The following is a 57,671-nucleotide window of genomic DNA, read 5'->3' as shown; positions in this document are numbered from 1 at the left end:
AATGTACGCGGTTTAGGTGGAATTGGATCAACAGACAGCGGGTTATAACGCACTGGCTTATACTCAAGATGGTTATCCGCAGAGAACCATAATGTGTGCTTCATCCATTCATCATCACGGCGGCCATAAGGATAAGCTGGATGATCCGGTGATTCTTCAAAATCAACAACCGTATGCGCACCGCGGCACTCTTTACGAGCAGCAGCTGAAATCAGCGTCGCTTTAGCAACTTCATACAGGTTTTCAACTTCAAGCGCTTCAATACGCGCTGTGTTGAACACTTTAGATTTGTCTTTCAAATGAATGTTGCGAACACGCGGTTCAATTGCAAGAATCTGTTTCACACCTTCATCAAGAAGCGCAGATGTACGGAATACACCAGCATGATCTTGAACGATGTCACGGATTGCATCAGCAACTTCTTGAGCATTCTCACCTGATGTAGATTCATCAAGCTGCTTCATACGCTTGAATGTATTCTCAAGCACAGTTGTAGGAAGCGGCGTGTATTCATCACCGTGATGTTTAGTCACATAATCGATGATGTGTTCACCTGCAGCTTTACCGAATACAACCAAGTCAAGCAGTGAGTTTGTACCTAGACGGTTTGCGCCATGCACAGATACGCAAGAGCATTCGCCGATTGCGTAAAAACCTTTTACAGGTTTCGTAAAGTCACGGTCACCCGCATTGCTAGAATAAACACCGGTTTCTTTGTTGTAATTTGCTTCAAGCGCAACTGTTTCACGGCTTTCAGGCAGAACAACTTGACCATGGATATTCGTAGGAATACCGCCCATTTGATAATGGATGGTCGGCACAACTGGAATTGGCTCTTTGGTGATATCCACGTTCGCGAATTTCTTACCAATCTCAAATACAGATGGAAGACGCTTCATGATTGTTTCAGCACCAAGATGCGTCATATCAAGCAAGATGTAATCTTTCTTAGGACCGCAGCCACGACCTTCTTTAATTTCCTGGTCCATAGAACGTGATACGAAGTCACGTGGCGCCAAGTCTTTAAGGGTCGGAGCATAGCGCTCCATGAACGGCTCGCCAGCATCGTTACGAAGGATTGCACCCTCACCGCGACAGCCTTCAGTCAACAATACGCCTGCGCCTGCAACGCCCGTAGGGTGGAACTGCCAGAATTCCATATCTTGCAATGGAATGCCTGCACGTGCCGCCATACCAAGACCGTCACCAGTATTGATATAAGCATTCGTAGATGCGCGGTAAACACGGCCTGCACCGCCAGTAGCGAACAGAGTAGCCTTACCTTGGAATACCGCAATTTTGCCAGTTTCCTGATCAATTGCAGTCACGCCCAGCACATCGCCTGCTTCGTTGCGGATCAAGTCAAGCGCGATCCATTCTACGAAGAATTGAGTACCCATTTTCACGTTGCTTTGATACAGCGTATGAAGAAGCGCGTGGCCTGTACGGTCAGCTGCAGCGCATGCGCGCGGCACTGGCTTTTCACCATAGTTCGCTGCGTGGCCGCCGAATGGGCGCTGGTAAATTGTACCGTCTGCGTTACGGTCAAACGGCATGCCCAGATGCTCAAGCTCATAAACCACTTGAGGCGCTTCACGAGTCATGTACTCGATTGCGTCTTGGTCACCCAACCAGTCTGAACCTTTTACAGTGTCATAGAAGTGGTAGTGCCAGTTATCTTCCTGCATGTTGCCAAGAGATGCACCGATACCGCCTTGCGCCGCAACAGTGTGCGAACGTGTCGGAAATACTTTAGTCAGTACAGCAACTTTCAAACCAGCTTGAGCAAGTTGGTATGAAGCGCGCATACCTGAACCACCGCCACCCACGATGACCGCATCGAAAGTTTGGTGTGGAATATTTGTGTAATCTTCTTTAGGGGTTATAGCGCCCATGATTGTTTCCTATCAATTCGCCCAAAAAATCTGGATTGCCCAGATTGCATATGCAAATACAGCAATAATCACTGCCGATGTCAGCACAAGGCGTAAACCTGAAGCTGAAGGACCCATTTGACGAGTAGTCACATAGTCTGTGAACACTTGCCACATGCCAATCCATGCGTGTGCAACAAGAGATAAGACTGCCAATAAAGATAAAATCTTCATCGGTAATGTCATCATAAAGCCGTACCACTGTTCAAAACTGAATCCGCCGTTACAAAGGATCCAGCCAAATACCACAACGGTATAAACAGCTAGCACAACAGCACTCACACGCTGGATAAACCAATCGCGAGAACCTGAACCCGTTAAACCTGTAGCACTTTTCATTAGAGAACAATCCATACAAATGCTGCAATAATACCTATCGCAGACAAGATCAATGAAATAGTAGCTGCTACACGACCGCTTTGAAGCTCTTCAGCAACACCAAGGTCTGCAAGTAAATGCTTAACGCCCGCAATAAAGTGGAAGATTAAGCCGGCTACAAATACCCATACGATAAAACGCACAATGAAGCTGCCGAAGATTGCTTGAACTTGCGCAAAGCCTTCTGGTGAAGACAATGATTTATCAAGCAGCCACAAAAGCACCGGTACGAGTAGAAATACGATAACACCAGAAAGACGGTGCAGAATTGATGCAATAGCCACAGGGGATTTTAAGTTTACTTCTAAAACTTGACCCATGGACAAATTGACAGGTCTGTTGCTTTTCACAGCGGGCATCCTGTAAGTAAAAACTCCATCCGGAGTTTGTTGGAATTAATTCGAAGGAAAGCTGGCATTGTTAGGCATTTGCTAAACCATGCATTACCTAAACTTAAAACGACACTGAATTATAAAACGTCAACTATCAAAATACAAACAATGAGATGTGATGAATAAACAAAAAAAGCCTTAAATAAGAATCATTAACAACAACTTTTGAACATTGGCAATGCAAAAATTCTGCAAAAATACGGCTATGTTATTGGTTTTAAAAAATTAAACAGGAAATATCTCAAAATTTAAGAAGCTTAGAATGTTTTTTTAGAATTAAGACTAAAGCAGAACAAAGGCAAATATTTTTATCCCCGTGTATTTTAAAGCCTTTCTATAGCTTCAACCGATTAATCATTTATTTAAAAAATAGCCATTATTTACTTAAGGCAATAATATCAAAATATCATGTGTCTAAATAACCACTTAGTTTGTGCATAACTCTTTTTCAATTTCAAATATTGCTCAGATAAACAGCTATTCCTTGCAATATTTTGCACAAATTGCACATTTATTCGCCAAATATCAAAACTCAACAAGCTATTTTTTAACCAAACAAACATAAAAACGCAACCCAGTTAGCGCTTTTTAATATGAATAAGAAAGCATCAACCTTAAAAACGAAATCCTTGTAAGTTACGAGAATTATAATAATTTAAGCACCAAACCCGCTTGTAATTTTTCAAATGCTCAGAGTTTTTAAGAATTAAAAATTGCTTACAATTAAAGCGGCACGCATATTTTTCTCTGCACCTGCGCTGCAATTTGACTTATTATACTGATCCGGTGCTGTGATTTTATTCATTTTTTACCGGAATAATTTTTGACTTATCATCTGCATGAACGTCACTTTTATCCATAAGTATAATTGACAAAATTTCAGTTCTCTCTAATCTTAGAGCAAATTTTTGATCCGTCTGATTCGTGCATTAAAAGATTAGCACTGCGAGTCAGATATACATTCACCAGGACAGGAGATCTATTGAATGTCTGAAGCAACTGGCAAGAAAGCCGTTTTACAGCTTGATGGCAAAGAAATTGAATTACCAATTTACAGCGGCACATTGGGCCCAGATGTAATCGACGTTAAAGATGTTTTGGCCGCAGGTCACTTCACTTTTGATCCTGGTTTTATGGCTACTGCTGCGTGCGAGTCTAAAATCACTTTCATCGACGGTAACAAAGGTGTGCTTTTACACCGCGGTTACCCAATTGATCAATTGGCAACTCAAGCTTCATACTTAGAAACTTGCTACTTATTATTAAGCGGCGAACTTCCTACTGCTGAACAAAAAGCTGAATTTGAAGCGAAAGTCCGCAACCATACAATGGTTCACGACCAAGTAAGCCGTTTCTTCAATGGCTTCCGCCGTGATGCGCATCCTATGGCGATCATGGTTGGTGTTGTTGGCGCGCTTTCTGCGTTCTATCACAACGGCTTTGACGTAGAAAATGTTGATCACCGTGAAATTACAGCGATCCGCTTAATTGCTAAAGTGCCTACTTTGGCTGCGTGGAGCTACAAATACACAGTTGGCCAGCCATTCATGTATCCGCGTAACGACTTAAGCTACGCTGAAAACTTCCTGTACATGATGTTTGCTACACCAGCTGACAAAGACTACAAAGTTAACCCTATTCTTGCGAAAGCAATGGACCGTATCTTTACGCTTCATGCTGACCACGAACAAAACGCGTCTACTTCTACAGTACGTTTAGCGGGTTCTACCGGCGCTAACCCATACGCATGTATCGCTGCTGGTATCTCTGCACTTTGGGGCCCTGCTCACGGCGGCGCGAACGAAGCTGTTCTTAAGATGCTTGATGAAATCGGCTCTGTAGAAAACGTTGCTGGCTTCATGGAAAAAGTGAAGACTAAAGAAGTTAAACTGATGGGCTTCGGTCACCGTGTTTACAAAAACTTCGACCCTCGCGCTAAAGTTATGAAAGAAACTTGCGACGAAGTTCTTGGTGCACTTGGCATCAACGATCCACAGCTTGCTTTGGCTATGGAACTTGAACGTATCGCGCTTTCTGACGAATACTTCATCAAACGCAACCTATACCCTAACGTAGACTTCTACTCAGGTATCATCCTTAAAGCGATTGGTATCCCAACAGAAATGTTTACTGTAATCTTCGCGCTTGCACGTACAGTTGGCTGGATCAGCCACTGGTTAGAAATGCACAGCGGTCCTTACAAAATCGGCCGTCCTCGTCAGCTTTATACTGGCGAAGTTCAGCGCGATATCAAACGTTAATTCTCACGAATTAATCGATGATAAAAAAACCGCCCTCTGTGGCGGTTTTTTTATGCTTTGTATTTTTTATGCTTTGCATATTGAGGCATTATAAGTTGACAGAAACAGTGATATCTTTCAATCACCGCTTCACCCATCTTCTTATTGAAAGCTAAAACTGCTTTTGAACAGCAAGATCAAAAAAAACATCAAGCGCTCGTCTTGAGGTTTTACTGCAGTGAGCAGCAGCCTGCGCTGCGCCATTAAAACTCCAAGTCGTAGTCTTTCAGGTTTAAAGCCTTTAAACGCTGTTTCAGCTCTCCCAGTGACCAAGGCCATGCTGCGAAATTTTTCCCATTTTGATCCAGATAGTAGCTCTTGCATCCGCCGCTATTGAATACCGTGGTCTTCAAGTGCTTTTGCACCTGCTGATTATGCTTTTGAATCACAGTGGAATTTACACTGAATCTAGAGAATTGGTATTCTTTCATCTGAACCAAACCGCTGACAATGTACTCCACTTGCGCTTCTGCAATGCCAATAAATGAGTCATACACCAAAATATTCGGGCCGAGAATTAAAAAAGCATTCGGCACCTGTTCAATACTCGCGCCCAAAAAAGCCTCGGGTGAACTGTTTTTCCATAAGTCTGATAAATATTCACCTTTATCATTCCGCACACGCTTTCCAATGGGCGGATGAGACACCTCAAAGCCAGTGCCCCAAATAATAACATCCACCTCATGACGCTCCCCATCGGCAGAAATTACCGTATTGCCGTCAATTTCAACCAAGCCATGCGGAATCAGATTGACATTGTCTTGCTGCAGCGCAGGATAATAATTATTGGCAAACAGCAGCCGTTTGCAGCCGATCGAAAAATTTGGAGTGACATTTTGACGCAATTGAGGATCTTGAATTTGCAGTTTAAGCAATTGCCGGCTGATGAAGTTAACCGGTTCCAGCGCCTGAGGATGACGCAAGCCAAAATTAATGCCATTTAAGATTTGCGCCACACTGCCGCGCCATGCCTGCTGAATAACTGGAAATTTTGCTATCCATTTTTTGGCGCGTTCATTCAAGTGCATATCCGCTTTAGGCAGCACCCATGGTGCGGTACGCTGAAACACATGCAGCTGCTTAACCCTTGACTGTATTTGAGGCACAAATTGAATCGCAGAAGCCCCTGTACCTACCACAGCAACCCGCTTTCCGGATAAATCATACGCATGATTCCAGCGTGCGGAATGAAACATTTCCCCCTTAAAGCTTTCAATCCCTTTCAATTTTGGCATGGATGGCTCGGTAATCGGCCCCGTGCCAAAAATCACCGTTTTAGCGCTAAATTCACCTTGCGACGTTTGAAGCTTCCAGCGTTTTTGATCTTCCAGCCAAACCGCATCCAGCAGTTCATTGTTCAGCAGAATTTTATCCTGCAAATTGAATTGCTCGACCACATTTTCCAAATAATTCAAAATTTCAGGCTGCTTAGCAAATAGATTGCTCCATTCATGGCTTGGCGCAAAGGAAAAAGAATACAGCGCCGACGGTACATCACAGCCGCAGCCCGGATAGGTGTTTTCACGCCACGTTCCGCCGACCCGGCTGGCTTTTTCCAGCACAATGAAATTGTCATAGCCGACTTGCATCAGTTTATGCGCAGTCGCAATCCCCGAAATGCCGGCCCCAACCACGATCGTGTCATAAACAAAAACATCACTGTTTAAATGATTGACATCATTAGCTTTAGACTCAGACTGTTCTTGTGTTTTGGGGCTGCGCTTTGCCGCAGATTTCCGGAGAGTTTTTTGCTTCACAGCGTTATTATCCAGATCTTCAATTAAATTTTCTGTATTCAGGGCTGTCGGCATATTCATGATGCGGCTCCTGCTTTTTTCATGCAGCGGTTAAACAATGGGTAGCCTGCACCCAAAAGCTTGGTATAGATTTGCGGTGAAAGCCGCTTCATCCACCAGAAAATCTTCGCGTCCGGCTGCGGAATGGTATACAGCCTATTTGCATCCAGCTGATTTAAAGTTTTTTGCGCAACAGCATCACTGGTGGTAAAAGCATGATTCATCAGCAGCCGGTCCGCCAAACCTGAATAGCGTTTAGGCAATCGGCCATTTTTCATAATATTGGTCGGGACCAAAGTCGGGCACAGAACATTAATGCGAATATTGGCGCCGCGCAGCTCGGCAGACAGCGTTTCCGATAAAGCCAAGACACTGGATTTGGTCACGTTGTAGGCAGTCATTTCAGGCGCTGCGGTAAACCCGGCAGCAGACGCCACATTAATAATTGCCCCGCCGCCATTTTGCTTCAGCTTCGGCACAAAATAATGACAGCCATGAATCACTCCCCATAAATTGACATGCATGCACCATTGCCAATCATCCAAAGTCAACTCATCAAACTTACCGCCCAAACCCACACCCGCATTATTAATCAGCAGTGTTACCGGATGCCCCAGCAGCTGTTCCGACTGTTCTGACAGGGCCTGCACCTGCTCTTTAACACCAACATCACACTGCACGGCATAAGCATGGGATGAGGTCAATGACTGAATTAAATCCACTGTTTCCTGCGCAGCATCTAAATTGATATCGGCACAGACAATATGGCCGCCGCGGCGCGCCACTTCCAAGGCGAAACTGCGGCCAATACCGCTGCCTGCGCCAGTAATTACCGCATAAGCCTTCTGGCTAGGTGCAGTTTTTTGACTGAATAATCCCATAATGTTTTTCCTTAATTTTTATACTTTTAATGCAGGGATAAACTCTTTGACAAAATACGGCGTCAGCACACCGGTTTCCGGATAAAGCAGGCGTTCTTTGTAGTAATCTAAAAAAGCGCTGGTGTCATAGTCATTTGGATGGAAACTCGGACGAAGATAATCAAAAATATGCTTCAGGCTGCTGCCATAAACCCCGTCTTTCAAACCAAAAATCAGCTGAAAACTGCGCGGCACATCTTTCCAATATGACCAGCTGATCAAATTAGAAGGTTTACGGTAAAACGGCACCAAAAGAGATGCCGCGGAAATCAGCACTAAAATAGTAATGAGCGCAGGAAAGAATCCGGCAGCCCGCAACGCATAATTATTGGAAAGATTCTGAAAGACATCATAGGCGATGTCCTTGTGCTCTGACTCTTCCAGCATGTGCCACATCCAAATAGCGCGCTGTTTTTCATCCTGAGAATCGAAAAAGATCTGTTCATGGTTCATCATGTATTCCGCCAGTACAGCGGTGAAATGCTCAATTCCCGCCATCAAAGACAGCTTCATCGGCTGCGACAAACGGTTAAAGCCATAAGTGAATACCCAGCCAGCCCATGTCCGGAACAGCTTGACCGGCAGATCGATTTCCATATAGGCATCATTCATTTCTTCATGCAGTTTGGAATGCAGCGCCTCTTGGCCGATCAGTGATGTCACCCGCTGCTTCAGCAAAGGATCTGTGACAAAATCTCGGTGATAGCGCGCAGTATCAATCACCAGATCCTCGCCGAAAGTTAAGAATATCGACAATGAAGCAAAATAGGCGCTGGCCAATTCCGCATTCATGTAAAATTTGGGATCGATTTTTTCCGGTTTAAACTCAAATTTCATGTGCCGGATTGGAATAATTGCCGATTGCTTGGCTGCATCAAAAACCGGGCCAGCCAGCATAGTGCTGAATGCTTTTTTGATTGGGCTGATAATTTGCATAGTGCATACTCTTCTTTTTATTCGCACTGAATGGCGAAAGCATCAATTCCAAGCACGGAATGCTTAGGGGGATGATGAAAAATTAAGTCATGCGCACAAGGTTGCCATTTGCATAAATGGTCTTTGAATTGGCAAATATCACCGATTGATTAAATTGTCCGACAACATGCTGTGGAAATTTTCTTTCAGAGCCAACTTCATATCAATTAAGGTCAGCGGTATTTTTATAAATATTTTTCTTAAGGATTTAATTCAGCTGCGTCACTCTGCCTGTAGCGGCCTGATAAATCCATTGATGATCGAACAGCGCATCTCCCAAATGCGCTATACGGAAATTTCCAATAGCCGCGGCATAAAAACCGGCGCCGCGTTGCTGATGCCCTTCAATCTGCTCCATCAGCTCTGCCGGCAAAGCGCCCATAATAAAATCTGAAATCACCAGCACGTCCGCTTGAGCGAAGTTCGGCTGATGCAGCATATCCACCGCATGCTGCATGGCTGGAACAATATCCGTACCGCCATGAAAGGACTGGCTTAGAAAATGAATCAGCTCATCCAGCGCATATCCCCGCTGCAAGTCCAATACAGTTAAATTGGTCGAAAAATTGATGATATGCATAGGCCGTTTAGCCTTCATGGCTTGCATCCCCAAGTACAGGCTGATGGCTTTGGCAATCAGTTCAGGCTGGCCGTGCATGGAACCGCTGGTATCCAAGCACAGAATCATCGGCCCCTTTTCACCGCGCCGTCTGGGTGCATGGCGCGGATCATCGATCATGCGGCCGGTTTGCTCACCCTGCAAATGAAAACCCAGAATATTGGATTCCAAATACTTGAGATCAAATAAAATTTGCAGGTCAGGATCAGCCAGCAGCGCCAGCTCGCTGGGCAGCGCTAAATTCAAATCCTGCGCCAGCCGTATGCCTGTAATTTCTTCCATTGCCTGCTGATCGGGCTGCTGCTGCGCATCCTGCACAATACGGCTATTCCTTTTCCGCTTATATTTTGAAGGGACAGCACTGCCCATCATTTTGCACAACTTCATCAGCTCTTGATCTTGGGCCAAATAACGGCTCCACTCTTCAAACTGCTGTACGTCATGTTCTGTCAGCTGCCCTTTGGAGTAGTCAATAAAGATGCCTGTATCTGCACCAAAGGCATCTTTATGCTTGGCCATTTTCTGCAGGGCGGCTAAAAAGTCTTTAATTTCATCTAAAAAAGCATCCCGCTGCAGCGCCAGCTGTTCAAATTCCCACGCCGCAATCGCTTCCGTCAGCTTGCGCTGCCATTTTTCCTTCAGCAGCTGAAACTGCAAATGCAAGGTTTTGGGTGGAAGCGGCTCTGCTACATTGTGCTGAAATTGCCACAACTCACCAAGCGCAGGCGTACCCAGCGCCAGCTGAAAATCCTGAAACTGCTGATTCATCAGCTGAAACTCAGCTGCAGAGACCGAAACCTTGTCCAGCCAATTTTCCAGATGAATCTGCGCATCCAGATACGGATGCTGCTGATCTAAACTGGATTTGGCCTGATAGGCCCAAGCATGCACTTTTTCATCTAAAGTTTTGGCCACTTTTTCATCATCCAGCCAATGCTTTAAACTGGATTGCCGCAGTTCTTCATACAGCTGATCTGTCACTTGGGTTAAAGCGGCTTGCGTCTTCCGTGCGGACTGCAGCTTCAGTTTCGGCATAGCTGCTCCAGCCGCAGACAGTCCTGACGCTGCAAATCATAGCGCTGCAGAGTTTGATCGAGCTGGCTGCGCAGTTTTTCTGCATCGTCCGCAGCAGTAAAATCAGAGTCAAAATGTTCCGAAGCGGCCTCTATGCGCTGTTTCAGCGTTTGATAATCTTGCAGGATTTTTTCCTGAAGCCCCCGCACCTCCTGCAGCAAATCATATTTGATCTGCGCAGACAATTGGGTCCGGGCACTGCCTTTCGAATATTTAACATAGGGCGAAACCACTTCTTCCAATCCGTAGTAACCGCCTTTTAAGGTGCACTGCCGCCCCCCGTTAAAATTGCAGACAATCCCGCGGATTTCTTCCCCGCTGGCATCTACAGCAAAAAAATCTTTCTTGCTGTCCATTTTATCCAGCTCCAAATACAGCGTCTTATCCTGATAATGATGATCTAAATTGGCCACCGCGCGCACATATTCACGGTCGCGGATTAAATAACTCTCGTAAACTTCATCGGTATAATAAAAATGATTCAATATGCGCTGTTCCAAATCTTCTTTTTGCGCCGTGCTGCCGGCTAAATCCAAATCTGAATCCAAGCCAATTGCTAAAATTGCCTGCTCTATGGTCTGCGCCACAAAAGCAATATCATCAATTTGGCTCCATAAGCAGTGCTTTAAAATAAACACATCCAAAAGATTGACTTCAGCCCGGTCATTGATAAAAGCGGAAGCCTTCAGCAAATACGCAGCGCGCTGCCAGCGCCGGTCAGAGACATATATAGCATGCTCTTCAAAGCTGTCGCTCAAAGATTGCTTAATCTCATCAAAGATTTTTAAAATTTCAGCGGGCAGCTGCACCTGATGAATCTGTTCGCGCCAATACGTCAATTCCTGCTTTTTAATCCGTAAATCATCAGAGACCTCCACTTTGGCGGCGCTTGGCTTCGCCTGCAGCAAAGCGTGAAAATTCTGCACCTGCTGAATCGGCGGAACCGCCAGACGCATGATGAAGCGGTCATACAGCGCATCCAGCCCCTGATTCGGTTCTGGAATTTCATTGGAAGCGCTCATCAGGACTTTTAGCGGCACATGCTGAATCAAGTCGCCATTCTTAAAGGTCTTTTCATTCACCAATGTCAGCAGAGTATTCAAAATCGCTGGGCTTGCTTTCCAAATTTCATCTAAAAATGCAAAATCCGCCTTTGGCAAATAATGCTCAGTTTTCCGTAAATACTGATCGTCTTTTAATGCCTTAATAGACACCGGCCCAAAAATTTCTTCCGGCGTGCTGAAACGGTTCATCAAATATTCAAAATATTCACTGACTTCAAATGCTGAGGCGATACGGCGGGAAATCAAGCTTTTTGCTGTGCCGGGTGACCCGTATAAGAATGTATTCATGCCGGCAATGCCTGCCAGCAAGCTCAGCGCAATAATCTGCTCACGCTCATACATGTGTTCACTGACTTGGGAGATAAGTGCATGCATACGCGTTTTCATAAAAGGACATCATTGGCGAAGAAAAAACTATTGTAGCGGCCTGAATGCCTTTTTGCGAAATGAAACGCTTTTAAAAATATTCTGCCGTCAAAATTTGCTATCTTGATCTACAGTACGCAGCCCAATATGTTCAGCCATGTTCAATTTTATTCCGCTCATCATTCGAGTCTTAAAGCTGGAACGCTTTAAATGCCGCAGCCTGACAGCAGGAGAAATTGCGCTGTGCCAAAGCGTATTTGGCAGCCTGATTGATTACACGCAGGTCAAAATCATGAATCACCCCTATCTGCCTTGGCAGTCTAAACATGTGGTAATGGCGCCCTGCGGCTATATTCACGCCCGTTCGCCCCACTACAGCCACGACTATTCACAGGAAAGCAGGGCTTATCAAGGTTTGTTTATTCATGAAATGGCGCATATTTATCAATACCAGCAGAATATCAACGTGCTGCTGCGCGGCGCCTTGCTGCAGAGCGCTTTTTTCCTCAGTTTGGGCAAATACAATCCTTACAAATACCGGCTGAAAGCCAATAAACCGTACTTTGACTACAATATCGAACAGCAAGGCGATATCGCCCGTGATATTTTTTTTAAACGTATTGATAATATTATTATTCAGACCGCGATCAAGACCAAAAAAGCTTAAATGATTTTCAGCTGCATGCCGGTTTATTTAAGACCTCTTCTTTATCAATATGCTGTAAAATAGAACTGTTTTTATGATTTCTTCAACAATTTCACCGAAGCTTTTACCGCAGTATGATCAATGTTTTGACTGCTTATCATTTTCTATTTCAAATCCTTTGAATTGGCTCTAGCTTCTAAGCCAATTTCAGCTAAAATAGCCCGAGGTCTGAAATGCTTTACCGAGCGGAAGAAGATTTTTTTATCATCACTTCATGATGTTTTAAGCTTTTATAGCTATATTTTTAGTATCAAAATGCACTCTGCTGAATAATATTAATAATAAAAATCAGTTTTTTAGTGTATTCACCCTATAGGAATAGGATTTAGTTGGAATGAATAGTTTTAAAATTGCGCTTGCTCAATTCTCTCCGCATACCGGCAACTTGACTTCAAATGCTGAAAAAATGCTGGAATTGGCAAATGAAGCGAAAAAACAAAATGCCGATATTATTGTTTTTCCAGAGCTCTCTACATTAGGCTACCCTGCCGAAGACCTGCTGTTGCGTCCAAGCCTTGGCAAACGCACAAAACAGGCTTTTGACAAACTGGCAGAAATTAAAGACATCGTTCTGGTATTTGGTTTTGTTAACCAAACTGAAGACGGTCAGCGCTACAACGCAGCAGCCGTTATGAAAGATGGTCAAGTACTAGGTGTCTACAATAAGCAGAATTTGCCGAATTACAGCGTTTTTGATGAAAAGCGCTATTTCAGTGAAGGCCATCAGCATCTGGTATTTGAATACCTTGGTCATAAGTTTGGCATACTGATTTGTGAAGATGTTTGGGCCTTGCCAACTGTGCAGCAGCTAGCACAGCTGAATGTAGAAACTGCATTGGTCCTGAATGCGTCTCCTTATGAAGTCGGCAAGCCGCAGCACCGCATTGAAACCATGGCGGCATTGGCAAAGCAAATGAATCTGAACTTGGTGTATTGCAACCAAGTGGGCGGTCAAGATGATTTAGTCTTTGACGGCACCAGCTTCGTCATGAGCAAAGACGGCGAAATTGTACTGCAGGCGCCGAGCTTTCAAGAAAACATATACATTGCTGAATACGATGCAGCGCAAAAAAGCTTTACGAAAGGCACAATCGCTCCGCCACTCGACACAATGGCTGAAATCTATCAAAGCTTAGTGCTGGCGACTCGTGATTATGTCCAGCGTTCAGGCTTTTCCGGCGTGATTTTAGGCTTATCGGGCGGTATCGATTCAGCGCTGACCTTGGCGATTGCGGCGGATGCTATTGGCGCAGACAAAGTGCAGGCCGTGATGATGCCTTATACTTATACCGCGCAAATCAGTGTCGAGGATGCAGCTGCACAGGCCAAAAACATGGGCGTAACCTTCGGCATTGCCGAGATCAACCCGATTGTGTCCGGTTTTATGCAAACGCTGTTCCCATTCTTCGGCAATGCGCCAGCGGATGCGACTGAAGAGAATCTGCAGGCCCGCTCACGCGGCACATTACTGATGGCGCTGTCGAATAAATTCGGCAATCTAGTGCTGTCTACCGGCAACAAATCTGAATTATCTGTCGGTTACTGCACCCTGTACGGCGACATGGTCGGCGGATATGCCGTGCTGAAAGATGTCTATAAAACCATCGTGTTTGAATTGGCAAAATACCGCAACAGCATTTCAGAAACGCCTGTCATTCCTGAACGCGTAATTACCCGTCCACCTTCTGCTGAATTGCGCCCAGATCAAAAAGACCAGGATTCACTGCCTGCCTATGACATTTTGGATGCGATTTTATATGCGTATATTGAAGAAGACATGAGCCAAGATGACATTATTGCCAAAGGCTTCGATGCCGAAGTTGTGGCAAAAGTCATCCGCTTGGTTGATCTGAATGAATACAAACGCCGCCAAGGCGCCATTGGCCCGCGCATCAGTTCACGGGCATTCAGCCGCGAACGCCGCTATCCAATCGTGAATGGCTGGAAACCGGGCATCTAAGCTTGGCAAGCGGTATTATCCAAAAAGCTCAAACACCTGTTTGAGCTTTTTTTATGACTGCAATACAAATAATGATGTGAAAAGAATTGGAAAACTGCCGTACGTCATCTCATTCTTTTGCAGCATGATTTCATGCATGAACCATCTGCCTATTCTTAAACTTTCACCCAAAATATATGCCAAAATGGAACTGCAGCTGAATATAACTTTTCGACAGACAAAAAAGAGACCAAGCTGAGAGCTTGGTCTTTTAAAATGGTGGCTATGACGAGACTTGAACTTGTGACCCCCGCATTATGAGTGCGGTGCTCTAACCAACTGAGCTACATAGCCGTAAACTGTGCGCGCATTATCTAAATTTCAGCACACATCGTCAAGTATTTTTCCGCAAAAATGCATACACTTTAACCAAGCGCGCATCAACCTGATAAAAAATAAGCAATATGGCGAATATTGATCGCATTTTTTACATTTTTATTTAATTTTCACGTTTATATTTGAAAGCATACAGATATTCAATAGGTGAAAGATTTGAAGAAAATCATCATGATCAGCCTGCTGCTCAGCCTCTCTGGCTGTCAGCTGGTTTCCCCCATTTTTGTCGATTACAATGGCGTACGCATGGATGTCGCAAAATGGATCAACAGTCAAACGCTGCTGAGCATGCAGCAAAAGCGCAGCCTTGTACAGCTGAGCAAAGCGCAGCAGCAACTGCATAACTACAGCGCAAAAGATGACAGCGCTCGCTTTTCAATTGCCAAGCAAAATCAAATTGCCCTGCACTGCGCGCATCTGTATGTCAGCGATAAAAAAATTGCCCAGCTGCAGCAGCAAATATTCGGCGATGAAAAAGCGCTGATTTTAGAACGCTATCATCAGCTGGCGCCGGCCTTCAAATTAGATGAAAAATCAATTCAATGTGAATAGGCCTGCCCATCTGGCTCCTAAAAATATTTCAGCCTTAGGCGGTTTCAAATCAAATTAAAAGCCGCTTAAAAAATAAACTATAACTTTAGTTGAATATAAATATCAACAAGACATTTCGGTTGAAAGCAGTACAGCAATAACTCCTTAATATTGTTTGACTTATTTTAATAATTTAAAAATATCCGTATGAATTTACTAGGTTTTCTTTCATTTTATTTCGCGCTATGATCAAGGAGAGGCAATTATTTTTTATCATGTTTTTTTATACATCGAGCAGCCAGCGCCTGCTCTAAAAATTTGAAACAATAAGGAGAATTATTATGTCATTTCAAAATATTGTAGTCCCTGTTGACGGTTCTGAAACTTCGAATGCCGCAGTTGCAAAAGCGACTGAATTTGCGAAAGCATTTAACAGTAAAATTACAGTAGTTCAGGTTATGGTACTTGACCCGTATATTGCGGCTGAATATATTTCCGCATCGCAAACCAATGACCTGATTGAGCGCGCCCGCACTTCAATTGTTGACAATCTCAATGCAGTAAAAGCCAAACTAAGCGCTGAAGGCATTAATGTAGAAACTAAGCTGCTTGAAGGTCAAACTGTGCATACAGAAATTATCAATGCAGCCAAAGATGTACAGGCTGATCTGATTATTATCGGTTCTCATGGCCGCACAGGGCTGAAGAAATTTTTCCTCGGCAGTGTTGCACAAAGCACTTTAGGGGCATCTGACATTCCTGTGATGGTGGTTCGCAAATAACCCGCAGTGAATTATTGCAGTCTTGCTGGCATGCCCTGCAGGACTGCACGCCTTTCATTCAATTCATCTATTCCATTGATAGCGCTTCAAATCAATCTTACCGGCAATGACGGCAACCCCTTCTTCCAGCAATTTTTGCTGCTGAATATTATTTCCTTGCGCGTCCAATTTCCCAAGGCTAATTTTGCCTTGGCTGTTAATCACCCGGTGCCAGGGTAAATTCGCCTCAGCATCCAAATGTTTAAGAACATAGCCAACCAAACGCGCATGCTTGGGCAAACCCGCCAGCCTTGCCACTTGTCCATAAGATGCGACCTGCCCCTGCGGAATCAAATCAATCACGGCCAATATTTGCTGCGCAAGTTCATCGCTTTGCTTCATCTTATTTTCCTACCCATTCCGCACAACCTAAAAGAGCTCAAAAGCCTTCCTATTGTATACATCTTCCGCAGATCCGAATAACCGGTGATTGTTATCCAATAATTTTGCGGCCTGATCACGGTATTTTTAAGATTGGCAATTCTGTTTGGCTGTGCGTTTTGGCGCATCAACCTTTGCAGTCAATACTGAAAACCGCATGCAGCAATCTGAATCATTATGAATTCCGCTTTGCTTTTTTGACCGCCTGCAGTTTTTTTTGCACTTGCAGCGATAGATTGGCGCTGTCTGTAGCCCCCCAATTAAAGAAGCACTTGCTTGAAAATGGTCATTTTTTACATGACTCTTCAAGTTTTTTTTAATTTTATGCACTGAAAGATTTAATACACTCTAAAAAATAAAAAAGCAGAATCTCTTTTCAGAGCTTCTGCTTTTATACGGGATGTGTATGAATCGGCTGAAAGCCAATTAAGATCTTATTTAGAAATTATCCGGATGCTCCAGCCTTTTCACTTCCTGCACCCGCTCTGGATTATGCACAGCGGCTACGCCGTCTTCCGCCTTTTCATCAATTAGGCTTTCGGGTTTATACACGGTAATGCTTTCATTGCCCAAAGCATCCTCGCCCACAATGTACTGAAACCCTTTACGGTTCATTTTATGGCACATGCGCTGATACCAGCCTTTGAACCCTTCTGTTTCTTCCAGAGGGTTATGGTAAAACGCATTCATTACCGCCGGCAGGCCCAAACCGCAGACAATGCCGGACAGCAGCACCGCAATAAAGGTATAGCCAATCAGAATACTGCTGTATTCACTCAGTTCCGGCACGTTCGCCACAGCCAATATCAGCGCCAATGAAATGCCGCCGCGGACGCCGCCCCATGACAATATTGCCAAACTGCCGTTGTAGCTTTTGTGGCGGAAGCTGGGGAAGAAAGCAAAAGATAAATAATTGGCCGCAAAACGTGAAGCATGCAAAATAAAGAATGCCACTATGCCGCCTAAAATTAGGCTGATGCTTAAATCTAAAATAAACAGTTCCAAACCAATCAATGTAAATAAGAATGAATTGATAATGCCTTCTACCGTATGCCAAAAGTGATTCACTTCACGAATTTCTCGGGCCTCTAAAATCTCTTTCCAGTGGTTGCCGACAATTAAGCCGCCAATCACGCAGGCAATTGGCGCAGAGGCATGCGCAAACAGCGCCACCAGATACGAACCGCACGCCAATAAAGCCGTGGTTAAAATTAATGATTCCATCTCATGCTTGCCGCGCAGCAGGCGCAGAATTGCTTGCCCGAAGCCCCAGCCAATAATTACTGCCACAACAATTTCATACAGCAGCGTTTTCAGCACGCCAAAAATTGTGACATGCGCGCCCTGCAGCACATTCATCAGCGTCATGAATAAAGCAATACACATGGCGTCATTAAACAGTGACTCACCTTCCAGCTTCACAATCAAATGGTGCGGTGCGCGTACCGAACTCAGCACACCTTTAATGCCGATCGGATCTGTTGCACCTAAGGCTGCGCCCAGCAGCAGAAGCACCAGCAAATCGACATGCTGCCCGACCAAAAATTGATAGCCGTACAGCGCCAAGCCAAAGAACGTTGCGCATAGCACTAAGGCGATACTGGCCAAAATACTGATGGGCTTCCAAAAGCTCCGCAAGTCTGAAACTTTGAATTTAAGCGCGGATGAAGTCAAAATAAAACAAATGACCCCATTAATTAAAAAGTCATAAAAATCAATATGGCGCACAGCTTCTTCAATATTATGAATATTGATCGTGACGAATTGGTTGCCGTTCAGCAGGCTGGCGCCCCACTGCAAAATAAAGACAAAAATGGCAGACACCAGCGGCACACCAATGGCCTGCGGGAAACCCAATATTCGCTTATTGAAAATTGTCGTTGCAATGGAGAGTGCAAAAATGACTGTAAATACCTGTAAGAAAAAATAGTTTCCCATTTCCTATCCTATTCTTTGCTGCGCGCTATAGAGGGGAAGCTACACAATTATTCAATTCATAAATGAATTAATTAACATCATTTATATATGAAATATTGTACTAAAAGCTCAAGCTCCGGCTTGTATCAATTAAGTTTATTTCACAAATTCATGCATGCTGAGATAACATAGGCATTCATGAATGCAGAGTTTATGCATCCGCTTTCACTTTCAGACTGTCTGTGCTTTTCCTATGCATCATACCATTAAGCTTATTTTCCGCATTTGCTTTGCTGCTGTTATTTTTATAATCACCATTGCTTTAATCCTGACCTGCTTAAGCAAAAGCAATGAAATTTTGCAGGCGAAGCAAACCTTTGCGCAAGCAGAAAAAGTGCATTTGCAATCCAGCGCTCAAGAACAGCTGGTGCTGCTCTCCAATAATCAAAAACCGGATGAAGCGGTATATATTGCTTTGGCGCAAAAAGGTTATATTGCTAAATCCAGCTGCGCCCATTACCCTGAAATTTGCCTAGATCAATACAATCAGCAGCAGACACGGCAGATTCAGTCTATTGATTTAGTTCACGCCGGAAATTTTCATTATATACAGCATGTAGATTATACCGACAGCCGGACCCAGCAGCGCCAAACCCTGCATTATTCATCTGAACAAATTCAGCAGTTCTATGAGGCTGATATTTCCAACTTGAAATACGTGGTTTTTGGCGTCGGGCTATTTGCATTGGCTGCGCTGTATGTCAGCATCCGCATACTGCGCAACTTCAAGAAATTTATAAATAAATAAAAATCTGTGCAAGCCTAAATTCATGCAATTTTAAAATAAAAAAGAGGATAAACCATCCTCTTTTTTTAATGCCCGCGCTGCTCCAAAATCAGCTTGGATTATTGAATGTATCGCAGCTGTCAATTTTTCCAGATTTAAGCCCTGTCTCAAACCATTGCATACGCTGTGCGCTGCTGCCGTGGGTGAAACTGTCCGGCACAACCTGCCCCGTTGCGCTTTTTTGCAAATAGTCATCGCCAATTTTATGCGCAGCATCAATGGCTTCTTCCACGTCGCCTTGCTCTAAGAACTGGGTCCGTTCCTGATTTTTATTGGCCCAGATCCCGGCAAAACAGTCTGCCTGCAATTCCAAACGAACCGACAGCTGATTGGCCTGCACTTTGGTAGATTGCGCCTGCGCTTGCTGTACTTGTGATGAAATACCCAGCAGATTCTGTACATGGTGACCCACTTCATGAGCCACAACATAGGCCTGCGCAAAATCTCCCGCCTGATCCTGACGCTGCAGCTCAGTTTGATTCTGTTCGCCGCCAATGCCCATCTGAGTGCGCATCGCTTTAAAGAAGGCCGTATCAATATACACTTTTTGATCGGTTGGGCAGTAAAACGGCCCCATGGCTGATTGCGCAGTGCCGCAGCCCGAATTGACTGCGCCGTTGAACATCACCAGTTTAGGCGGCTTATATTGCGCATTCAGCTGGGTTTTAAAAATTTCAGACCATGTATCTTCAGTATCCGCCAATACCGTACCCACAAAATCCATAGCTTCCTGCTGTTCGGGTGTCGGGTTATCCAGCCCTTTGACTTCCGCAGGAGACGCCTGCTGGGTAACCTGTTTCGTGGCCTGATAGGCCTGCTGCGGATCTACGCCAAAAAACTTCCACGCAACAAAGGCAACAACCAGACCCAAGATGCTGATCCCGCCCGCTTTAGCACCGCCACCGCCGCGGCGGTCTTCAACATTACTGCTCACTCTTCGACCTTTCCAGCGCATAGTGATCTTCCTTATTTTAAAATTTTGATATCAATGTGTTTCTTTAGAGGATGCCTTATTTGATTTTGGCCAAATTTTTCTAATTAACGTGACAACCAATAAAACAATCAAACCGGCAGCAAAGCCTGTCACTAAATTAATCAAAGTTGGCGTTAGCGCGCCGACGATGCTTCCAACCGTAGGGATATGCTCTGCATAATCGACAGAACCTTCAATTAAATGATGCAGCAGCGGGACCCCATGCGTGATGATGCCGCCGCCGACCAAGAACATGGCAATGGTGCCGACAATGGTCAGCAGTTTCATCAGCTTCGGGGCAAATGCGAGCAAGCCGCGGCCAACCGTCTTTTTAAATTCAGCAGCTTGCTGTGTTAAATACAGCCCCAGATCATCAATTTTCACAATCATTGCTACAAAGCCATAAACCCCTACAGTCATCACAATGGCAATCACCGACAACACCATCACTTTGCTCGTAAATGCCGCCGTAGCCACAGTACCCAATGAAATCACCACAATTTCAGCAGATAAAATAAAGTCTGTCCGTATAGCGCCTTTCACTTTCTCTTTTTCAAATGCAATCAAATCGGTTTCAATTTTCTGCATTTCCTGACTAGCAAGCGCTTCAGACTTGGCTTTTTTATGATGCAGGCTATGCAAAACCTTTTCTACACCTTCATAGCACAGGAATAAACCGCCAATCATCAGCAATGGCGTAATCAGCCACGGCGCAACCACGCTGATCAGCAAAGCAGCGGGCACTAAAATCAGTTTATTGATAAATGAGCCTTTCGCTACCGCCCAAACGACTGGAAGCTCCCGGTCAGAACGCACACCGCTGACCTGCTGCGCGTTTAAAGCCAAATCATCCCCTAAAACGCCCGCAGTTTTTTTTGCAGCCATTTTACTCATGACGGCAACATCATCCAGAACCGTGGCTATATCATCTAAAAGCAATAAAAGGCTGCTGGCCATTGTTATTTTTCCCATTCATTTTTCTGTAATTCTAATGTGTTTTACGCATTTATATTGTATTTACTTGATTAAATCAGGGATATTTTTAATCTGGGTTTTATTGTCACTGACATTAAAAAAAATTATGCCGTACAATATTGCCATTCTTTGAAAAACGTAAGCAGCGCTGGCTGCTATTATGGAATAAATAATGAGCAATCTAGATCAACGTCCAGTGATTTTAACTGGCGACCGTCCAACTGGACAACTTCATCTTGGTCACTTTGTCGGTTCTTTACGCTCACGCGTAGGTTTACAGGATTCTCATCATCAGCATCTTTTATTGGCAGATGCTCAAGCACTGACCGATAACGCAGACAACTTCGAAAAAGTCCGCCGCAATATCATTGAAGTGGCAACAGACTATTTGGCCGTTGGCATTGATCCGACTAAAACAACTATTTGCGTACAGTCTTGTTTGCCAGCATTAAATGAGCTGACCATGCTGTATTTGAACTTTGTGACTGTATCTCGCTTAGAACGCAACCCAACCATTAAATCTGAAATTCAGATGCGCGGTTTCGAACGTGATATTCCAGCCGGCTTTCTTTGCTACCCAGTGGCGCAAGCAGCAGATATCACAGCATTTAAAGCGACTGTGGTTCCTGTCGGTGAAGATCAGATTCCAATGATCGAGCAGACCAATGAAATTGTCCGCCGCCTAAACCGCCAAATTGGCCACGACCTGCTTCCTGAATGCAAGGCGCTGCTTTCAAATGTCAGCCGCTTGCCAGGCTTTGACGGCAAGGCGAAAATGTCTAAGTCTCTGGGCAATACTATTGTGCTGGATGCATCGGACAAAGACATCAAAAAAGCTGTCAACGCGATGTATACTGACCCTAACCACCTGCGCATTGAAGATCCGGGCCAAGTTGAAGGTAATATTGTCTTTACTTACTTAGATGCCTTCGACCCAAATAAAGAAGAAGTTGAAGAACTCAAAGCGCATTATCGCCGCGGCGGTTTAGGCGATGGCACGGTCAAAAAACGCCTTGAGGGTGTATTAAAAGAACTGATTATACCAATCCGTGAACGCCGTATCGAACTTGCCAAAGATCCAGACTACATCATGGATATTTTAAAAGCCGGTACAGACAAATGCCGCGATATCACGCAGCAAACCTTAGATGAAGTGAAGTCAGGCTTGGGTGTATTCCATTTTTAACTAGTTTCATGCACCTGCGCATTCACGTATTGTGAATACAAAAAGCCTTTCTTCTATGAAAGGCTTTTTTATCGGCGCAATACTGACAATTGTGAAGAAACTTTAGATAAATAAGTCACACAAAGTACTATTTATTAACTTTAGTTAACATGCAGTAACCTGAATGCTGATGAAATGACTTACCGTTCATCTTACACTTGTCCTATGTTTTTAGGGAAACCTGAAGTCATACATTTCTCCTTTACCGAACCTGTGAAAGCAGATTCGTTGTTATACGCAATGAAAACCCCAATCATTGCGTATTTTTTTTGCCTAAAATTCTGACCCAAAGTCCTAATAAATGCACGCGCGCCAAATCAAATATAAATGGCATTATTCAGCTATAAAAAAACTCAGCTAGCTGAGTTTTTTTTATGGTTCTAAATCAATTCTAATTAATAGCTGAACAGACGCTTATCTAAAGGCAGTTCAATGCCGATTGAAGCGCCCGCATCATTGCCTTGCTGATCCGAATCACTCACCCAGCCATTCAGTTTCAATGGCAGGTCCGGACGCAAATAATGTGTCCAAGTTAAATCCAAAGCTTTAATCTCATCTGCTTGCGGGAAGGCAGCATTAATTTTCCGCACATCAGGCCGATTGTCCACTCCTGACATTTTAGCGAACAATACCCGGCCATTGATGCGGTTCATTAGGTCAATACGGATATTGCCGCCCACTGAAACCATTTGCCCATCACCGCCCATTGCGTGGCCTAATGGATAACCATGCTGATAATAACCATCTGTATAAACGCTGTGGTTATACGAAATACCGCGCGCCTCCCCATTGGTGCGGGTATCCGCCCACTCTGCATACAGCTGATACGGCATGCTGTTCAATGCAGAAGAATAATCTGCGCCAGCCAAATACATTTTCTTAGATGGCAAACCGCCTGCCTCATCTTCGCCAACATACTGTCCATATAAGCTCACAGGCACTTGCAGCAAAGGCTGCAAATTTAATCGACCATCAAAGCCTGCAATTTGGTTTGACGGATCTGCTTCACCTGTACCGCCATTATCTTTATTGCCTACAAAGGCATCCCATAATGAACTTAAGCTTTCTGGGCGCCCTTCACCGCCCCATTGAATTGCACGCGAAGCGCCTAGTTCTAAATAAGGTAATGGTTGAGCCGTTAAGCGTAAACCCACTAATTTTGCATCGGGTACAGCTTTATAATCATCCAATTGACCGCCAAAAGCCTGATATTGCCAAGGCCCAATCCACGACAGCCACTTGCTTTCAAATGCGCTTTGATCTGCACGCTGTACTGTCACCCCATATACTGGACGGCTTGCATCTCCACGGATTAAGCTGCCATCGTGCCCCGGCCCCCAATACGCTGGAATTTGTCCAGCAATGACCCATTGGTTCCACAGCTTGCCGGCAAGATAAGAACCTTCTAAGTTGACATCTTGATCATTATCAATTTGCGGATCTTTTTCAGCATTGGCGCGTAATTTTACATCCCAGTTTTCACCGCCTGCATTAAACTCTAATGCGCCTTGGTACTGAGCTTTCTGATGGTCGCCAAAATTTTGCGGTATATTTTTTTGATCAGACTCTGCAAACAATTCAGCTTTCAGCATGGCATTATCTGCATTCAGTTTATTTTGTACAGCCTGAATCACATTTTGCTGCGCCGCGGTCTTCACCTGCGCTTGAGATAGAGCACGTACAATTTCATCACCGCTCATAGGCCAGGTTGAAGTGCTGATTTGAATGACACCCTGCTGATTCAGCCAATTCAAATCTGCACGCAACGCTTCATCATTCAGCACAATCCCCTGCGCAAAGGCTGGTAAAGACATCCCAAGCAATACCGCAGCATAAAGCGATTTTCTTAAATACATGCTTTTTTTCTCAAGTTTAATTCACTGCCACACCTTAGTTTTTTTACAACAATTTTTCAATGATCGAATTGTGTTATTGTTCTTTTATTCGCCGCGGTATGTATTCTATTGTTTAGCGGTATTCAACTTGCCATAAAACATAAATCTAAATAGAAAATACGGTGTATAAATCAATAATATTTTTACCTACACCCTGCATATCAAATTTTGACGCGCAAAAAAGCCAAGCATCTGTATTTGAAAAACTCGGGCAAGAAAAACGTAAAATGATTTCACATCAATTTATAATGAAGCACTCCCTCAAAAAGACACTGACGGAATGATTGGATTGCATTCTATGAATCCCCATAGAACAAAGTACTTTAGACAAATACTCTGGTTAATTGAGAAATGTATAAAACACTCAATCAAAAAATATGGAAAAAAGCCAGCCCCAAACTAGAGCAATATTCGATCAAAAAATAAAATCAAAGAATATTAAGGAATAAAATACGCTGCTTTTCAAACAAAAAAAGCCACTGCATGCAGTGGCTTTTTTCTAACTTAACAAGGTCAGCGTATTAAGCATTTTTATGACGCATATGCGGGAACAAGATTACATCGCGGATGCTTGGCGCATTTACAAACAGCATCACCAAACGGTCAATACCAATGCCTTCGCCGGCTGTTGGAGGCAAACCGTATTCCAATGCTTCAATAAAGTCAGCATCGTAATGCATGGCTTCATCATCGCCGGCATCCTTTTCTTCAACCTGCGCTTGGAAACGCTCTGCCTGATCAATCGGATCATTTAATTCTGAGAAACCATTTGCCAGCTCACGGCCGCCAATAAAGAATTCAAAACGGTCTGTGATATGTGGATTGTCGTCATTGCGGCGCGCCAATGGAGAAGTTTCCGCCGGATATTCAGTGATGAATGTTGGCTGACGCAGCTGAGTTTCCACAGTTTCTTCAAATACAATTGTTTGAAGCTTACCTAGGCCAAAACCAGGTTTCACTTGCTCTTTCAGCTCTTCTTTAACAAATTTTGCCAAGAATTCACGGTCAGAAACATTTTCTGGAGTAAAACTTGGGTTGTGCTCAAGAATCGCATCAAACATTGAGATTTTTTTGTATGGACCTTTGAAGCTGTAAACTTCTTCGCCATAAGGCACATCAGTTGAGCCTAAAATATCAATCGCCAACTTTTCCAGCATATTTTCAGTCAAAGCCATCAAGTCTTTGTAGTCTGCATAGGCTTGATAGAATTCAATCATTGTGAATTCAGGATTATGGCGGGTCGAAACACCTTCGTTACGAAAGTTGCGGTTAATTTCGAATACACGCTCAAAACCGCCGACAACCAAACGCTTTAAATAAAGTTCAGGCGCAATACGCAAAAACAGCGGCATATCCAAAGCATTATGATGCGTTTCGAAAGGACGCGCAGATGCGCCGCCCGGAATTACATGCATCATCGGCGTTTCGACTTCCATGAAACGCTCATTGCTTAAATATGAACGGATGCCTGACACCACTTTTGCACGGATTTCAAAAGTTTTACGTGTTTCTTCATTCACAATTAAGTCTAAATAACGTTTACGGTATTTAACCTCGGTGTCATTTAAGCCATGAAATTTATCTGGAAGCGGACGAAGTGATTTAGTCAGCAGTTCAAAATGCTCAATGTGAACATATAAGTCGCCTTTGCCTGAACGGCCAATATAGCCCTCAACCGCAATAATATCGCCAAGATCTAAAGATTTGATGGTCTCTAGTGTTTCAGGCGCCAGTTCTTTACGCGCCACATAAAGCTGAATACGGCCAGTCATGTCTTGAATTACAATAAATGAGCCGCGGTTCAGCATCACGCGGCCAGCGATTTTCACATAAACTTTTTCGCCAGCTTCAATTTCTTCTTTCGATTTGTCAGCAAATTGATCTTGCAAATCTTGCGCATAGTGCTCGCGCTTAAATGTATTTGGCCAAGGGCTGATACCAGCTTCCTTCGCATGTTCCTGAATTTGCTTTAACTTGGCATGACGCTGTGCAATTAAATCGTTTTCGGAAATGTGTTGTTCAGAAGTCGATTGAGCGTTAGTTTGCGTCATCTCTGCCTCGAATAGAATAAGTAAAATTGGAAGTCGCATAGCATAGCAGAAATACAGAAAAATTCGTAGGGACTGTGAACATTTCAATGGCGCATTTGGAAAGAAAATTGCTTAAAGTTTCTGCCAAAACTAAAAAACCCAAATAAAAGAACTCAAATTTCAACTGGCTATTTTAATCAGGCACTTCGCAAAACCGAAGGCTGCGCTTTCACTGCGAAATACACACAAGCCGATGTGCAGCTCTCACCCTATAAAAATTCAATCTATTTTTTTTGATTCATGAACTTATTGAATGACAAGGCTTTTCAAATACGCTCTTCGCCCTTAGTAGATTAGACCAATAGCTAAATTCTTTATTTGCCTAACCGCACTACAATATTGGAATAAATTTGGTGAAAAGTAACTTATTTTCATCCTTCATTTTTCATAGATAAAGTCAGTGTGAACAAAAAAAATGAGTGCATGTGTCTCAAAAATACTGTTTCTGCATGGCTTAGATTCATCACGCGAATCTACAAAATTCCATGCGATTGATGCAAAGCAGAAATTTTGCATTGATATCGATTACCGCAACCTGAATTTTCAGACAGTTGCTGACTTTTATCATGAAATTATTGAGAAAATTAAGCCCGAAATCATTGTGGGCCACAGTTTAGGCGGTTATTGGGCGCTTAAAATGTCTGCCGCGCATCACATTCCCTGCGTCGTTGCCAATCCAAGCCTGTACCCAAACTTCAGAGAAGATTATCCCGCCATTTGCAATAATGATTTAGATCATGATATTCCGCAATTGGCTTATCTCGAGTTAGGCGATGAAATGCTGGATATGCATAATGTGCAGGAACAGCTTGAAGACTATATGCACATTCAGGCGGTTGAAGGCGGCCATCACCGCTTAAAAAATCCTGAAAATTTAAACCTCTTAATTCAGCAAATTGAACAGACCATTTTAATTAAATAAAAAAGCCCTGCAAAAATACAGGGCTTAGCGTTCAATTCAGGCCAGACTTAAGCGGCGTTTGATTGCGGTTTAGATTTATCATCTAAAACCGACCAAATGTTCAGCCCTAAATCTTTATGCAGATCTGGCAAATCCAAGAAAATACTTGCGCCAAGCACTTGATGATTGCACTTCTCAACCAGCTGTTTCACTGCACGCAAAGTGCCGCCGGTCGCTAAAACATCATCCACGATAATGACTTTTTGACCTTGAATCTCAGCAGACATTTCCAAACGGTCTAAGCCGTATTCCAGACTGTAGCCGACACCCACTACCGGCGGCGGCAATTTGCCTGCTTTACGGACCAAAATCAGGCCCTTGCCGGTGCGCTGAGCCAACAAGCTCGCCAATACAAAACCGCGCGCCTCGACAGCAACAAAACTGTCAACGTCTGCCAGCTGTTCAGCAGGAATGCTGTCAATTAAAGCATCTGTCAACGGCCCAATGTTATTCATGAATAACGGCGTAAGGTCAAAGAAACAAATACCAGGTTTTGGAAAATCTTGGACAGTACGAATGTGCGACCACAATACAGTAGACAAATTGCTCATAGGAGAAATATAAAATAAGGAAGGAATGTGTGAATTTTAACGCTAAAATCGAACAATGAACAGCCAATTTAAAGCCTGAACAGACCACAAAAAAGCTAAGCTATTGATTTTATTATTGTCATTTTCTAAATAAATATCAGCTATAGAATATGCTGATCATAATTTAACAAATCATGGTTTGAAAATCTGCTCGACTTTAGTCTAAATCCAGTTCTGAATCAAAATTTCCCAGTGGCAATGAAGGCTGAAGATCTCCATCGAAAAGTCAGCTGATCTATAAATTGTCAGACAAAAAATCGGTAAATCGCGAGTTTAGTGACATTTTTTGTCCCTGCTGGACATTCTGGTTTTTATTTCGCTGATTAAACTCTTATTCACTTTACTTTATGATCAGAACTGCGTAAAAATTTACGCATAGATTTTGCTGTGACAGTCATATTATTAGAGTCTTGCAGTATCTGAATTTTTTACTGATCCACTTTTTTAGGTCAGTTTTTGGAGAATCAAATGAAAAAGTATCAATGCATCGTTTGCGGATGGATTTACGACGAAGCAGAAGGCTGGCCGCAAGACGGTATTGTGGCGGGCACAAAATGGGACGATATCCCGGATGACTGGACCTGCCCCGATTGCGGTGTGTCTAAAGCCGACTTTGAGATGGTTGAAATTTAATTCATAATCATTAAAGACCATCCATGCTATGGTCTTTTTTTACGCCTTTAAAATAGATTGATGCGCTTGGAGTAAAGTATGCACCCTATTGTCATTATTGGTTCAGGTATGGCCGGCTATGCAGCTGCACGTGAATTCCGCAAGCTGAATGCTGAACAGGAACTTATTATGATTTGCGGCGATGATGCTGCCAATTACGCCAAACCGACATTATCCAATGCCTATACGGGTAAAAAATCGCCAGAACAAATCGCATTAGGCGATGCGGCCAAAATGGCAGCACAGCTGAATATGCAAATCATCAACCACACTTGGGTAAAATCCATTGATGCGGCGGCGCATCAATTGCATTTAGAAAATGCAGAAGGCGCTGCAGCTGTACAAGCTTATTCCAAAATGGTTTTGGCCATAGGCGCAAATCCTGTCCGTCTCGCAATTGCAGGTGATGGCAGCGATGATATTCACGTCGTAAACAGCCTGAATGACTATAAGGCCTTTCGCAGCCAAATCGATCAAAGTACAGATAAACGCGTGGTGATTTTAGGTGCAGGACTGATTGGCTGCGAATTTGCCAATGATTTGCAAAATACTGGCCACAGCGTCACAGTGATTGATCTTGCGCCTCAGCCTTTAGGCCGTTTGCTCCCAGCGCATGTTGCCGATGCGTTTAAAGACAGCTTAGAAGAGACAGGAATTCGGTTTGCTCTCGGCACCACTGTTGAAAAAGTATCAAAAGACAGCCATGGCCACTATTTGGTGACATTGGCCAATGGACAAAGCTTCAAGGCGGATATTGTACTTTCCGCTATCGGCTTGCAGCCGAATATTGCTTTAGCACAAACAGCAGACATTCATACCAGCCGCGGCGTGCTTACCAATGCAGGCTTGGAAACCAACCAAACTGATATCTATGCAATGGGTGATTGCGCAGAAGTCAACGGTACTTTACTGCCTTATGTAATGCCTATCATGCAGCAGGCTCGGGCACTTGCAAAAACGCTGAATGGCGAGCGCACTGCAGTGCACTACCCTGCAATGCCTGTTGCCGTAAAAACTCCGGCTGCCCCGCTGACTGTTTTGCCAGCGCCTATTGGCACAGAAGTAACTTGGGACACCGAAGAAACAGAAGATGGCATGCTGGCTAAAGCGACGGATAGCGAAGGCACTTTGCGCGGTTTCGTTCTGCTGGGCGCAACTGCCGGCAAGCAGCGACTTGCGTTGACTAAGCAGGTTCCGGACTTGATTCCTGCCTCGGTTTAAAGGTTTAATATAAGGACGTTTTTTACCTAAAAACGTCCTTGAATGGGGAGAATAATAATGAATAGCGCATTACAATTTAACAGTTCTCCATACACAGCATTTATGCATGAAACCAAAGTTGATTTAGGCAACGGCATCGAACTGCATGTAGAAGCTGGGGGAAATCCAGAACATCCGCCCATCATGCTGGTTATGGGCTTAGGTGCGCAAATGCTGTATTGGCCTGATTTTTTTTGCAAATCACTGATTGATCAAGGTTACCGCGTCATCCGCTTTGATAACCGCGACATTGGCCTCTCTTCCAAAGTCAGAAATAAAGGCCCGCGCCTGAATACCCTTAAACTGATGGGACGCTTTGCGCTTGGACTGGAAAATCAAGGCGCGCCCTATAACTTATTTGACATGGCGGAAGATGTTTCGCTGCTGATTGACCGTATGGGCTTAGATAAAGTCAATATCATCGGCGCGTCTATGGGCGGCATGATTGCCCAAATTCTTTCGGCAAAATATCCAGAAAAAATCAATAAGCTTGGTTTAATGTTCACCAGCAACAACCAGCCGCTCTTGCCGCCGCCATTTCCAAAGCAATTATTCAGCTTAATCGGCAAACCGGATTCGCATGATGAAGAAGGCATTGTGAACCACAGTTTAAAGGTTTTTAACATTATTGGCTCGCCTGGATATATCAATCAGCTTGAAGCAATTCAGACCGCGCGCAAGCTATATCAAAGAAGTTATTATCCAGCGGGTGTACTTCAACAGTTTTTAGCAATATTATGTACAGGTTCTCTGCTGAATCTGGACAAACAGATACAGAAAGAAACCTTGGTCATTCATGGAGCCCGCGACCGCCTGCTCCCGCCTAGCCACGGTAAAGCTGTTGCGAAAGCAATTTCCGGCGCTAAATTTGAATTAATTGATGGAATGGGGCATGATATCCCTCCGCATTTTATTCCATATATTAGCGGTTTATTTGCTGATCACTTTAATTCATAACATTAGGACACTATGGCTGCATTACCATCTTTAAGACAGCTGTCATATCTCGTAACGCTGTCAGAAACGCTGCATTTTACTGAAGCTGCGCGCCGTTCATTTGTCACACAGTCAACGCTGTCTGGGGGCATTATGGAGCTTGAGCGCTTGTTAGGTGGCGTCCTTGTGGAACGCGACCGTCAAAATGTCCGTTTAACGCCGCTTGGAGAGCAAGTTGTCGGCCGAGCACGTGTTCTCTTGGCTGATGCGCAGGATTTAATGCGCTTAAGCCGTGAAATGAGTGAACCGCTGACTGGTGATTTGCATTTAGGCATCATTCCAACGATCGCACCCTTTATTCTTTCACAGCTGCTGGATGAAGTGCACAAGCAGCTGCCTAAAATTCAGCTTCATTTGCACGAAGCGCAAAGTGAAAAAATTGTTGAAAAACTGGAACACGGCAACCTAGACATGGTTGTACTGGCGTTGCCTTTTGACACACGCAGCCTTAAAGTGGCTGAAATTGCGAAAGAAAGCCTTTATCTTGTCTATAACAAAGCCGACCAGAATGCGGCTCAATCGCTTACTCTGGACGATTTGGATTTGTCCCGCTTAATGCTGCTCGAAGAAGGCCACTGCTTGCGTGACCATGCCTTGAGCGCTTGTCCAATTGGCGAACGTAAAAATGACCACCGCCTAAAAGCCAGCTCACTGCCGACTTTGGTGGAAATGGTCTCTGCCGATTTAGGCTTTACGCTGCTGCCGGAAATTGCGTTGCATACCAACATGATTAAAGCAGATGCAAAATTGGCTGTTAAGCCAATTGAAGCTGGTCCAAGCCGTACGCTCGCGTTGATTACACGCAAGAGCACGCCGCTGCAAAGCGAATTTGATGTTTTACTGCAAATTCTGCAAAAAATTATGCACAATCTGCATTAAATGCAGCTATGCCATAAGCATTCATAGACCAAAAAAAAGGAGCCTTATCGGCTCCTTTTTTTTGGTCTATGAATGCTGTCTAAATAAAGAAAAGGGCAAGCCAAAATGGTTGCCCTTTTAAGGGAAATATATAGATGATTTCAAACTCGAATCCAAAATCATCTATATCCTTGATAAATCTTCTCACTAGCCAGATCAGTCAGAAGATACGGCCATCCTAAATTGCAGGCATACATTGTCCTATCCCTATTTCTTGGTATTTTTGAAAAAAATTCTCTTAAAAGCAATTATTCCCGCATATAAACTATTAGTTTAATTTGCGGTATAAATCACATTTTCATTCTATTTATTCGATACCGTTTAAAAATTGGCTTTGGTACAATTTTCAACTGATCAAAAATTAAAAACTGTGTCGCACAATCTTAAAATCATGCTGCTCACATAGACTTACAAACTTATTAAATAGTTTCATATCTAACACAAAAAATTAACAATTATATAAAATAAATTTTATTCAACAAACACTTAAATATAATCCAAATATTTAAATCCCTATTTCTAGGGATAGATATTCAGTAGGGTTTGAGGCAAAGTTATTTGAAACCGCCCTAAAGTGTTTTTATAAATTTTATTATTTAATATTAGAGTACCCCCATTAATGCATAATGATTTAATTCTGCCTGTTCCCGTACTGACCATCCGTCAGGGCAGAATCACACCTGCATTACAACAGCACAATATGCTATTGCAAGTGATCTTAAAAGATTTAGGCTATCCAGATGAACTTGTGCTGTCCGCTGAATCTGAAGACAGCGCAGCTCAGGCCATTACTGAACACTTGCCCAATCTAATTTTTTACCGCGTTGCAGATCACAGCAACCTGCATTTCCTTCCGCAGATTAAAAGCCTCTACCCATCCTGCTGTTTAATTTCTATTCATGAAAATAAAGCAGCGCCAAGTGAAATATTAAAAACGGTACAAAATGGCGCAGATGCATATTTGCTCAGTGATACTCCTGCGGAACAGCTGTTCCAGCAGATCAAATGCATCTTGAGAGGCGGAGCCGTGCTGCATCCAGAATTTGCAAAACTGCTGCAGGAACAGCTGACTTCCAAGCATAATCAGGAAATAAACCTTATTTTCAACTCTGTAGAAATTCAGATTATTGAGCAAATCAGCCAGCCATCTTCAGAAGTTCAAGCCGCATTAGCGTTAAATCTTTCTGAGTATCAAGTGTATAGTTTCATTAAAAATATTTTTCGCAAAATTTATATTCTGCATAAAAATACTGAAGCAGCAGCAGAGTAGCCGCTACGCATAAATCATCATGGATTGTTTGGCCGATGTTGATTAAATAAAAAGGGAGCTATGCTCCCTTTTTATTTAATCTTACTTTATTAAGTCCAGCAAAATGCGCTGTGAATTATGCGGCTCATCGCCTTCTGCAGCTTGCACACGCACCCATGTTCCATCTGCCTGCAGCAGCCATGCTTGCTGATTATCTTTTAGATAATTCACTAAGCCCTGCTGATGAATGCGTTTTTTCAGCGCCGCATCTTCAATTGGGAAGCACGCTTCTACACGGTTAAACAGATTGCGGTCCATCCAATCAGCACTTGAACAGTAAATACGCGCATCGCCATTGTTGCTGAAATAATAAACCCGTGTATGCTCTAAAAAACGTCCGACAATGGAACGGACGCGGATATTTTCTGACAATCCCGGCAGGCCCGGACGCAAACAGCAAATGGAACGGATAATCAGCTCAATCTGGACACCGGCCTGTGACGCCTCATAAAGCTTATTAATCAGCTGCACTTCAGTCAGCGCATTGACCTTGACAATAATTTGCGCGGCTTTGCCGGCCTTGGCATTGGCAATTTCATCATCAATAAAATTAATCAGCTGCGCATGCAAGGTAAATGGAGCATGAAGCAGCTTTTTCAGCTTAGCCATTTTCCCCATGCCGGTCAGCTCTTGGAAAATCCGATGCACATCTTCACACAGTTCTTTATCTGTGGTCAGCAAGCCGTAGTCTGTATAAATGCGGGCATTGCCGGCATGATAGTTGCCTGTACCCAAATGCACATAGCGCACCAGCTTGTTGTTCTCACGGCGCACCACTAAAATCATCTTGGCATGGGTTTTATAGCCCACAATGCCATAGACCACTACAGCCCCTGCTTCCTGCAGCACATTTGCCACTTCAATATTTGATTCTTCATCAAAACGGGCGCGAAGCTCAATGACCGCAGTGACTTCTTTGCCATTGCGCGCCGCTTCCGCCAGCACCTGAACAATTTCTGAATCTGGCCCGCTGCGGTATAAGGTTTGCTTGATGGCCAACACTTGCGGGTCGCGCGCGGCTTCACGCAGTAAATTAATGACGGGCGCAAAAGATTCGAAAGGATGGTGCAGCAAAATATCCTGCTTTTGCATGGCGCTGAAAATATTTTCTGATTTTTTCAGCACTTTTGGAATAACCGGTGTATGCGAATCATAACGCAAGTGCGGACGTTTAAAGTTGGACAGCAGACGCGCCAAATTAACTGGCCCATCAACTTTATACAACTGCTCTTCTTCTAGATCAAACTCATCCAGCAGATAATCATAAATATGCTTCGGACAGTTTTCTGTCACTTCTAAGCGCACGGCACGGCCAAAACGGCGCGAATTCAGCTCGCCTTTCAGCGCCTTCGCTAAATCTTCAACATCTTCATTCAGCGCCAAATCGGCATTACGGGTCACACGGAATTGATAGCAGCCCGTTGCCGTCATGCCAGGAAATAAATCTGAAACATGCTCATGAATAATGGCAGACAGCATCACGTGATGCTCTTTGCCGCCCGTCAATTCATCCGGCAGGCGCACGACACGCGGCAAAGAGCGCGGCGCCGGCACAACGGCTAAATCAATTTGCCGGCCAAAGGCGTCCTTCCCTTCTAAGGTAATAATAAAATTCAGGCTTTTATTGACCAAGCGCGGGAACGGGTGTGCAGGATCCAAACTGATCGGCGTCAGCACCGGTGCAACCTGTTCCTGAAAATATTTTTTGACCCACGCGGACTGTGCTGGGGTCAGCTCTCCGCGGCGCAGGAAGCAAATGTCTTCTTCACGCAATTTAGGCAGAATTTCTTCATTTAAAATACGGTACTGGCGTTCAATAGCGGCATGCGCTGTCGCTGAAATCTGATCGAGAACCTGCTTCGGAGTCAGGCCATCCGGCGTATGGCTTTCATTGCCTAAATCCAGCTGCTCCATCATGCCTGCAACGCGGATCTCAAAAAACTCATCTAAGTTTCGGGAAAAAATCAGCAGGAAATTCATCCGCTCAAGCAAAGGATGCAAAGGGTCAACCGCTTGCTCCAAGACCCGCAAATGGAAATCCAGAATCGAAAGCTCACGGTTGATATAACGATCATTATAAGTATATTCAGCGGGAGGCAAAGCGCTGTTAGCTGCCGTATTCATGTCTAACCTATGATTTTTAAAATGCTGTGCATGGCTGTAAGTATGCTTCAAATTTATGACATTTTCATAAAAAAAGCCTAGAAAACCAGGCTTTTTTTATGCTGCGGATTCCGTTTAAGCGCTTGCTTATGGAATATGGCTGTAGCGCATATATTTTTGAATCATACGTTTGCGGTACAGCAGTTTCCGGTCACTGCGGTGGTCCTGATAATACTTAGGATTCGGCAAGATGGCCGCTAAAAATGCAGCCTGCTCACGGCTTAAGCTACGGGAACTTTTACCGAAATAATACTGAGTAGCAGCTTCCACGCCATAAATATTGTCACCAAACTCGACCGAGTTTAAGTACACTTCCAGAATCCGTTCTTTTGACCACATGCGCTCCATCATCCATGTCGCGACAGCTTCCTGGCCTTTACGCAAAAATGAACGCTTATTATAAAGAAAAAGGTTTTTGGCCAATTGCTGTGAAATGGTCGAACCGCCTGCAACCACTTTTCCCTTGTCTTTATTGCGTTCAAGCGCAAACTGCATGCCCGCCCAGTCAAAGCCATGATGCTGCAGAAACTTGCCGTCTTCGGCAGCCACAACCGCATGTTTCACATAATCGCTGATTTGATCGTAGTCACGCCACTGCTGCTTAATCGGTTTAGAGGTATCTGACCAATAATCTATGCGCATCATCATGGTCGTTTCTACCGGATGCGTCCGCCACCATGCCAAACTGGCAAATATCCACAGCTGAACCAAAAGCACCAAACTGACAAGTATGAGTAAAGTACGGGCAAGAAAGGCTTTCATCTCAGTCTGATGCTCCTGAAAATTGCTTTTTTCATGTTAAGCTTGTTATTAAACGAATAATCATCCAAAAGAATAGCATGCCTGAACTTTCCCCTCCTCAAGTAAACCGTAAACTGGAAATTCACCTGTGGTGGTTCACCGCGCTGATGATCGCTGTCAATGTCGGCCTATTTGCGTGGCAAGTCCTGCATGGCATGGATGCCAGCAGCCCTAGCACCGCTGATGCTATCCGCTGGGGTGCTGATTATGCGCCTTTAAGTTTTTTAGCGGAACCCATCCGCCTCATCACCAGCATGTTTTTTCACTTTGGCCTGATTCATCTGATGCTGAATATGTGGGCGCTGTATATTTTCGGCAGCATTGCAGAACAGATGCTGGGCCGCCTGTACTTTATCGGGCTGTATTTTTTGGCCGGCATCAGCGGCTCTCTGCTCAGCGGTTATATTTCGATTCAAGACAGCTATGAACTTATCCGCATAGGTGAAGCCAACCGTGAGCTGCTGCCGAGTGTCGGTGCAGGCGCTTCCGGCGCAGTGATGGGTATCGGCGCTGCCCTGACCATGCTTTCACTGTTTCCAGTTTTGCCTCAGCAGCGTTTTCTGCTGGATAAAAGAACCTTAGTCAGTGTGATGGCCATCAACCTTGCGATGGGATTCATGATCAGCGGCATCAACAATGCTGCCCATATTGGCGGCATGCTGATGGGCGCATTTTTAGCCGTCATGTGGTACTTGGGGCAAAAGATCCAGCGCAGCAGCGCCATCAACCTGCTGGGCTTTTTGATTGGTTTGGCGCTGTGCTGGCAGGCCTATCAGTACTGCTTATCTCTGGTGGTGTATATCAAGCCGCTGTGGCAAGAACTGGCGCTGATGATGCAGTCTGCCGTAAACCCGCATAGATAAAACGGAAAAACAAAGCTCGCGCATAAAGTGCATGATATAGGCGCCGCTCTTAAACTAGAAACAGTCAACAGCGGCGCGCTTAAGAAAAAAATTTACTGATTCATCTCCCGCAAGCTCTGCAAAGGCGGAATCTCACAGAGATAGCTGAGACGGTAGCGCCCAATCAAGGCACACAGCACCGTCATCAATATAGGCAAGATGAGCCAAATTTCCCAATGCGGCTGTATCGCAAGTTCCATCCGGTAGCTGGCAACGGCGCTGATTGCTTCTGCAAATAAGCAGGAAACCATGCCTGCAATCAGCCCCATAAAGCCAATTTCCATGCTCATCATGCGTTTCAGCCTATGTTTTGAACTGCCGAATGAACGCAGCAGCGCCACTTCACGCTTGCGTTCATCCATCAGCAGGTTCAGGCAGGCCACCAAGACTAAAATTCCTGACAAAGCCACCAATACGGCTAAAATAGTAATGATCTGCACCAGCAGGCTGACAATGCGTTTCACTTCATCCAAAATTAAAGTGACATCAATAAATACGGTATTGGAAAACTGCTGAATCAACTGTATCAGCTGGGGCTTTTCAGCCTCAGGCACATAAAAACTGCCTAAATAGCTGCCGGCATTTTCATCTATAGACTTCGGCGAAAAGATAAAAAAGAAATTCGGGCTGAAACTCTCCCATTCCACACTGCGCAGATTAATCACTTTGGCCTGCAGCAGGCCTTCAGGCAAACTGAATGTCAGGCGGTCGCCAATTTTAATCCCCAATTCCGCCGCGGTTTTAGCTTCGACAGAAACCTCATTCTTTTGCTGAAATTGGGCAGCGCCGCTGACAATTTTATTGTCGGCAGGAAAAGCCGAAGCCTGCGTTAAATTCAATTCACGGCGTAAGGAATTATTGCTCTTTACCAGCTCATCTGCAAAAGGCTGGTCATTTTTAGCCACTAAGCGCCCCCGCACATTTGGATACAGCGGCGTGCCTTTCCAGCCGTGCGTCTGCAGCTGCTGCTGAAAAGCAGGCATATCCATAGGTGGCAAACCGTATACAAATTGATTTGGGGTGCCTGCTGGCAACTGCTGCTGCCAGCGTTCCAGCAGGTCTGTGCGCAGTACGGCCAATACCGTAATTAAGCTGAGACCCAAGGCCAAAGCCGTAATTTGAAATGCCGTTTGATACGGCGTGCGCACATAAGCTGAAATGCCCAGTTTTAGATTGCGGATGAATTTCAGCAACGTCCAAACAACGGCATACAAGACCGTACATAAGCAGATAATCGAACCGATTACCCAAGCCGTGAGCAGCAAGTTTTCAGTTAATACCGCACTGAACAGCACTAAACTGACAGTACCGGTCAGCAGCATCCACAGCATAGACTGCACTGATTTTTCCTGCTGGCGGATGACACGGATGGGCGGCGTATTGAGCAGCTGCCACAGGCTTGGCAGCACAAAACCCAACAGCACCACTGCGCTGGTCAGCATCGCAATAGGCAACGGCCCCAGCAACATAGCCACAGCCGAAAAAGCGACGTTCAATTGCGGTATCAGCTGAAGCATCAATTGCAGCAAGCCATAGCCCAGTGCGATGCCTGCAGCGCTGCCCAGTACAATTGCAATTGCAAAAACCACTGCCAGCAAAGACAAATAGGCCCGAAGAATCTGCTGTTTTGATGCGCCCATGCAGCGCATGAGTGCAATATGATCTTGATTTTGCTGTACATAGCGCTGACTGGTTAACGCAATGGCAATCCCGCACAGTAAAATAGTTAAAATATTGGCCAGCTGTAAAAAGGTATCCAAATTGGCAATCGGCTTCATCAAGCGGGTATTGCCTTCACTGGCATTTCTCAAACGCAGGCTGCTTTGCGCATCTTCAGACGGTGCGGATACATTGGCCTTGCTCAATTGATCAGTTTCCAGCTGCTGTTTTTGCTTAAACAGCAGCTCAAATTGCCGCGTTTGCGCCGCATCGCCCGCCATCAGCAAACGGTATTCAATTCGGCTGCCTGCCTGTACGGCATGCGTTTTTACAACGTCCTGCCGGGCAATAATCACCGTCGGTGAAAAGCCGCTGAAGCCCAGCTCCTGATTGGAATCATGCTCAATTTTAGCCGTGACTTTAAAATCACCATCGGCGATTTGCAGCGGATCGCCAATTTTTACTTTCAGCAAATCCATAGCGCGCTGACTGAGCCACACTTCGCCCGAGCGAATGGCCGATGCAGCCGGTGAAACTTTCAGCTCACCGCGCAAGGGAAATGAGGCATCGATGGCTTTAACATTCACCATGACAAACCGGTCTGATGTATGCGCCATAGTGCCGAACATGGTGACTTCGGACTGCTGCAGATGCAGCTGCTGCGCCTGCGCTTTCCACTGCGCGCCAATCGGCTCATTGCTGCTCAGCACTAAATCTCCCGCCAGCATTTCGGCAGCCTGCAAAGCCACGGCTTTCTGCACCTGATCATTGCTGAATTTCAAAGCGGTTGTGGCGCTAATGGCTAAAGTCAGCGCAATCATCAACAGATAAACGCCTGTGCTTTTAAAGCTTTGCCTCAACAAAGGATGAAACAATGTATTCATGTCACCCTCCCCGTGAATGTTCAATCAGATGGCCATCTGCCAGCTCATAATGACGCTGGCACTGGGCCGCCAGTTGAGGATCGTGAGTGACTAAAATTAAAGTCGTACCCAATTCACGGTTCAGCTGAAATAACAGCTGTTCTATCTCTTTTGCCGTTGCGCCATCTAAATTTCCAGTCGGCTCATCGGCAAAAATAATCTGCGGTTCACTGATCAGCGCGCGGGCTATCGCCACCCGCTGCTGTTCTCCGCCTGACAGCACTTTCGGCGTTTGTTGCGCCTGCCGCTCCAAACCGACTTTGGCCAGCAGGGCCTGCGCCTTCTGCTCGGCAGAGGCATAGTGAAAATGCGGATGCAAACGCAGCGGCAGCATGACATTTTCCAGCGCGCTCAAATGCGGCAGCAGCTGAAAAGACTGAAAGACAAAGCCAATATGCTTTAAGCGTACGGATGCCCGCTGTTCTTCATTCAATTGATCGACTGATTCACCGCAAACCTGAAGATGCCCTGCGCTTGCCTGATCCAGAGTGGCCAAAATCCCCAGCAGTGTCGATTTTCCTGAACCCGAACGTCCGGTAATTGCGACCTGTTCACCTGCATAAATGTCTAAGTTCAGATTCTCAAAAATGCAGAGTTCTTTTTGACTCAACTGTATCTTTTGTGTCAATTGCTGTGCAGAAATAATCGCCTGTGGCATGATGGATGGATCAGTCGAAACTTGGCTCATATTTTTCCTATCTTTAGGTTTATATGCAGGATCTTATTCAGAGTCGTATGCAAAATCGCAATCTTAAAATTCGTGTATTTTCTTCATTCGCTGTCATCGGCTTAAGCTTTGCTCCCATGCTGGCCTGTGCAAAGACCATTATGATTGTTGGAGACAGCTTAAGCGCGGGATATGGCATACAGCCGCAGCAAGGCTGGGTGCATTTGCTGCAAAAGCGCTTAGACCAACAGTATCCGAAAGCGCATAAAGTGGTCAATGCAAGTGTGAGCGGTGAAACCACCAGTGGCGCTTTAGCGCGCCTGCCCAAACTGCTGCAAACCCATCGGCCGCACGTGGTGGTGATCGAGCTGGGCGGCAATGACGGCCTGCGCGGACAGCCGCCGCAAATGATGCAGAAAAACTTGGCGCAGCTGATTCAAAAAAGCCAGCAAGCCAAAGCTGAAGTGATTTTATTTGGCATGAAAATTCCGCCCAATTACGGAACAGCCTACAGCAAAGCGTTTGAAAACAGCTACAAGACCGTCAGCCAGCACTACAAAGTGAAGCTTCTTCCGTTCTTTTTAGAAGGGGTCGCAGGCAAAAAAGACTTAATCCAAAGTGATCAGATTCACCCCAATGCCAAAGCGCAGCCGATGCTGCTGAACAATGCCTATCCCTATATCAAAGGCGCGCTCTAAAAGCATAGAAAAAAAACAAAAAAGGCGCTGATCAACAGCGCCTTTTTATGCATTGAACAATTTTTATTTAGAAGTCGTAGAAAGTCACTTCACCAGTTTCCAGTGAGTATTCTGCGCCAACGACTTTCAGCTTGCCTTGAGCAATCAGATTTTCCAATACCGCTGAACCGTGGCGCAGCTGATTAACAGAGGCAAATACATTCGAACGCACAGCATGCACGGAGAGCTTTTCTAAATCATCTTTCAATTCAGTCTGCATCAGAATTTCAACCGATGGGCGTACGCGGTTCACGATTGACATCAGATTGGCGGATGGCGGAGATGCAGGGTTGGTCAAGGCTTCAATGGTTGAATGAATTGCGCCGCAATGCGTATGGCCCAAGACAATGACCACAGGACAGCTGAAACTGTCTGCAGCAAATTCTACACTGCCGACTTGTGATGGCGCGACAATATTGCCTGCAACACGAATGACGAATAAATCGCCTAAGCCCTGATCAAAGACCATTTCAGCAGGAACGCGTGAATCTGAACAGCCCAATACAATTGCAAATGGCTCTTGGCTTTCAGCCATTTCTGCACGCTGCTGATGCGTCAAAAGCTTAAGATGCTGCGTTTGACCATTTACAAAACGTTCATTTCCTTTTTTTAAACGATCTAGAGCTTCTTCTGCTGTTAGCATGATCTTCCACCTGATTTGAAGTTGGAATATTTTAATCTTCTGCCTGCCGAATGTCACTTGCAAAAACAATAGCGAATTGGTTTTTCTGACAGCGCTGTTTTATTCACTTTTTTTGAAGATGGTTTTTTACTGCGTATCACCTTTATGCAGCTGAAGCAAAATTTTCAGATTCCGGCCCATCAAAATCGGAAGAAAATGCCAATGCCAAAATGATTATTTTAAATATTTACCACTGTTTTTCAGACACAGATCACACTTTAAGCCAGCTCGACCAACCCGTTCAAAAAAGCGCTGTGTGACAATATGACTATTTGATCTACAATCTTCGTTCAGAGTATTTCTATTAGACGAATGCGCTAATTCAAATAATTTTTAAATAAATGAAATAACAATTCTTTTGCGGTTTTAGGGGTAATATCAGTCAATGAAAGGATTACATTCGACTTTCAGCCGTGCGTTCAAAGCGGTCAGCCTATGCGGCCTGCTGATATGCGTTCAGCCAGCCTTTGCCGCCAGCAGCAGCCCTTCCGCGGCAGCAAAGCCTTCAATTCTGCAAAACTATTTAGCCCAAGAACGGAAATCTGCCGGCCTGACCTCTAAAACCATACAAATCGGCAATATCAGCTGGAGCTACAGTGAAGGCGGTTCACGCGCGAATCCTTCCATTCTGCTCATTCATGGACTCGCAGGAAACCGTGACAATTGGAACCGCGTCGCCCACTATCTAACGCCTTATTATCATGTGATTATTCCAGACTTGCCAACCAATGGCGATACGAAAGTTCCTGCCAATTTTGATATTTCCGTCCCGAATGTGACAGAGCAGCTGCGCCAGCTTGCCGAAAAAATTGACATTGAAGATAAGCTGAATGTCGCCGGCCATTCATTGGGCGGCTCGATTGCAACCGTCTATGCGGCGCAGTACCCTTTTGATACACAAAGCTTATTCTTGCTGAACAGCGCCGGTATTTATAGGCACGCTCTTACCCCCTACACGCAGAATCCATCGTCCTTAAAGCAGCTGATTGTCTCAAAGCCGGGCGATTTTGACGGCGTAATGCATCAGCTGATGCAAAACCCGCCTGCTGTGCCGTTTAAGCTCAAGCAAGCCCAGGAACAGCACTTGATTGCTCAAGCGGAGCAAACTCAGAAAATGATTGATCAGGTGGTCACCTTAAACCGCATTTACACCCCTGATACCTTTGCCCGCTTAACCAAAGCCGTCGAAGCGCCAACACTGATTCTATGGGGCAAGCAAGACAAAATTATTAATGTTGAAGCGGCAAATGAGTTAAAAACATTATTGAAACGCGCTGAAGCACCTGTCATTCTTAACAATGTGGGCCATGTGCCCATTATTGAAGCGGAGCAGGCAGTTGCAGACCATTACTTGCCATTCCTTGCAAAAAGCCAAAAGTTTAAAAATCCTCTAGCGGATAAACTTATTCCTTTAAACTAATTGACCTCGTTATCACACCGCAGGTTTCTCAAGGACAGCATGCAGAAGAATCCTATGATTGAGCAGCTTATTGATGCTCATCTTAATTTTTTAAATCAGACCTTTGCTCAATCTGACACTGTCCAAACAGAGTTTTTAAGCTTCTATCATTGGTTTAGAAAGCAGTCCTTGCTGCAGCTGTGGTCTTTTGAGCAAATCAACAGCCTGATCCAAAAGCAGATTCTGCAAACCCCTGCCAGCGGTTTTCTGATTGAGCAAATTGCCGAACATATTAAATTTGCGCTGATTCATCCTGCCAATGAAGCTACGCAAATTGCAGACATTATTCCAGTACTGACCATTGATAAAATTGCGCAATACGTGGCCAGCAAAAGTGACCACCGTCAGCGCCTGATTAAAACCGTAGTCAACAGCCCTGCGTTTTCCGCCATGATCAGCCAGCTGATTCAGCACTCTATTCAAGATTATTTGGATAATTCTGTGCTTGCTAAAAATGTGCCGGGCGTATCGCGCTTTATGAAAATGGGCAAATCGGTATTGGAGAATGTGACCGACACCAATTTGGACAATGCAGTCAGCAAATACCTGCAGAAGAATATACTCAAGCTCAGCCAAATGAGCGAAACCGTGCTGAATCAGCATTTTGACAACCAAAAACTGTATCATTTTCAAGCCAATTTATGGCATAAAATTAAAGTCATGCCGGTTTCGGTGCTGAAAAATTATATCGAAGTTCAGGATCTGCCACAGACTGTAGGCATGGGTGCTGAGATTTGGGATTTTATCCGACAAAGCGACTATTTACAGCAGCAGGTGCATGACGGTGTATATGCTTGGTATATCCGTAATCAGGAACGGCCTTTTGACCTGTTGCTCCGTGATCTGAATATTGATGAAGCGCTGATTCAAAATGAACTGCATGGCCTGCTGAATCCTGTCATTCAGCAGCTGATCGACTCACAATACTTGCGTGACCGAGCACGGCATTATTTAACACTGTTTTATTATTCTGCAGAGACATTAAAAATTTTAAATCTCGAAAATTAAAAAAAGCCGCATGATGCGGCTTTTTTTTACAGCAAATTAAAACTGATACTTCAGACTTGCATAATATGCGCGGCCCGGCTCGTTATATGTTTGATTCACATCATTATCACGCAGCAATTGTTCATCAAATAAATTACTGACACCAATTCTGCCGCTGAATTGGCTGTTAAATTTATAGCCCGCATTGATTCCAGCAATACCATAGCTTTTAACACTGGTCGTATTCATCGTGGTATTGCGGGTTTCTGCAAATTCACGCGGTTTTTGGCGGCCATACTGAGTATAGACAAAATTCACATCAAACTGATCTGTAATATCATAGTTAAAAATTGAGTTAATGGTGTAGTTAGGCACGACAGATAACGGATTGCCTGTTGTTTTATTTACAGAATCAATCATGTATGTAAAATTATTCGTCCAAGATGCATTATCAAAGCTGAGGGTTACACTGCCTTCAACCCCTTGAATCAATGCCTTGGGAATATTAGTCCATTGCAATAAATGGTAAGTCGTTGAGCCTACTGTCGTTGTGCCGATGACCTCATCACCTGAAGTAATCTTATTTTCATAATCATTGCGGAACCAAGTCAGGCTTGCTTTTACATCATCTTTTGCAAACTCAACACCGACTTCTTTATTCAGAGACGTTTCAGGCTTTAAGTCTGCATTGCCGACTAAATAACAGCTGCCAGAAGCGGTTGCTGTAGAATCCGGGCAACCATTTCCACGTGTAAACAGTAAGTAGCCTTCCGCATTCTGATACATATTAGGCGCTTTATACGCCTTAGCTACCCCGCCTTTTAAAGTGAAATAATCACCTAAACGCTGCGTTATATTGAAACTCGGGCTCCAATTTGAACCCGATTTACTGTGGTCATCAAATCGAACGCCCAATACCATATCGGTAGAATCGGTAATTTTAAAGTTATCTTCGATATAGGCAGAAGCTATTCGCGAATTCATATTTTCACGGTCAGCCGGCAAGTCAATGACTCCTGAATTATCTGCCTGCACAGTGCTTGCAGGGTCATTAAACTCATCTTCCACCCACTCAGCACCCAAGGTTAGCACCTGAGGAACTGCAATTTCCAGCGGAATATTCGTTTCTGCATTAAAACGCATCGTTTCTAAAACAGACGTCTTCTTATCAAATGAGTTAGGACTGCCCTCTGGACCGCCTGCTAAAGATTCAGGTATCCGTTTATTTTTAGTCTTATCATATTGGGCAATAAGCTTAGTATCGCCCCATGCCCAATTGCCTTCATGCGTTAGAGCATAGCTGTCACGGTACATTGTATTCGTTTCTTGCCCCAACAGGCCAAGCACATATTCAGCATTAGAGAAACCTCCGCTGCCATCGCCAGCAGCATCAAAATTGCTATTTTGAATATCTCCGGTGTATTCGTTGCCTTGACGTCCGACAGAAGCATCCAATATTAAATTCTGCTGATCATTGATCTGCCATGCCAGACGGCCTGCAATATCTTTATTTTCAACGCCCTCACGGCCTGCTGCTCGGTTACCGCCATCCGTTACAGGGTTAATATCCGGTGAGTCGGAATCTGTTTTCGCATAGTTTCCGTACAATCGATAAGACAAAGTATCTTTAATAATGGGACCGCTTAGATTGAAACTCTCTCGATGTGTTGCGCCTTCTTTTGAGTTTTCAGGCTGATTCGTGAAGACTTCCACTGAACCATGCACCTCGTTTGTAACTTTTTTAGTTTTAATATTTACTACGCCACCCATTGCGCCTGAACCATAGCGCGCTGCAGCTGGACCGCGAAGCACTTCAATTGATTCTATGGCATCCGCAGGCACCCAGTTTGAATCGCCGCGGGTATCGCGTTCGCCGCGCCAGCCGTAGCGTACAGAGTTGCGTGAATTTACTGGTTTGCCATCAATTAAAATTAAGGTATTTTCAGGCCCCATTCCCCGAATATCAATTTGACGGTTGTTGCCGCGCTGACCTGTTGCGCTATTGCCAGTCAAATTCACACCCGGCATGCGGCGCACGTATTCAGAAATATCATTTACAACAGGCAGCCGATCCAAATCTTCTTCGGTAATGACAGAGGCGCCCAACGATTGCTTAATCTGCTCTTCGGCAGTCACCACAATTGTTTCTAATTTTGTCACATTTTCCTGCACCATCTGCTCTTCTGAATGAACGGCTGCACTCATTGCTGACATTACGGCAAAAGCCAAAGCGGATTGTAATAACGGCTTGTTCATATACACATACCCACAAAAAAATAATGGAGAAATAAAGTAAATTTGCGGGAAATATTAACAAAATATAAACATAATGCAATTAATATTGATAATTATTATCATTTATTTCATTGGTTCAGGCATAAAAAAGCCTCTGCTGAATGAGAGGCTTTTTAGCGTTTACAGGCCTTATTTAAAATAAGCACCTTCTGTGTTGCTGTGATCCGTCTGATCCACAACACGCGCAAGTTCAGGAACATGCTGTTTCAGCGTAGTTTCTACACCCTGCTTTAACGTCAGGTCAATGGATGAACAGCCTTGGCAGCCGCCACCGAATTTGAGTACAGCCGTAAGGCCATGTTCGGCATCTTCTACCACTTCAACCAATGCGCAGTTGCCGCCATGCCCTGCAAGGCCCGGGTTGATTTCAGACTGAAGCACATAAGTAATGCGCTCTTCTACTGATGCATCAGGACCGACACGCGGCACTTTAGAATTTGGTGCGCGGAAAGTTAATTGCCCGCCAAAACGGTCTTTGTTGTAATCAATCACGGCATCCAGCAAATAAGGAATGGATGGCGCGTCAACATAAGCCGGAAAATCAGGATAATCCTGTTTGTAATCTGTAGGTATGACTTCTTCTGGCGCACTGTAAGCCATGCAGCATTCAGCGCGCGGTGTACCAGGATTTTCTACAAAAATACGTACAGCAATGCCCGGCGTATTCTGTTTTTCCAATAAATCTTTTAAATACTCTTGCGCATTGGGTGTAATCAATAAATTTGGAATCTCTTCTGCAACTGCAGTGCTGGTATTCTCAGTCGACATAACAATATTTCCTCATGCTTAAGCAGCCATTTTAACTGAAGATGCGGTTCATTAGAAAAAAATCAACCAAAATTGTCGGAATTATATTGAAAGTTATCGCTATGCCTTCAATTAATGGCATTATGATCTGCGAATATTGATCATTAGAACGCCAATTTATGCTCGGTTTAACTATCAGCCACACCCTCATCTTAATTATTATTACGGCCATTATTTCATTTATGGCTTTTCAAAATCAGGCCCTTATGAACCGCCTGATTTTTTGGCCGCCTGCAATGCAGCGCGGTCAATATGACCGTTTCATCACCCACGGCTTTGTGCATGCAGACGGCGCGCATCTGCTGTTCAACATGATTACCTTGTTCTTTTTCGGCAGCATTATTGAAGCGTTTTACCGCCAGTATTTTTTTGACCTTGGCTTTGTGCTGTTTTATTTAGGCGGTCTGATCGCGGCGATTGTTCCCAGCTATCTGCGGCATAAAAATGATGCGCGCTGGGCAAGTTTGGGCGCTTCCGGTGCAGTGTCAGCAGTGCTTTTTGCCTATATTCTGTTTGAACCGTGGAAATTGATTTTTGTATTTTTCATCCCCGTCCCTGCGATTATTTTTGCAGTGCTGTATGTGGCTTACAGCATTTGGTCCGGCAAACGCGGAAATTCCAATATCAACCACAGCGCTCATCTGTGGGGCGCCGCCTATGGCGTAATTATGACCATTATTATAGAGCCTCGCCTGCTGCCGCATTTCCTGAATAAGTTAATGCAAGTTCCTTTTTAAAAACATCCAAATAACCAAGATCTCCATGAAAAAAGAATTCCGCTGTATGCAGAATTCTTTTTATTTTTGAACAAAGCTATTTTGACCTCGTCAATAGGTCTGATTATCCATCTATATTTTCTACAAGCTGGCCATTTGCAAAATGCCAGTTTCGCTGATAGGCAGACACAAATTTAGCAATGAAAATGGGCGCACGGTCTATGGCGGAGCGTTCTTTAAAATGGCCTTGAGCCTTTGCCCAGTCATAGCAGCTTTCATTCAATGGGTATTCCATTAAAATACCGCTCAAATAGTTTCTTTTAATCCAAAACTCAGCCTGCCGGTAACTGGAAAACACCGCCGAAGCAAAACCTGATTTCTGCCCATTAAAGACATAAACTTGATTAGATTTATTCATAAGGCCATCCTGCTCTTATTTTTTTTCTGCTTAAATCATAAACGTGACTAAAGTCACACTTCAAATAATTTTTAATAAATATGTCAAATAACTGTAAGCAAGTGTAGTTTTAAACCAATGACAGGCTATACACACTTTCCGCTGCAAATTTCATCTGGATCTTCATCAAGATCCGCTTATCATAAAAAGCGAACAGAATAAAAAAAGGAATTTTCATATGAAAAAAGCAACCTTAGTATTCAGCATGATTTTGTGCAGTCTATTATCCGCCTGCGCAGTCCACACTCGGGAAGGCAGTATTGTCGTCGATCCAGACCGCGGCTATTACCCGCATGACCATGGAGATTTCTGTCCACCCGGCCAAGCCAAAAAAGGCCGCTGCTGAGTGCTGGTAAACAGCCGATAAAAGCCTTCAAACTGAAGGCTTTTAAAATATTTCATACCACTAAAGTTCTGTGTATTTCACGATAAATCATCTAATTTTGGCATCTTATGCCACCTAGGAATTTAATTTGGCATAGATAATGTATACATCTGTATAGTAATGATTAGATCACGTGAGATATTTTGCATGTCCAATTCTTTAGACGGTCTTCAATTTCCAAACCCATCTCAAAAGCAAAAGCCCAGCACCTCAAAAGCAGGACGGGAAATTATTGCCGAAGCCTTAGCCAGTGTAGATCACAGCGCCTCGCAAAAAGCAGTCAATGAAAAAAACTGGCGCAAGCAGTATCCGCAATACTTTAAAGCGCTGGTAGAGCAAGGCATCCGCAATGAGCAAAATCCTATTGCAATTGCCGAGGCGGGCTTAAACAAAGCGCATCACACCTTTGAGTTTTTGCGCAATGGCAGCAAGCATTTGCTCAAAGATGTCATGCAGCTGGATGCCCAGCCTTTGCATACAGTTAAATTAAAAGGTGAAAGCGATGCCACGCCTGAATGGTATGTGCCTTATCATGGCCAAAAGCTGCAAGGTGAAGCGCTGCTGGCGCAGATTCAGAAATGGCAAGATGACGGTATTGTAGAACCCAGCCATGCAGATGCATTAAGGGAAGCGGCAGCTCATCCTGAGTGGTTTGATTTATCTGACCGTACCATGGTGTTATTTGGCGCAGCTTCTGAAGCCGGGCCACTGACATGGCTGTCAAAATGGAAAGCCAACATTGTCGCTGTAGATTTGCCGAATAAGCGCGTCTGGAGCAAAATTCTAGATACGGTACAGCAAGGCAACGCCACACTGTATGCGCCAAGCATTGAAGCGCTTGCGGCAGATACGCCCGTTGCCGTCTTAAAAGAAAAACTAGGCGCCAACTTATTGACGCAAATCCCTGAAATTGCGCAGTGGCTGGTGCAAAATGAACATCAGCTGGACCTGGCCGCAATTGCGTATCTGGATGGTGAAAAACACGTCCGCGTTTCTATGGCCATGGATGCCATCATGCAGCATGTCAGCGCGCAAAAAGCCGACACCAGCCTGATGTATATGTGCACACCTACCGATGTGTATGCCGTGCCTGAAGAAGTCATCAGCGCATCTGCGGATAAATTCATCCAGCGCTCTAAAACCCAGCAGCTGATCAGTACAGGCATTTCCGCCCTCTCGCGCCAGCACTTTTTCAAGCAGAACCTGCACAATATCATTCAGTCTGAGAATGGACAGAAATACGGCATTGCCGACTGTCTGGTGGTCGAACAAGGGCCTAACTATGCGCTGGCAAAACGCATTCAGCAATGGCGCGCTACATTGGCGCGTCAAAACGGCCAGCGGGTCAGCATCAATATTGCGCCATCCACCACAACTTACTCCGTTACCAAAAACCCGTTGCTGAAAGCGGCTTTTAATGGCGCGAGCCTGTTTGATGTCGAAGCATTTAAACCTGAAACCACCAATGCTATTATGGCGGCGCTGTGGATTCATGACTTGCGCAGCCCAACCTCTGTGGCGAACCCTGAAGTTAAGCTGGCGCATCCGCTGGAGCTGATGATGAAAGGCGCCAACCATGGCGGCCTATGGCGTGTGGCGTATTTGGCGCGCACTGCCCTGCCTTTTGCGGCAGTGTATGGCTTTGCTGCGGACAAACTGCCGTTGAACAAAGTCTTGGCTAAATTTAAAAAGTAAAATGCTTGAAAATGCCCCTCACCTGTTGATGGGACAGCTGAAGTTGCCTGAAGGCAATAAATATGCGCCGCCTCAGAATTACAATGCGGTTAAAACAAGACGAATATAAAAAACGCTGCATCGGCAGCGTTTTTTTTGAATACTGAAAATTCGAATTATTTGATTAAAACACTTTCAGCAGCAGCCAATACAAGCCGCCGGATAAGCAGATGGTCGCTGGTAAAGTAAAGATCCACGCCGATAAAATCGTACGGACCATTTGCATGTTCAAGCCAGATTTATTCGCAACCATGGTGCCGGCTACAGCACTGTTTAAAACGTGTGTAGTTGATACCGGCATACCTAAACCGTCCGCAGCGGCAATGGTCGACATTGCCACCAATTCAGCAGACATGCCTTGGCCGTAAGTCATATGGTTTTTACCGATACGCTCGCCTACTGTCACTACAATGCGTTTCCAGCCCACCATAGTGCCTAAGCCTAATGCCAGTGCAACAGCTACTTTGACCCAAGTCGGAATATACTGCAGGAAAGAATCCAAGTTGCTGCGGTATTCTTTCACCGCTTTGGCTTGGCCTGCATCCATTGCTGGAAACTGGTCAGCCTTATCCAAGCGTTTGAACGCGGTTGTGCTGAGATACATGTCATTGCGGATTACAGAAATTTCAGCTTCAGGAATTTGCTGCACATCGCCATATTTTGCAACACGCTCACCCAAATGATCGGTCAAACTGGCCAAAGCCGGCACAACATCAGTATTGCTTTCTTTGGTCTGAATGTATTTGGTGATGACTGCGCGGGCTGTTTCATCTGAAATGTCTTTATGCTGCGGGTAAATGGCCGCCGCGGTTTGCACAGACAGCTGCTCAAATGACTGAATGTGCTTATGGTCTAAATTCTTATTTAAAGAATAAGCCAAAGGGACACAGCCAATCAGAATCAGCATAATTAAGCCCATGCCCTTTTGGCCGTCATTCGAACCGTGCGCAAAACTGACGCCGGTACAAGTGAAAATCAAAATTGCGCGGATTAACGGCGGCGGCGGCGTATTGCCTTCCGGCGGCTGAAAAAGTTCCAGCTGTTTGCGGAAGACTTTCTTCACCAGAAGAAACAACAGCGCGGCAAATGCGAAACCGATTAATGGCGAAAACAGCAAGGCTTTGCCGACTTTGAGCACTTGCTCCATGTCTACGCCGCTCGCGCCAGCGCCTGAATGCAGCAAATAGTTCATGATGCCGACGCCTAAAATCGAACCGATTAAGGTGTGCGAACTTGAAGCCGGAATGCCTAAGAACCAAGTGCCTAAGTTCCACAGAATGGCAGCGATCAGCATGGCAAAAACCATGGCAAAGCCAGCGCCAGAACCGACGTTCATAATCAATTCGACTGGAAGCAAGGCAATAATGCCGTAGGCCACTGCCCCGCTGGCTACCATCACGCCAAGGAAATTACAAAAACCTGCCCACATTACTGCGACTGGCGCAGACAATGCATTGGTATAAATCACGGTTGCTACAGCATTTGCTGTATCGTGAAAACCATTCACAAACTCAAAACCGAGTGCAATAAATAACGCTGTCCCCAATAAGATCATTGAATAAAGACTTAATGCGGGAACGTGTGCCAAATCAGAAGTTAATTGAAAGCCGATATAAATCAGCGTCGAAATTATGACCGTCAAAAAAACCGGCACAAAAAATTTCGGTGTAGGCACATGAACATTCGTCGACTTAACTGCAGTCGCCGGTTGTGCTGAATCTACGGGAGTTTGATTAGAATTCATGCAAGCAGGAATGGAGGATTTAAGAATCCCCATATTGTTCAGTTTAATTGTGACAATTATATGACAAAGCGCGGCCATATAAAGCTATTTCTCATGCTTTATTGCAACGAATTCCGCCCAAAAACGGCTACAAAAAATTTATTTTAATTGATAATTTTCAATATATTAACACCACAATTCAGCAGTCAAAACTCAGCAATTCAAAACATTTCCACACTGAAATTATTTTGCAACATTCCTGTCATAAATAACTGCAGCATCCCAATAGAACTCCATAATGAAGGATCAATGCTGCAAAATCATGAACGGACAGAGCAGATCAGCAGGATGCCTCAGCGACAACAAGCTGCTGAAAAAACCGCCAATACATTTTTTTGCCGGCCTCATCCCCCATGAATATCGGTAAAACTGAACTGAATTCTGTTAATATATTTGCCGATTTTATATTCCATCGGATTGGGGTTATTTATGTCCACGCTTGCCACCCTAAAAGAGCTTCTCACCCAACGCATTCTGATTATAGATGGCGCTATGGGCACCATGATTCAACGCCATAAATTAGAAGAAGCCGACTACCGTGGCGAGCGCTTTGCCGACTGGGCATCTGACCTAAAAGGCAACAATGACCTTTTGGTGCTGACGCAGCCGCACATCATTCAAGGCATTCATGAAGCCTATTTAGACGCGGGCGCAGACATTATTGAAACCAACAGCTTTAACGGCACCAAGGTTTCAATGTCTGATTACCACATGGAAGATCTTGTTTCAGAAATCAACCGTGAAGCGGCGCGCATTGCCAAAGAAGCCTGCAAAAAATATTCAACACCGGAAAAACCGCGTTTTGTGGCAGGTGTGCTTGGGCCGACATCCCGCACCTGTTCAATTTCACCGAATGTGAATGACCCTGCATTCCGTAACATTACTTTTGATGAACTCAAAGAAAACTATATTCAAGCAGCCCATGCCCTGATTGAAGGCGGTGCGGATATTCTGCTGATTGAAACTGTATTTGATACCTTGAACTGTAAAGCCGCAATTTTTGCAGTGAAAGAAGTGTTCAATCAAATTGGCTATGAATTGCCGCTGATGATTTCAGGCACGATTACCGATGCTTCTGGCCGTACACTCACAGGTCAAACGGCTGAAGCCTTCTGGAACTCTGTCCGTCACGGTGACTTGCTGTCGATCGGCTTTAACTGTGCCCTTGGTGCAGATGCAATGCGTCCGCATGTCAAAACCATTTCTGATGTTGCCGATACTTTTGTTTCAGCGCATCCGAATGCGGGCTTGCCAAATGCCTTCGGCGGTTATGACGAAACCCCAGAAGAAACTGCGGCATTTATTAAAGAATTTGCTGAAAGCGGCCTGATTAACATTACAGGCGGCTGCTGCGGTACAACGCCGGATCATATCCGCGCCATTTACAATGCTGTTAAAGATATTAAGCCGCGCCAAGTGCCGGAAACTCAGCCTGCTTGCCGTCTCAGCGGTTTAGAGCCGTTTAACATCACCAATGAATCATTATTTGTGAACGTCGGTGAACGTACCAACGTCACAGGTTCTAAAAAATTCCTGCGTTTGATTCGTGAAGAAAACTTTGCTGAAGCGCTGGATGTTGCTTTGCAGCAAGTGGTTGCCGGTGCGCAAATTATTGACATCAACATGGATGAAGGCATGCTCGACTCGCAAGGCGCGATGGTGCATTTCCTGAACCTTGTGGCATCTGAGCCTGAAATTTCACGTGTGCCGATTATGATTGACTCATCAAAATGGGAAATCATTGAAGCGGGCTTGAAATGCGTACAAGGTAAAGCGGTTGTTAACTCGATCTCGCTCAAAGAAGGCTATGACGAGTTTGTACATAAAGCGCGCCTGTGCCGCCAATACGGTGCTGCTGTCATTGTGATGGCATTTGACGAAGACGGTCAGGCCGATACAGCAGCGCGTAAACGTGAAATCTGTAAGCGCTCTTATGATGTGCTGGTGAACGAAGTTGGCTTCCCTGCCGAAGATATTATCTTTGACCCGAACGTATTTGCTGTTGCGACAGGGATTGAAGAACACAACAACTATGCTGTGGACTTTATTGAAGCGACAGGCTGGATTAAGCAGAACTTACCGCATGCCATGATTTCAGGCGGCGTGTCGAACGTATCGTTCTCTTTCCGCGGCAACGAACCTGTACGTGAAGCGATTCACTCTGTGTTCCTCTACCATGCCATTCAGCAAGGCATGACCATGGGTATTGTAAACGCAGGTCAAATGGCGATTTACGATGACATTGATGCTGAGCTGAAAGCAGCCGTTGAAGATGTGATCTTGAACCAAAACCAAGGTGAATCTGGCCAAGATGCGACTGAAAAACTGCTGGAAGTTGCAGAACAGTACCGCGGTCAGGGCGTTGCGCAGAAAAAAGTTGAAGACCTTGAGTGGCGCAATCAATCTGTCGAAAAACGTCTTGAACATGCGTTAGTCAAAGGCATCACCGCATTTATTGATGAAGATACTGAAGAAGCGCGCTTAAAAGCCAAACGTCCTTTAGATGTAATTGAAGGCCCGCTGATGGACGGCATGAACGTGGTGGGCGACTTGTTCGGTTCGGGCAAAATGTTCTTACCGCAAGTGGTAAAATCTGCCCGCGTAATGAAACAGGCTGTGGCTTGGCTGAACCCGTACATTGAAGCTGAAAAAACTGGCGCTCAATCTAAAGGTAAAGTGCTGATGGCGACCGTAAAAGGCGACGTGCACGATATCGGTAAAAACATTGTAGGCGTGGTGCTTGGCTGCAATGGCTATGACATCATTGACCTTGGCGTAATGGTGCCTTGCGAAAAGATTCTGCAAACGGCCATTGATGAAAAAGTCGATATTATTGGCTTATCCGGCCTCATCACGCCGTCTTTGGATGAAATGGTGTTTGTTGCTAAAGAAATGCAGCGCAAAGGCTTTAGTGTCCCGCTGATGATTGGCGGCGCAACCACATCTAAAGCGCATACTGCAGTAAAAATTGACCCGCAATATTCAAATGACGCGGTGATTTATGTGGCCGATGCTTCTCGTGCCGTGGGTGTAGCAACCACGCTTCTTTCTAAAGAAATGAAGCCGAAGTTTGTGAATGAAACCCGTGCGGAATATGAAAAAGTTCGCGAGCGTATTGCCAATAAACAGCCGAAAGCAGCCAAACTGACGTATGCTGAATCTGTTGAAAATGGTTTGAAAATTGACTTTTCAGCCAATACACCTGTGAAGCCGAACTTTATTGGTACGCAAACGCTGACCAATTATCCGCTTGAAACGCTGGTTGAATACTTTGACTGGACACCGTTCTTTATTTCTTGGAGCTTGGCAGGCAAATTCCCTGCAATTCTGACTGATGAAGTCGTTGGCGAAGCTGCAACTGACTTGTATGAACAAGCACAGACGATGCTCAAAGACATCATCGACAACAAACGTTTTGATGCACGCGCAGTGTTTGGTATTTACCCTGCGAACCGTTCTGCGGCTGACTCTGTTGAAGTGTATGATAAAAATGGCGCAGCGGTTACGCATACTTTCCATCACATCCGTCAGCAGTCTGACAAAGTGACGGGTAAGCCAAACTTGTCATTGGCTGACTTTGTTGCGCCAAAAGGCGTGGCTGAAGATTACTTGGGCGGTTTCACCGTGTCGATCTTTGGCGCTGAAGAAATGGCGAATGAGTACAAAGCCAAAGGCGATGACTACTCTGCAATTCTGGCGCAATCTTTGGGTGACCGTTTTGCGGAAGCCTTTGCGGAGCATTTGCATGAACGCATCCGTAAAGAGTTCTGGGGCAACCAAGCATCTGAAACTTTAAGCAATGAAGAATTGATTAAAGAGAAGTATGTAGGCATCCGTCCTGCTCCGGGCTACCCTGCTTGCCCTGAGCATTCTGAAAAAGCGCCGTTGTTTGACTGGTTAGGATCTACCGACAAGATTGGTACGCAATTGACCACAAGTTTTGCGATGTGGCCGCCTTCATCTGTCAGCGGTTTCTACTATGCAAACCCTGAAAGCCAGTACTTTAATGTGGGTAAAATCGCAGGCGATCAGCTTGAAGATTATGCGAAGCGTAAAGGTTGGACTTTGGATGAAGCAAAACGTTGGTTAGCGCCTAATTTGGATGATTCTGTGGTTTAAAAAACCTCTAGTTTAGAGAATAAAAAATCCCCTCGAATGAGGGGATTTTTTTGAGATATCTGAATCCCCCTAAATCCCCCTTTTACAAAGGGGGACTTGCACGTATCAAATGAATTACGTGACAGCTCCTCCCTTTCTTAAAGGGAGGTTGGGAGGGATTTATGGATTTTCATATTTTTTAAAATCATACAAGCATAATAACTTTTTATAATTTGAATCTAAATCACCATCTATTTTCATCAAATAATTCTTTAACTCATCTGCTGAAATTAAATCATTAAATACTTTATAAAATATATAATCAATTTTATAACTTTCTGGAATTTTATTAGAAGCTAATATATCGTCAATATTATTTAGAGCATGTACATCAAATCTTTTGATATTTTCTTTAATATTATTTGTAAGCTTAGACCTTTGCTGGGTTTTTAAAATTTCAGCTTTTTGTAAATCAGAAACTAAATTTGAAAACTCAAAGATTGGAAACCAATGCGATTTAGCAATTGGGAATTCATCAATAAGCTTAATCAAGTTTTCACTTTTATTATCAATAATATCAAAATAGTCAATTATTAACTGTGATGAGTCAGTATATGTATATTCGATACTAGATTTTGACTTTGGAGAAATAGCCAAAATTCGTTCTGAGTTCTTTAATTGATCAATATCTTCAGCAATACTAACTTTAATTGTTCCACCAGAGGTTATATCCTTTACATTGTCTAATACACGTCTAATTTCATAAGTTGATACAGGCAAGCTTAATGACTCTAATGCATGGTATAATTCAATATAGTTATCAGTTTTAAGTTTATGTATTCTTAAAGCATAACCATTTATATCAATATCATGATCTAAAATATCTAGAGAATCTGATCCTTCTTGATATTCTACAAGTAAAAAATTATTTCTTATTAATTCTGCTTGTTCAGAATTAAACTGCACATATTTAAAAATAGTACTTAGAATTTTTTTAATATTTATATCATTAACACTATAACCTAGAAAAACTATTGGATTATGAACAAACAAAGAAATTAATTGTGCTCGAATTAAATCATATCTCTGATCAAAGTCAGCATAGTCTTCTGTCGTAAAAACCAGTTCTTCTGGGTCATCTACACTTCCATGAATTTTATATACAGAACCATAAGGATTACTTAATAATATATTAT

General features: G+C 44.4%; 46 protein-coding genes and 1 tRNA gene (1 of these 47 running past the window's edge). 21 read left to right on the top strand and 26 right to left on the bottom strand.

The features are described 5' to 3' along the window. The 3 genes in view from sdhA to sdhC are tightly spaced (at most 12 nt apart) and all read right to left on the bottom strand, a layout consistent with a single transcriptional unit that may run on beyond the window. Window positions 1-1,895: the 5' portion of a succinate dehydrogenase flavoprotein subunit gene (gene sdhA, locus AZH43_RS17125; RefSeq protein ID WP_067672413.1), read on the bottom strand. Its footprint begins 4 nt before the window's first position; 1,895 of the gene's 1,899 nt are visible here — the first part of the coding sequence; it begins with the start codon at window positions 1,893-1,895; its stop codon lies beyond the left edge, outside the window. A 12-nt stretch (window positions 1,896-1,907) separates the two neighbouring features. After that, window positions 1,908-2,273: a succinate dehydrogenase, hydrophobic membrane anchor protein gene (sdhD, locus tag AZH43_RS17120; protein WP_067672410.1), complete on the bottom strand. Its 366-nt coding sequence runs from the start codon at window positions 2,271-2,273 to the stop codon at window positions 1,908-1,910. Next, window positions 2,273-2,671 carry a succinate dehydrogenase, cytochrome b556 subunit gene (gene sdhC, locus AZH43_RS17115; protein WP_067672407.1) on the bottom strand — a complete coding sequence of 133 codons (399 nt, stop codon included), beginning with the start codon at window positions 2,669-2,671 and terminating at the stop codon, window positions 2,273-2,275. Before sdhC ends, sdhD begins: the two co-directional genes overlap by 1 nt. A 1,019-nt stretch (window positions 2,672-3,690) precedes the next feature. Here sdhC and gltA point away from each other — a divergent pair. Beyond that, complete coding sequence (gene gltA / locus AZH43_RS17110; protein WP_067672404.1) at window positions 3,691-4,965, top strand: citrate synthase; 1,275 nt, start codon at window positions 3,691-3,693, stop codon at window positions 4,963-4,965. A gap of 242 nt (window positions 4,966-5,207) precedes the next feature. On the opposite strand, the gene AZH43_RS17105 is transcribed toward gltA, so the two are convergent. The 5 genes from AZH43_RS17105 to AZH43_RS17085 all read right to left on the bottom strand — a co-directional run bounded on the left by AZH43_RS17105 (window position 5,208) and on the right by AZH43_RS17085 (window position 11,839). Beyond that, window positions 5,208-6,821: a flavin-containing monooxygenase gene (locus AZH43_RS17105; RefSeq protein WP_067672401.1), complete on the bottom strand. Its 1,614-nt coding sequence runs from the start codon at window positions 6,819-6,821 to the stop codon at window positions 5,208-5,210. Continuing rightward, window positions 6,818-7,681: an SDR family NAD(P)-dependent oxidoreductase gene (locus AZH43_RS17100; protein ID WP_067672398.1), complete on the bottom strand. Its 864-nt coding sequence runs from the start codon at window positions 7,679-7,681 to the stop codon at window positions 6,818-6,820. The genes AZH43_RS17105 and AZH43_RS17100 overlap by 4 nt, the downstream gene beginning before the upstream one ends. Window positions 7,682-7,699: 18 nt before the next feature. Next, on the bottom strand, window positions 7,700-8,656 hold the full coding sequence (locus tag AZH43_RS17095; protein WP_067672395.1) for a metal-dependent hydrolase: 957 nt from the start codon (window positions 8,654-8,656) through the stop codon (window positions 7,700-7,702). A gap of 247 nt (window positions 8,657-8,903) precedes the next feature. Continuing rightward, window positions 8,904-10,349: a VWA domain-containing protein gene (locus AZH43_RS17090; protein WP_067672392.1), complete on the bottom strand. Its 1,446-nt coding sequence runs from the start codon at window positions 10,347-10,349 to the stop codon at window positions 8,904-8,906. Then, window positions 10,337-11,839: an AAA family ATPase gene (locus AZH43_RS17085; RefSeq protein ID WP_067672389.1), complete on the bottom strand. Its 1,503-nt coding sequence runs from the start codon at window positions 11,837-11,839 to the stop codon at window positions 10,337-10,339. Before AZH43_RS17085 ends, AZH43_RS17090 begins: the two co-directional genes overlap by 13 nt. A gap of 136 nt (window positions 11,840-11,975) precedes the next feature. Here AZH43_RS17085 and AZH43_RS17080 point away from each other — a divergent pair, with 136 nt between their 5' ends. Continuing rightward, complete coding sequence (locus AZH43_RS17080) at window positions 11,976-12,485, top strand: hypothetical protein (RefSeq protein ID WP_067672386.1); 510 nt, start codon at window positions 11,976-11,978, stop codon at window positions 12,483-12,485. A gap of 373 nt (window positions 12,486-12,858) precedes the next feature. After that, entirely contained in the window at window positions 12,859-14,484 is a 1,626-nt protein-coding gene (locus tag AZH43_RS17075) for an NAD+ synthase (protein ID WP_067672383.1), read from the top strand. A 256-nt stretch (window positions 14,485-14,740) separates the two neighbouring features. Here AZH43_RS17075 and AZH43_RS17070 read toward each other — a convergent pair. Beyond that, a tRNA-Met gene (locus AZH43_RS17070) sits at window positions 14,741-14,817 on the bottom strand. 189 nt (window positions 14,818-15,006) lie between these two features. Here AZH43_RS17070 and AZH43_RS17065 point away from each other — a divergent pair. Continuing rightward, complete coding sequence (locus AZH43_RS17065; RefSeq protein ID WP_227509844.1) at window positions 15,007-15,411, top strand: hypothetical protein; 405 nt, start codon at window positions 15,007-15,009, stop codon at window positions 15,409-15,411. Window positions 15,412-15,731: 320 nt separating this feature from the next. Beyond that, a complete protein-coding gene (locus tag AZH43_RS17060) occupies window positions 15,732-16,172 on the top strand; it encodes a universal stress protein (RefSeq protein WP_067672380.1) in 441 nt (146 codons plus the stop codon). A gap of 63 nt (window positions 16,173-16,235) precedes the next feature. Here AZH43_RS17060 and AZH43_RS17055 read toward each other — a convergent pair whose 3' ends face one another. Both AZH43_RS17055 and AZH43_RS17050 read right to left on the bottom strand, forming a co-directional pair. Continuing rightward, window positions 16,236-16,553: an MGMT family protein gene (locus AZH43_RS17055; protein WP_067672377.1), complete on the bottom strand. Its 318-nt coding sequence runs from the start codon at window positions 16,551-16,553 to the stop codon at window positions 16,236-16,238. Window positions 16,554-17,030: 477 nt separating this feature from the next. Further along, on the bottom strand, window positions 17,031-18,530 hold the full coding sequence (locus AZH43_RS17050; RefSeq protein ID WP_067672372.1) for a cation:proton antiporter: 1,500 nt from the start codon (window positions 18,528-18,530) through the stop codon (window positions 17,031-17,033). Between the two features lie 232 nt (window positions 18,531-18,762). Between AZH43_RS17050 and AZH43_RS17045 the strand changes: the two genes are divergently transcribed. Further along, the gene (locus tag AZH43_RS17045; RefSeq protein ID WP_067672470.1) at window positions 18,763-19,317 is read left to right on the top strand and encodes a hypothetical protein; all 555 of its coding nucleotides are present in this window, start codon (window positions 18,763-18,765) and stop codon (window positions 19,315-19,317) included. Window positions 19,318-19,405: 88 nt separating this feature from the next. Here the strand turns inward: AZH43_RS17045 and ypfJ are convergent, their stop codons facing one another. Together ypfJ and AZH43_RS17035 are read right to left on the bottom strand one after the other, a co-directional pair. Further along, window positions 19,406-20,311, bottom strand: a complete 906-nt coding sequence (gene ypfJ / locus AZH43_RS17040) for a KPN_02809 family neutral zinc metallopeptidase (RefSeq protein WP_067672369.1) — start codon at window positions 20,309-20,311, stop codon at window positions 19,406-19,408. A 30-nt stretch (window positions 20,312-20,341) separates the two neighbouring features. Then, window positions 20,342-21,286: a DUF808 domain-containing protein gene (locus tag AZH43_RS17035; protein WP_067672366.1), complete on the bottom strand. Its 945-nt coding sequence runs from the start codon at window positions 21,284-21,286 to the stop codon at window positions 20,342-20,344. Window positions 21,287-21,476: 190 nt separating this feature from the next. Here AZH43_RS17035 and trpS point away from each other — a divergent pair, with 190 nt between their 5' ends. Beyond that, the gene (gene trpS / locus AZH43_RS17030; protein ID WP_067672363.1) at window positions 21,477-22,490 is read left to right on the top strand and encodes a tryptophan--tRNA ligase; all 1,014 of its coding nucleotides are present in this window, start codon (window positions 21,477-21,479) and stop codon (window positions 22,488-22,490) included. 434 nt (window positions 22,491-22,924) lie between these two features. Here trpS and AZH43_RS17025 read toward each other — a convergent pair whose 3' ends face one another. Both AZH43_RS17025 and lysS read right to left on the bottom strand, forming a co-directional pair. Beyond that, complete coding sequence (locus AZH43_RS17025; RefSeq protein ID WP_067672361.1) at window positions 22,925-24,385, bottom strand: capsule assembly Wzi family protein; 1,461 nt, start codon at window positions 24,383-24,385, stop codon at window positions 22,925-22,927. 560 nt (window positions 24,386-24,945) lie between these two features. Further along, the gene (gene lysS, locus AZH43_RS17020) at window positions 24,946-26,475 is read right to left on the bottom strand and encodes a lysine--tRNA ligase (RefSeq protein WP_067672358.1); all 1,530 of its coding nucleotides are present in this window, start codon (window positions 26,473-26,475) and stop codon (window positions 24,946-24,948) included. 454 nt (window positions 26,476-26,929) lie between these two features. On the opposite strand from lysS, the gene AZH43_RS17015 reads away from it, so the two are divergent. Beyond that, window positions 26,930-27,436 (top strand): YqiA/YcfP family alpha/beta fold hydrolase, encoded by a 507-nt coding sequence (locus AZH43_RS17015; RefSeq protein WP_067672355.1) that lies wholly within the window; start codon window positions 26,930-26,932, stop codon window positions 27,434-27,436. Between the two features lie 47 nt (window positions 27,437-27,483). On the opposite strand, the gene AZH43_RS17010 is transcribed toward AZH43_RS17015, so the two are convergent. Further along, window positions 27,484-28,026: an adenine phosphoribosyltransferase gene (locus AZH43_RS17010; RefSeq protein ID WP_067672352.1), complete on the bottom strand. Its 543-nt coding sequence runs from the start codon at window positions 28,024-28,026 to the stop codon at window positions 27,484-27,486. Between the two features lie 507 nt (window positions 28,027-28,533). Between AZH43_RS17010 and rubA the strand changes: the two genes are divergently transcribed. From rubA to AZH43_RS16985, 5 genes are all read left to right on the top strand, one after another. Further along, window positions 28,534-28,698, top strand: a complete 165-nt coding sequence (gene rubA / locus AZH43_RS17005; RefSeq protein ID WP_005008208.1) for a rubredoxin RubA — start codon at window positions 28,534-28,536, stop codon at window positions 28,696-28,698. Window positions 28,699-28,776: 78 nt separating this feature from the next. Further along, window positions 28,777-29,958 (top strand): NAD(P)/FAD-dependent oxidoreductase, encoded by a 1,182-nt coding sequence (locus tag AZH43_RS17000; RefSeq protein WP_067672349.1) that lies wholly within the window; start codon window positions 28,777-28,779, stop codon window positions 29,956-29,958. Window positions 29,959-30,015: 57 nt separating this feature from the next. Continuing rightward, the gene (gene estB / locus AZH43_RS16995) at window positions 30,016-30,954 is read left to right on the top strand and encodes an esterase EstB (RefSeq protein ID WP_067672346.1); all 939 of its coding nucleotides are present in this window, start codon (window positions 30,016-30,018) and stop codon (window positions 30,952-30,954) included. 12 nt (window positions 30,955-30,966) lie between these two features. Then, entirely contained in the window at window positions 30,967-31,872 is a 906-nt protein-coding gene (oxyR, locus tag AZH43_RS16990) for a LysR family transcriptional regulator OxyR (RefSeq protein WP_067672342.1), read from the top strand. A gap of 658 nt (window positions 31,873-32,530) precedes the next feature. Continuing rightward, complete coding sequence (locus tag AZH43_RS16985) at window positions 32,531-33,181, top strand: helix-turn-helix domain-containing protein (RefSeq protein WP_067672339.1); 651 nt, start codon at window positions 32,531-32,533, stop codon at window positions 33,179-33,181. Window positions 33,182-33,262: 81 nt separating this feature from the next. Here the strand turns inward: AZH43_RS16985 and ppk1 are convergent, their stop codons facing one another. Both ppk1 and mtgA read right to left on the bottom strand, forming a co-directional pair. After that, window positions 33,263-35,344, bottom strand: a complete 2,082-nt coding sequence (gene ppk1 / locus AZH43_RS16980) for a polyphosphate kinase 1 (protein ID WP_067672335.1) — start codon at window positions 35,342-35,344, stop codon at window positions 33,263-33,265. Window positions 35,345-35,470: 126 nt separating this feature from the next. Beyond that, window positions 35,471-36,145 (bottom strand): monofunctional biosynthetic peptidoglycan transglycosylase, encoded by a 675-nt coding sequence (mtgA, locus tag AZH43_RS16975; protein ID WP_067672332.1) that lies wholly within the window; start codon window positions 36,143-36,145, stop codon window positions 35,471-35,473. 77 nt (window positions 36,146-36,222) lie between these two features. Between mtgA and AZH43_RS16970 the strand changes: the two genes are divergently transcribed. Beyond that, on the top strand, window positions 36,223-37,047 hold the full coding sequence (locus tag AZH43_RS16970) for a rhomboid family intramembrane serine protease (RefSeq protein ID WP_067672329.1): 825 nt from the start codon (window positions 36,223-36,225) through the stop codon (window positions 37,045-37,047). Between the two features lie 92 nt (window positions 37,048-37,139). Here AZH43_RS16970 and AZH43_RS16965 read toward each other — a convergent pair whose 3' ends face one another. Both AZH43_RS16965 and AZH43_RS16960 read right to left on the bottom strand, forming a co-directional pair. After that, the gene (locus AZH43_RS16965; RefSeq protein ID WP_067672326.1) at window positions 37,140-39,629 is read right to left on the bottom strand and encodes an ABC transporter permease; all 2,490 of its coding nucleotides are present in this window, start codon (window positions 39,627-39,629) and stop codon (window positions 37,140-37,142) included. A 1-nt stretch (window position 39,630) separates the two neighbouring features. Further along, window positions 39,631-40,356: an ABC transporter ATP-binding protein gene (locus tag AZH43_RS16960; protein ID WP_067672323.1), complete on the bottom strand. Its 726-nt coding sequence runs from the start codon at window positions 40,354-40,356 to the stop codon at window positions 39,631-39,633. Window positions 40,357-40,403: 47 nt separating this feature from the next. On the opposite strand from AZH43_RS16960, the gene AZH43_RS16955 reads away from it, so the two are divergent. Then, on the top strand, window positions 40,404-41,033 hold the full coding sequence (locus AZH43_RS16955; RefSeq protein ID WP_067672321.1) for an arylesterase: 630 nt from the start codon (window positions 40,404-40,406) through the stop codon (window positions 41,031-41,033). A gap of 67 nt (window positions 41,034-41,100) precedes the next feature. On the opposite strand, the gene AZH43_RS16950 is transcribed toward AZH43_RS16955, so the two are convergent. Beyond that, window positions 41,101-41,715, bottom strand: coding sequence for a carbonic anhydrase (locus AZH43_RS16950; RefSeq protein ID WP_067672319.1), 615 nt, complete (start codon window positions 41,713-41,715; stop codon window positions 41,101-41,103). A gap of 424 nt (window positions 41,716-42,139) precedes the next feature. On the opposite strand from AZH43_RS16950, the gene AZH43_RS16945 reads away from it, so the two are divergent. Together AZH43_RS16945 and AZH43_RS16940 are read left to right on the top strand one after the other, a co-directional pair. Then, window positions 42,140-43,174 (top strand): alpha/beta fold hydrolase, encoded by a 1,035-nt coding sequence (locus AZH43_RS16945; RefSeq protein WP_067672309.1) that lies wholly within the window; start codon window positions 42,140-42,142, stop codon window positions 43,172-43,174. Between the two features lie 39 nt (window positions 43,175-43,213). Continuing rightward, window positions 43,214-44,221: a hypothetical protein gene (locus AZH43_RS16940; RefSeq protein ID WP_067672306.1), complete on the top strand. Its 1,008-nt coding sequence runs from the start codon at window positions 43,214-43,216 to the stop codon at window positions 44,219-44,221. Between the two features lie 36 nt (window positions 44,222-44,257). Here the strand turns inward: AZH43_RS16940 and AZH43_RS16935 are convergent, their stop codons facing one another. Together AZH43_RS16935 and nfuA are read right to left on the bottom strand one after the other, a co-directional pair. Further along, window positions 44,258-46,456, bottom strand: a complete 2,199-nt coding sequence (locus AZH43_RS16935; protein WP_067672303.1) for a TonB-dependent siderophore receptor — start codon at window positions 46,454-46,456, stop codon at window positions 44,258-44,260. Between the two features lie 168 nt (window positions 46,457-46,624). After that, on the bottom strand, window positions 46,625-47,263 hold the full coding sequence (gene nfuA / locus AZH43_RS16930; protein WP_067672300.1) for a Fe-S biogenesis protein NfuA: 639 nt from the start codon (window positions 47,261-47,263) through the stop codon (window positions 46,625-46,627). Window positions 47,264-47,421: 158 nt separating this feature from the next. Between nfuA and AZH43_RS16925 the strand changes: the two genes are divergently transcribed. After that, window positions 47,422-48,039 carry a rhomboid family intramembrane serine protease gene (locus tag AZH43_RS16925; RefSeq protein ID WP_067672297.1) on the top strand — a complete coding sequence of 206 codons (618 nt, stop codon included), beginning with the start codon at window positions 47,422-47,424 and terminating at the stop codon, window positions 48,037-48,039. A 103-nt stretch (window positions 48,040-48,142) separates the two neighbouring features. Here AZH43_RS16925 and AZH43_RS16920 read toward each other — a convergent pair whose 3' ends face one another. Continuing rightward, window positions 48,143-48,436 (bottom strand): DUF7710 domain-containing protein, encoded by a 294-nt coding sequence (locus AZH43_RS16920; protein WP_067672290.1) that lies wholly within the window; start codon window positions 48,434-48,436, stop codon window positions 48,143-48,145. A gap of 217 nt (window positions 48,437-48,653) precedes the next feature. On the opposite strand from AZH43_RS16920, the gene AZH43_RS18690 reads away from it, so the two are divergent. Together AZH43_RS18690 and AZH43_RS16915 are read left to right on the top strand one after the other, a co-directional pair. After that, the gene (locus tag AZH43_RS18690) at window positions 48,654-48,821 is read left to right on the top strand and encodes a hypothetical protein (protein WP_162840085.1); all 168 of its coding nucleotides are present in this window, start codon (window positions 48,654-48,656) and stop codon (window positions 48,819-48,821) included. A 186-nt stretch (window positions 48,822-49,007) separates the two neighbouring features. Then, window positions 49,008-50,555, top strand: a complete 1,548-nt coding sequence (locus tag AZH43_RS16915) for a hypothetical protein (protein ID WP_067672287.1) — start codon at window positions 49,008-49,010, stop codon at window positions 50,553-50,555. A 163-nt stretch (window positions 50,556-50,718) separates the two neighbouring features. Here the strand turns inward: AZH43_RS16915 and AZH43_RS16910 are convergent, their stop codons facing one another. Continuing rightward, window positions 50,719-52,338, bottom strand: coding sequence for an inorganic phosphate transporter (locus tag AZH43_RS16910; RefSeq protein ID WP_067672467.1), 1,620 nt, complete (start codon window positions 52,336-52,338; stop codon window positions 50,719-50,721). 468 nt (window positions 52,339-52,806) lie between these two features. On the opposite strand from AZH43_RS16910, the gene metH reads away from it, so the two are divergent. Further along, window positions 52,807-56,496 (top strand): methionine synthase, encoded by a 3,690-nt coding sequence (metH, locus tag AZH43_RS16905; protein ID WP_067672284.1) that lies wholly within the window; start codon window positions 52,807-52,809, stop codon window positions 56,494-56,496. Window positions 56,497-56,655: 159 nt separating this feature from the next. Here metH and AZH43_RS16900 read toward each other — a convergent pair. Next, window positions 56,656-57,671 (bottom strand): SIR2 family protein (locus tag AZH43_RS16900; protein WP_067672282.1); only part of this gene is annotated, 1,016 nt, incomplete at its 5' end.

The organism is Acinetobacter pragensis, assembly GCF_001605895.1.
Classification (GTDB): domain Bacteria; phylum Pseudomonadota; class Gammaproteobacteria; order Pseudomonadales; family Moraxellaceae; genus Acinetobacter; species Acinetobacter pragensis.
The sequence above is the reverse complement of the archived record's forward strand: the minus strand, read 5'-3'. Positions and strand labels throughout refer to the sequence as shown.

Bases quoted from the DNA above. Each gene is read 5' to 3' on its own strand.
- sdhD (WP_067672410.1), bottom strand. From the start codon at position 2,273: ATGAAAAGTGCTACAGGTTTAACGGGTTCAGGTTCTCGCGATTGGTTT.
- sdhC (WP_067672407.1), bottom strand. From the start codon at position 2,671: ATGCCCGCTGTGAAAAGCAACAGACCTGTCAATTTGTCCATGGGTCAA.
- gltA (WP_067672404.1), top strand. From the start codon at position 3,691: ATGTCTGAAGCAACTGGCAAGAAAGCCGTTTTACAGCTTGATGGCAAA.
- AZH43_RS17105 (WP_067672401.1), bottom strand. From the start codon at position 6,821: ATGAATATGCCGACAGCCCTGAATACAGAAAATTTAATTGAAGATCTG.
- AZH43_RS17100 (WP_067672398.1), bottom strand. From the start codon at position 7,681: ATGGGATTATTCAGTCAAAAAACTGCACCTAGCCAGAAGGCTTATGCG.
- AZH43_RS17095 (WP_067672395.1), bottom strand. From the start codon at position 8,656: ATGCAAATTATCAGCCCAATCAAAAAAGCATTCAGCACTATGCTGGCT.
- AZH43_RS17090 (WP_067672392.1), bottom strand. From the start codon at position 10,349: ATGCCGAAACTGAAGCTGCAGTCCGCACGGAAGACGCAAGCCGCTTTA.
- AZH43_RS17085 (WP_067672389.1), bottom strand. From the start codon at position 11,839: ATGAAAACGCGTATGCATGCACTTATCTCCCAAGTCAGTGAACACATG.
- AZH43_RS17080 (WP_067672386.1), top strand. From the start codon at position 11,976: ATGTTCAATTTTATTCCGCTCATCATTCGAGTCTTAAAGCTGGAACGC.
- AZH43_RS17075 (WP_067672383.1), top strand. From the start codon at position 12,859: ATGAATAGTTTTAAAATTGCGCTTGCTCAATTCTCTCCGCATACCGGC.
- AZH43_RS17060 (WP_067672380.1), top strand. From the start codon at position 15,732: ATGTCATTTCAAAATATTGTAGTCCCTGTTGACGGTTCTGAAACTTCG.
- AZH43_RS17055 (WP_067672377.1), bottom strand. From the start codon at position 16,553: ATGAAGCAAAGCGATGAACTTGCGCAGCAAATATTGGCCGTGATTGAT.
- AZH43_RS17050 (WP_067672372.1), bottom strand. From the start codon at position 18,530: ATGGGAAACTATTTTTTCTTACAGGTATTTACAGTCATTTTTGCACTC.
- AZH43_RS17045 (WP_067672470.1), top strand. From the start codon at position 18,763: ATGCATCATACCATTAAGCTTATTTTCCGCATTTGCTTTGCTGCTGTT.
- ypfJ (WP_067672369.1), bottom strand. From the start codon at position 20,311: ATGCGCTGGAAAGGTCGAAGAGTGAGCAGTAATGTTGAAGACCGCCGC.
- AZH43_RS17035 (WP_067672366.1), bottom strand. From the start codon at position 21,286: ATGGCCAGCAGCCTTTTATTGCTTTTAGATGATATAGCCACGGTTCTG.
- trpS (WP_067672363.1), top strand. From the start codon at position 21,477: ATGAGCAATCTAGATCAACGTCCAGTGATTTTAACTGGCGACCGTCCA.
- AZH43_RS17025 (WP_067672361.1), bottom strand. From the start codon at position 24,385: ATGTATTTAAGAAAATCGCTTTATGCTGCGGTATTGCTTGGGATGTCT.
- lysS (WP_067672358.1), bottom strand. From the start codon at position 26,475: ATGACGCAAACTAACGCTCAATCGACTTCTGAACAACACATTTCCGAA.
- AZH43_RS17015 (WP_067672355.1), top strand. From the start codon at position 26,930: ATGAGTGCATGTGTCTCAAAAATACTGTTTCTGCATGGCTTAGATTCA.
- AZH43_RS17010 (WP_067672352.1), bottom strand. From the start codon at position 28,026: ATGAGCAATTTGTCTACTGTATTGTGGTCGCACATTCGTACTGTCCAA.
- rubA (WP_005008208.1), top strand. From the start codon at position 28,534: ATGAAAAAGTATCAATGCATCGTTTGCGGATGGATTTACGACGAAGCA.
- AZH43_RS17000 (WP_067672349.1), top strand. From the start codon at position 28,777: ATGCACCCTATTGTCATTATTGGTTCAGGTATGGCCGGCTATGCAGCT.
- estB (WP_067672346.1), top strand. From the start codon at position 30,016: ATGAATAGCGCATTACAATTTAACAGTTCTCCATACACAGCATTTATG.
- oxyR (WP_067672342.1), top strand. From the start codon at position 30,967: ATGGCTGCATTACCATCTTTAAGACAGCTGTCATATCTCGTAACGCTG.
- AZH43_RS16985 (WP_067672339.1), top strand. From the start codon at position 32,531: ATGCATAATGATTTAATTCTGCCTGTTCCCGTACTGACCATCCGTCAG.
- ppk1 (WP_067672335.1), bottom strand. From the start codon at position 35,344: ATGAATACGGCAGCTAACAGCGCTTTGCCTCCCGCTGAATATACTTAT.
- mtgA (WP_067672332.1), bottom strand. From the start codon at position 36,145: ATGAAAGCCTTTCTTGCCCGTACTTTACTCATACTTGTCAGTTTGGTG.
- AZH43_RS16970 (WP_067672329.1), top strand. From the start codon at position 36,223: ATGCCTGAACTTTCCCCTCCTCAAGTAAACCGTAAACTGGAAATTCAC.
- AZH43_RS16965 (WP_067672326.1), bottom strand. From the start codon at position 39,629: ATGAATACATTGTTTCATCCTTTGTTGAGGCAAAGCTTTAAAAGCACA.
- AZH43_RS16960 (WP_067672323.1), bottom strand. From the start codon at position 40,356: ATGAGCCAAGTTTCGACTGATCCATCCATCATGCCACAGGCGATTATT.
- AZH43_RS16955 (WP_067672321.1), top strand. From the start codon at position 40,404: ATGCAAAATCGCAATCTTAAAATTCGTGTATTTTCTTCATTCGCTGTC.
- AZH43_RS16950 (WP_067672319.1), bottom strand. From the start codon at position 41,715: ATGCTAACAGCAGAAGAAGCTCTAGATCGTTTAAAAAAAGGAAATGAA.
- AZH43_RS16945 (WP_067672309.1), top strand. From the start codon at position 42,140: ATGAAAGGATTACATTCGACTTTCAGCCGTGCGTTCAAAGCGGTCAGC.
- AZH43_RS16940 (WP_067672306.1), top strand. From the start codon at position 43,214: ATGCAGAAGAATCCTATGATTGAGCAGCTTATTGATGCTCATCTTAAT.
- AZH43_RS16935 (WP_067672303.1), bottom strand. From the start codon at position 46,456: ATGAACAAGCCGTTATTACAATCCGCTTTGGCTTTTGCCGTAATGTCA.
- nfuA (WP_067672300.1), bottom strand. From the start codon at position 47,263: ATGTCGACTGAGAATACCAGCACTGCAGTTGCAGAAGAGATTCCAAAT.
- AZH43_RS16925 (WP_067672297.1), top strand. From the start codon at position 47,422: ATGCTCGGTTTAACTATCAGCCACACCCTCATCTTAATTATTATTACG.
- AZH43_RS16920 (WP_067672290.1), bottom strand. From the start codon at position 48,436: ATGAATAAATCTAATCAAGTTTATGTCTTTAATGGGCAGAAATCAGGT.
- AZH43_RS18690 (WP_162840085.1), top strand. From the start codon at position 48,654: ATGAAAAAAGCAACCTTAGTATTCAGCATGATTTTGTGCAGTCTATTA.
- AZH43_RS16915 (WP_067672287.1), top strand. From the start codon at position 49,008: ATGTCCAATTCTTTAGACGGTCTTCAATTTCCAAACCCATCTCAAAAG.
- AZH43_RS16910 (WP_067672467.1), bottom strand. From the start codon at position 52,338: ATGAATTCTAATCAAACTCCCGTAGATTCAGCACAACCGGCGACTGCA.
- metH (WP_067672284.1), top strand. From the start codon at position 52,807: ATGTCCACGCTTGCCACCCTAAAAGAGCTTCTCACCCAACGCATTCTG.